The organism is Streptomyces sp. NPDC031121 (genome assembly GCF_055570615.1).
This window is the reverse complement of record NZ_JBVIGV010000003.1, coordinates 111,790-169,460: the sequence shown is the minus strand read 5'-3', so window position 1 is coordinate 169,460 and position 57,671 is coordinate 111,790. Positions and strand designations below refer to the sequence as shown.

Genomic DNA, 57,671 nt, shown 5'->3' with positions numbered 1-57,671 from the left:
GGCGAGGGAGAGGAAGCCGAGGCGGGCGCCGAGGGCGGTGCCGACGAGCAGCGCGGCGAAGGTCTGGCCGGTGACCGGGACCGGGGAGCCGGGGACGGGCACCGCGATCTGCGCGGCCAGCCCGGTCAGGGCGGCCCCGCCGACGACGAGCGCGATGTCGCGGACGCGGCTCGCGGGCAGCAGGTCGGCGAGGACGGTGCCGGGGCGGACGGAAACGGATGCAGTGCTCATCGGGAGGCTCCGCGGTGCTGGGGGGTGACGGGACGATCACCGACGCTAGTGCGCTCCCCCGCGGACCCCCACCGCTGCCCGGGACAAAGCCCCACTCCCCCGATTGGTCGGGATCACACAAACTCCCCGGTTCACACCCGGGGCACCGTGATGCTCATCACGGGTCAGTTCACTCCACACATCCGTTTTGCGCGGATGGGCGCCGAGCGGCGAGACTGTCGGGTCCCGCCAATCACCCGTGCGGGGCCCAACCGCCGCTGCCGAGCCGAGAGTACGAGCCTCCCCTCATGCGCGACCGTCTGCCCGATACTCCTCCACGCGCGGGCGAGCTGCCCGCGGAACCCCTGAGCCACAGTCTCAAGCAGCGCCACCTGACCATGCTGGGCCTCGGCGGGGTGATCGGGGCGGGCCTGTTCGTCGGCTCCGGCGCCGGCATCGCCGTCGCCGGCCCGGCGATCATCTGCTCGTACCTGCTCGCGGGCGCGCTGGCCATGCTGGTGATGCGCGCGCTCGGCGAGATGTCGGCGGCGCTGCCCGCCTCCGGTTCGTTCTCCGTGTACGCGGAGCGGGCGCTGGGCCGCTGGGCGGGCTTCTCGGCCGGCTGGCTGTACTGGTTCCTGCTGGTCGTGGTGCTGGCCGTGGAGGCGACCGGCGCCGCGAAGATCGCCAACGGCTGGGTGCCGGCGGTGGACCAGTGGGTGTGGGTGCTCGTCTTCATGGTGGTCTTCACCGTGAGCAACCTCGCCGCGGTGAAGAACTTCGGCGAGTTCGAGTTCTGGTTCGCGGCCCTGAAGGTCGGGGCGATCGTCCTGTTCCTGATCCTGGGCACGCTGGCGGTCTTCGGGCTGCTGCCGGACACGGACCCGGTCGGCCTGGCCAACCTGACGGGCCAGGGCGGCTTCTTCCCGCAGGGGTTCGGCGGCGTGGTCGCCGGCATGCTGGCCGTCATCTTCGCGTTCGGCGGCCTGGAGGTCGTCACCATCGCGGCCGCCGAGTCCGACGACCCGGCCCGCTCGGTCGCCCGCGCGGTGCGCAGCGCGGTCTGGCGCATCCTCTTCTTCTACGTCGGCTCGATGCTGGTCGTGGTGACGCTGCTGCCGTGGGACTCGCTGAAGCCGGGCGAGAGCCCGTACGTGGCGGTGCTGGACTCGATCGGCATCCCGGCCGCGGGCCAGATCATGAACATCGTGGTCTTCGTGGCGCTGCTGTCGGCCCTGAACGCCAACCTGTACGGGTCCTCCCGCATGGTGTTCTCGCTGGCCGAGCGCGGTGAGGCGCCGGCGGCGCTGCTGAAGGTGTCGCCGGGCGGGGTGCCGCGCCGGGCCGTGTTCGCCTCGGTGGCCTTCGGTTTCGCCTCGGTGGTGCTGAATTTGCTGTGGCCGGACACGGTGTTCCTGTACATGCTGAACGCGGTCGGCGCGGTGCTGCTGTTCGTGTGGGCGCTGATCGCGGTGTCGCAGCTGCGGCTGCGCCGTGAGCTGGAGCGGGACATGCCGGAGCGGCTGACGCTGCGGATGTGGTGCTTCCCGTACCTGACGTGGGCGGCGCTGCTCGGGATGGCGGCCGTGCTGGTGCTGATGCTGTTCGACGACGGGGCCCGCTCGCAGCTGCTGTGGTCCTCCGGTGCGGCCGCCGCGGTGCTGGTCGTGGCGTGGGTGCGCGAGCTGCGCGCGCGGCGCGCAGGGGACGCGGCCGGCTGACGGCGCGAGCGCGCCGGCCGCGGCGAGCCGCGCACGGGACCCAGCGGGCCCGGGACTTCGCGTCCCGGGCCCGCTGCCGTCGGCGGTACGGGGGCGGGCCGCGCGACCGGATGATCACAACCGGTGAGCCGCCCGTCCGGATGACGGACGAAATCCGTCCGACTATCGGACGCTCGGCAGACTGGCCGGCATGAGCCAGAGCACCACCGCACCTCCCGCACCGCCCTCCGCCGGGCCGCACCCGCCGGCAAACACCCCCCTCGGCAACGGCCTCCGGCAGCGCCACCTGTCGATGATCGCGCTCGGCGGCGTCATCGGCGCCGGCCTGTTCGTCGGCTCCGGGGCCGGCGTCGCGGCGGCCGGCCCGGCGATCGTGGTGGCGTACGCCCTGTCCGGGTTCCTCGTCATGCTCGTGATGCGGATGCTCGGCGAGATGTCCGCGGCGAACCCCGCCTCCGGCTCCTTCTCGGTGCACGCGGAACGGGCGATCGGCCCCTGGGCCGGGTTCACCGCCGGCTGGATGTTCTGGACGCTGCTGTGCGTGGGCGTGGCCATCGAGGCCATCGGCGCGGCGCACATCATGACGGGCTGGTTCCCGGGCACCCCGTCCTGGGCGTGGGTGCTGGCCTTCATGGCCCTGTTCTGCGGCGCCAACCTGGCGGCCGTCTCCAGCTTCGGCGAGTTCGAGTTCTGGTTCGCCGCCCTCAAGATCGGCGCGATCGCCCTGTTCCTGGGCCTGGGCGTGCTCGCGGTCCTCGGCTTGCTGCCGGGCACCTCCTCCCCCGGCACCGCGAACCTGCTGCCCGAGGGCGGGTTCCTGCCGGGCGGCGTCGACGGCCTGCTCGTCGGCGTGCTGGCCTCGGTCGTCGCCTACGGCGGCCTGGAGACGGTCACCATCGCGGCCGCCGAGTCCGACGACCCGGTGCGCGGCGTGGCGAAGGCGGTGCGCACCACCATGTGGCGGATCGCGGTCGTCTACGTCGGCTCGATGCTGGTGGTGGTCACGCTGCTGCCGTGGAACGACCCGAAGGTGACCGAGCAGGGCCCGTACGCCGCCACCCTCGACCACCTGGGCATCCCCGCCGCCGGCCAGGTCATGAACGCGGTCGTCCTCGTGGCCCTGCTGTCCGCGATGAACGCGAACATCTACGGCTCCTCCCGGATGGCCCACTCCCTCGTGACCCGCGGCCAGGGGCCCCGCGTGCTCGGCAAGGTCAGCGGACGGGTGCCGCGGCGCGCGGTGCTCGCCTCCTGCGGCTTCGGCTTCACCACGGTGCTGCTGTCGTACTGGTACCCGGACACCCTGTTCGCCTGGCTGCTGAACATGGTCGGCGGGGTCATCCTCGTCGTCTGGGGCTTCACGGCCGTCTCGCAGCTGGTGCTGCGCCGCCGGCTGGAGCGCGAGGACCCGGGGCGGCTCGCCGTGCGCATGTGGTGCTTCCCGTATCTGACGTGGGCGGCGCTCGCGGGCGTGGCCGGGGTGCTGGCGCTGATGGCCTGGAACCCCGACACGCGGGTGCAGGTCGCCTTCACCGGCGGGCTGGCGGTCTTCCTCGCCGCCACCGGCTTCCTGATGCAGCGCCGGCGCGGCCACCGCGGCTGACGCCCCGTCGACCCCCTCCGCAGGCGGGCCCCGTGCACGTGCACCGGGCCCGCCTGCGCTTTCGCGTGAGGCGACCCTTACGTGTGGGCCGGAATAGATGCTGCTAGCGTGCAGTTGCGCATTGATTGCAATAGCAGTTGGCACGCTGAGGGGACCGGATCACACGCATGGCCATCTACACGCTTCCCGAGCTTCCGTACGAGTACTCGGCTCTCGAGCCGGTGATCAACCCGCAGATCATCGAGCTGCACCACGACAAGCACCACGCGGCGTACGTCAAGGGCGCCAACGACACGCTGGAGCAGCTGGAGGAGGCGCGCGACAAGGAGAACTGGGGCGCGCTCAACGGCCTGGAGAAGAACCTCGCGTTCCACCTCTCCGGCCACATCCTCCACAGCATCTACTGGCACAACATGGCCAGCCCGAAGACCGGCGAGGGCGGCGGCGAGCCGACCGCGGCCGACGGCCTGGGCGAGCTGGCGGACGCCATCACCGAGTCCTTCGGCTCCTTCGCCCGATTCAAGAAGCAGCTGACCTTCGCGTCCTCCGCCACGCAGGGCTCCGGCTGGGGCGTCCTCGCGTACGAGCCCGTCAGCGGCCGCCTGATCGTCGAGCAGGTCTACGACCACCAGGGCAACGTCGGCCAGGGATCCGTGCCGATCCTGGTCTTCGACGCCTGGGAGCACGCCTTCTACCTCCAGTACAAGAACCAGAAGGTGGACTTCATCGAGGCGATGTGGAACGTCGTCAACTGGCAGGACGTCGCCAGGCGCTACGCCGACGCCAAGGCCAACACCCCGCTGCTGATCCCCGCCAAGGGCTGATCGCGGCCCCCGGGCCGCCCGCCTCGTGATCGTCTTCTCAACCTTCGCGACCGGGCGTTTCCAGCAGCAGACCCCCGTGAGGACGTGACTCACGGGGGTCTGCTGTGCACGGGCCGGGGCCGCGGCGGCGCCGGCGGCCCCGGGCGGGGCGTCAGTCGAAGCGCGGGCCCTCGGTGCGGGTGCGCTTGATCTCGTAGAAGCCCGGGGTGGAGGCGACGAGCAGGGTGCCGTCCCACAGTCGGGCGGCCGCCTCGCCGCGCGGGGTCGGGGTGACGACCGGGCCGAAGAAGGCGACGTCCGCGCCGTCGGCTCCGGGAACGGAGATCACCGGGGTGCCGACCTCCTGGCCGACCCGCTCGATGCCGTTGTTGTGGGACTCGCGCAGCACCTCGTCGTACTCGTCGGAGTCGGCGAAGCGGATCAGCTCCGCGGGGAGGCCGACCTCGTCCAGGGCGGCGGCGATGACCTCGCGCGTCGCGCCGAGGTCCTGGTTGTGGATCCGGGTGCCGAGCGCGGTGTAGAGCTTGCCGGTGACCTCGTCGCCGTGCTTCTGCTGGGCGGCGATGACGACGCGCACGGGAGCCCAGCCCTTGGGGCCGACGATTTCCCGGTAGCGCTCGGGGAGTTCCTCGAGGCGGTTCTCGTTCAGCACGGCGAGGCTCATCACGTGCCAGCGGACCTCGACGTCGCGGACCTTCTCGACCTCCAGCATCCAGCGGGAGGTCATCCAGGCCCAGGGGCAGAGCGGGTCGAACCAGAAGTCGACCGGGGTCTTCTCGCGCACCTGGGTGTCGGCCATGTCTCTCCTTGGGGCGGATAACGCTTCTCTGGTCATGTTCCCCCTGGCCAACCGGGCTGGGGCCGCCCGCATTCCCGCGTGGGAGGATTCGATCAGGTATCGCGAGCCCGCACGAAGGAGTGCACGTGCCAGGAGAGAATCTGTCCCGCGAGGAAGCCCGCGAGCGGGCGGAACTGCTGTCCGTCGACGGCTACGAGGTCGCCCTCGACCTCCGGTCGGCCGTGGACGCCGCCGAACCGGCCGAGGGGCCGCGGACCTTCCGCTCGGTGTCCACGATCCGCTTCCGCGCCGCCGTGCCCGGGTCGTCGTCCTTCGCGGACCTGGTCGCGCCGTCCGTGAACTCCGTCACCCTCAACGGGCGCCTGCTGGACCCGGCGGCCGTCTTCGACGGCGCCCGGATCGCGCTGGAGGGACTGGAGTCGGAGAACGTCCTCGTCGTCGACGCGAACTGCGCGTACAGCCGGACGGGCGAGGGCATGCACCGCTTCGTCGACCCGGAGGACGGCGAGGTCTACCTCTACACCCAGTACGAGCCGGCGGACGCCCGGCGGGTGTACGCCAACTTCGAGCAGCCCGACCTGAAGGCGCCGTACCGCTTCGAGGTGGCCGCGCCCGAGGGCTGGCACGTGTGGAGCAACGGCGCGGAGGTCTCCCGCGAGGGCGCGACCCGCCGGTTCGCCGAGACCAGGCCGATCTCGACGTACATCACCTGCGTCGTCGCCGGCCCCTACCACTACGTGACGGACACCTACACCCGCGGGGACCTGGAGATCCCGCTGGGTGCGATGTGCCGCAAGGGGCTCGCCAAGCACTTCGACGCGGAGGAGGTCTTCCGCGTCACCAAGCAGGGCTTCGACTTCTTCCACGAGCACTTCGACTACCCGTACCCCTTCGGGAAGTACGACCAGGCCTTCGTCCCCGAGTACAACCTCGGCGCGATGGAGAACCCGGGCATGGTCACCTTCCGGGAGGAGTACGTCTTCCGCGGCAAGGTCACCCGGGCGGCGTACGAGCGCCGCTGCAACACGGTGCTGCACGAGATGGCCCACATGTGGTTCGGCGACCTCGTCACCATGAAGTGGTGGGACGACCTGTGGCTGAAGGAGTCCTTCGCGGACTTCATGGGCACCTTCTCGCAGGTGGAGGCGACCCGCTTCGACCAGGCGTGGGTGACCTTCGCCAACAGCCGCAAGGCGTGGGCCTACCGGGCCGACCAGCTGCCGTCCACCCACCCGGTCACGGCGGACATCCGCGACCTGGAGGACGCCAAGCTCAACTTCGACGGCATCACCTACGCCAAGGGCGCGGCCGTCCTGAAGCAGCTCGTGGCGTACGTGGGACGGGAGGCGTTCCTGGAGGGCGCCCGCCGCTACTTCAAGGCGAACGCCTACGGCAACACCACCCTGGCCGACCTGCTGTCGGTCCTCGGCGAGGTGTCCGGGCGCGACATGGCCGAGTGGTCCCGGGCCTGGCTGCAGACGGCCGGCGTGAACGTGCTCACGCCGGAGCCCGTCCTCGGGGCGGACGGCCGGCTCGCCGAACTGGCCGTCGTCCAGGAGGGCGGCGAGCTGCGCCCGCACCGGGTCGCGGTCGGCCTGTACCGGCTGGAGGCCGGCTCGCTCGTCCGCTACGCGCAGGCCGAGGCGGACGTCGCGGGCGCCCGGACGGCCGTACCGGAGCTGGCCGGGCAGGAGCGGCCCGACCTCGTCCTCGTCAACGACGACGACCTCACCTACTGCAAGGTCCGCTTCGACGAGCGCTCCCTGCAGACGCTGCGGAACCGGCTCGGCGACATCACGGACCCGCTCGCGCGGGCGCTGTGCTGGTCCGCGGCCTGGAACCTGACCCGGGACGGGCTGATGCCCGCCCGCGACTTCATCGCACTGGTGACGGCCCACGCGGGCCGGGAGGGCGACGTCGGCGTCCTCCAGATGGTCCACTCCCAGGCGCTGGCCGCGCTCACCCACTACACGGCGCCCGCCCGGCGCGAGCAGGGCGGGCGGGAGCTGGCGGCCGCCGCGCTCCGGGAGCTGCGGCTGGCCGAGCCCGGCTCGGAGCACCAGCTGACGTGGGCCCGGTTCTTCGCTGCCGCCGCGGCGACCGAGGGCGACTTCCAGCTGCTGCTGGGCCTGCTGGAGGGGACCGCGCGCATCGACGGGCTGGAGGTGGACCAGGAGCTGCGCTGGGACTTCCTGCTGCCGCTGGCCGCGCACGGCGCGGTGGACGAGGCCGCGGTCGGCGCCGAGCTGGCGCGGGACGACACGGCGTCGGGCAAGCGGCACCAGGTGCGGTGCCTCGCCGCGCGCCCGTCGGCGGCGGTCAAGGACCAGGCGTGGGCGGCGGTCGTCGAGTCGGACGCCCTGTCGAACGCGCTGGTGGAGGCGACCATCGACGGGATGCAGCAGCCCTCGCAGCGGGCCCTGCTGGCCGGCTACACCGACCGCTACTTCGAGGTGATCGAGCGGATCTGGGCCGAGCGCTCGATCCAGATCGGCATGCACGTCGTCCGGGGTCTGTACCCCGCGCTCCAGGACGACGCGGCCACGCTGGAGGCCACGGACGCCTGGCTGTCCGCGCACGAGGACGCCGCGCCGGCGCTGCGGCGGCTGGTGCTGGAGTCCCGCGACGACCTGGCCCGGGCGCTGCGCGCGCAGGCCTGCGACGCCGCCGCCGAGTAGCGCTGCCGCGGTCCGGGTCCGGGGGCGCCGCCTCCGGTCCCGGACCGGCCGGGCCGGCGGGTGCGGGCTATCGGCCATCGAACGGCCGTACTTTAGTGCTGTCTTGTCCGGATTTGCCGACGAGTCGGTAACAGTGGTTAGGGGGCCCGCCCCGGGCGGGAATCTCCGCGGCATGAACCACAACGCACCCCTCCCCCTCGCCCACCTCACCGACAGCCGCCCCCGCGTCCTGACCCTCGCGCAGCTCCGCGAGCACGGCGTCGGCGCCGCGGAGGCCGCCGCGCGGTCCTGGCAGGAGATCCTGCCGGGGGTGTACCTGCTGCACCCCGGTGCCGCGACGAGCGAGGAGCGGCTGCACGCCGCCCTGCTGTACGCGGGCCGCCGCGGCGGCGAGGCGATGATCACCGGGCCGGCGGCGCTGGCCCTGTACCGGTTCACCTCGGCGCCCGCGCTGCCCTCCCTGCCGCGGATCGACGTGCTGGTGCCGCACACCCGCCGGCTGCGCTCCGTCGGCGGTGTGCGCGTCGTCCGCACCCACACCCCGCCGCGCCCGCTGGAGGTGGCCGGGCTGCCGGTGGCGCCGGTCGCGCGGGCGGTCGCCGACGCGGTGGCCGGGCTGTCGGACGCGGGCGCGGTACGCCGCATCCTGAGCGAGGCCGTCCGCTCCGGGCACTGCGAACCGGCCGCCGTCGTAAGGGAGCTGACGGTAAGCCGGCTGCTGAACCGGCCGCACGTGGTGGACGCGGTGGAGTCGCTGCTCGCGGAGGGCCGGGCCGTCGCCGAGGACCGGCTCTACCAGCTGGTGGGCGGCTTCGGCCTGCCGGAGCCGCTGTGGAACGTGGACCTGCGCCTGCCCGGCGGCCCGCACCTGGGCGGCGTCGACGCGTACTGGCCGGAGCAGGCGGTCGCCGTGGAGATCGACACCCGGGCGCCCCGGCAGGGCGAGGACGAGGACTGGTCGGAGGCGGTCCGCAAGCGCGACGCGCTGGAGCGGCTCGGCGTGACCGTCCTGCACATCACCCCGCGCAAGCTGCGCGACTGGCCCGAGCAGCAGGCCGCGGTCGTACGGACCGCGCTGACCGCGGCCGCCGGCCGGGAGCCCGCCGCCTACCTGGTCGTACTGCCGCGGTGAGGCGGCGGCGCCGGGTTCGCCGGCGAGAACTCCGGGGCGCTCCACAGCAGCCGCCCCGGGTGGAGGCTCTCCACGGCCTCCTCGACGCTGAACAGGACGCTGCGGCCGCCGCCGGGCTCGTACAGGGTCCGCGCGCGGCCGCTGAGCTGGAGCAGGGCGCCGCTCTCCCAGTGCGGGAAGAGCAGTCCGGCCCGCGGGTCGGCGGCCAGGTTCCCCAGGGTGAGGAACATGGCGTTCCCCGGGTAGTCCGGCCAGCGCAGCTCGGTCGGCGACAGCACCTCGACGAAGCCGGGCATCCCCCCGCGGTGGCTGGCGTCGGCGCCCTCCGCGTGGGCGGTGGCCGCGAAGAAGGTGTCGGCGGCGCGGACGGCCCGCTCCTGCCGGGCGTCGAGCGCGGGCGCGCGGCGCAGCACGCCGGGCCCGTCGGGGACGGTCCGCAGCGGCTGCCGCTTCTGGAGGTACTTGGGGCAGTTGGAGAACACCCGCTCGGCCGCGACGGCGAACCCTCCGGGGAGGGCGTCCGCGGCGCCGTTCAGCCGCATCCGGCGCCGGGTGCGCGGGTCGAGCGCGATCGTGCCGACCGGGATCCCGCCGGCGGCGAGCGCCGCGGCGAGCGGATCGCCCTCCGGCACCCCGCCGGCGACCTCCATGCGGGCGGATCCGGCGGCCCGCACGAAGCCGGGCGGGCCGGTGAGCAGTGAGGCCCACATCCGGCCCGCCGTGTCGGCGGCGCCGACGACGAGGTGGGGCTGGCGGGCGAGGAACGCCGCGGCGACGTCCTTGATGCCGGGGCCGATCGAGCGGCCCACGTGCTCGGCGGCCGCGCGGACGCCGACCCGCTCCTGTACCGCGATCGAGCCGCGGTGGTACCGCTCCATGACCGTCTCCCGTCGGGTGGGTTGGAAGTGGGTTAGAAGAAGCCGCAGGTCGGGGCCCCGGGGGTGGGTGCGGGGGCGCCGTGGGCGCCGGTGGGCACCGAGATTTCGAGGCGGGTGCCGTCCGGGTCGTGGAAGAAGATCCCGCCGGAGGCGGTGCCCTCGCCGTGGGCGACGACCCCGTCGTGGGCGAAGGGGGTGCCGAGCTCGCGCAGCCGGGCCTCGTGGGCGCGCACCTCGTCGATCCCGGAGGCCGTGAAGGCGAGGTGGTGCAGTCCGGCAGCGGCGGGGGCGTACCCGCCTTCAGCCTGCTGCCACAGGGTGAGGACGAGTTCGCCGTCCCGCCCGAGGAAGGCGAAGCGGCGGCCGTCCTCCTTGCCCTCGCCGAGCGGCTCGAAGCCGAGGGCGTCGCGGTAGAAGGCGAGCGAGCGGTCGAGGTCGGTGACGTTCAGGCCGATGTGGCCGGTGCGGAGCGTGCTGATGGCAGCCGTCACGGCTGTTCCCCCTTCGACAGGGCCGGCGGGCATCCCCGCCGACGTTCTAACCGTCTTAATTGAAGTTAAGGGTTAGAGACGGAGGCGTCAACCGGCCGCGTAGGCTGGAGGCCTCGGCCGGCATACGAGGAGGGACGGCGACATGGCCACAGCGGAGGCGGCGGACCCGCGCCCCCTGACCGGCGAGCCGATCGCCCTGGACCTGCTGAACACGCGCTGGGTACAGGAGGGCGCGCCCGCCGACCTGTTCGCCGGCGCGGCCGGACTGACCCGCATGGAGGGGCTCGCCGTCTGGCTGCGCGCCGCCGGCCTGGCGGACCGCTTCCGTGCCGACCCCTCGACCCTCGTCCACCTGCTGACCGCCCGCGAGGCGATCGCCCGCGCGGTGGCCGACCCGGCGGACGCCGGTGCGCGCGCCCTGGTCGACGCGGTGCTGGAGCACGGGCGCATCCGGCCGACACTCGGCGAGGAAGGACCGGGTGAGCGGCCGGAGTTCGACGACCGGTCCTGGGGTCCGGCGTGGACGGCCGCGTACGGCTACCTGGAGCTGCTGCGCTCCGGCCCGGAGCGGATCCGCAAGTGCGCCTCCGAGAGCTGCGTGCTGCACTTCCACGACACCTCGCGGGGCGGCACCCGCCGCTGGTGCTCGATGGCCTCCTGCGGCAACCGCGCAAAGGCCTCGCGGCACTACGCGCGCACGCGCGAGCGCTGAAACGACGGAAGTTGTCACACCCGGGCGGGCACTGATCCCGCCCCACCGATCCCGTGAAGGTCGGGAAGTCGACAAATCCACTCCTTGGAACCCACGGTTCGCCGGAGTATGCCCCGGTACGGCCCCGATGGCGGGAAGTCCGAGCTGGCGAGTGTGCGCCATGTCAGGTCTCGGTAAATGACAGGCCTCCCCAAACAGCGGGCAGTTAGGCAAAGCTGACCGGTCATCCGGCACCGAAATCCGGACCGTATCTTTCACTTATCCAGGGATGCTGATGACCTTCGAATCCCCCAGTTCGATATCCGGGGCCCGGCGCGTCGCGCGCGTCGCGGCCGCGGCCGGTCTGGTGGCCGCTCTCGCGGGCGCGGGCGCCATGCCCGCCTTCGCGGCGCCGGCCCCCGGCACCGGTGCGGCGGGCACCGGGCCGGCCGTCAAGTCCGCCGACCAGAAGCTGGGTTCGGCCGACGCCGAACTGCTGCAGGAGGCCAAGGCCAAGGGCGAGGCGACCGTCACGGTCATGGTGGCCACCGCCCCCGGCCAGACCAAGCAGGTCACCGACCAGATCGCGGCCGTCGGCGGCGCCTCGGTCGGCCACGCCGACGACAAGCTCGGCTACGTGCGCGTCACCCTGCCCACCGGCAAGGCCGAGGCCGCGCTGAAGGCGGCAGCCAAGCTGTCCTCCGTCCGCGCCATGGACCTCAAGCACGAGATCCGGCTGCCCGACCCGCGCCCCGACGCGGGCAAGGAGTCCGGCGCGGGCCAGAAGACGGCTGCGGGCAGCTACGCGGCGCCGGACAAGAACACCCCGGCGAAGAACCCGTACAACCCGTCCTTCGAGACCGGCTCGGTGGACTTCGTCGCGAACAACCCGCAGGCCGACGGCCGCGGGGTGACCATCGGCATCCTGGACTCGGGCGTCGACATCGCCCACCCCGCCCTGCAGAAGACCACCACCGGCGAGCGCAAGATCGTCGACTGGGTCACCGCGACCGACCCGATCACCGACAACGACGGCACGTGGCGCGCGCAGATCACGCCGGTGACGTCCTCCGGCGGCAGCTTCGCCGCTGGCGGCCAGAGCTGGAAGGCCCCGGAGGGCTCCTTCCAGTGGAGCCGCTTCAGCGAGTCGATCACCGCCAACGGCGACATGAAGGGCGACGTCAACCGGGACGGCGACACCTCCGACCGGTTCGGCATGCTCTACGACCCGGCCGCCGGCACCGTCCGCGTCGACACCGACCAGGACGGCGACTTCACGAACAACGAGCCGATGAAGCCGTACAAGGACGGCTTCCAGATCGGCTGGTTCGGCACGGACAACCCGGCGACCGAGGTCGCCGAGCGCATCCCGTTCGTGATCCAGATCCGCAAGGACGTCCCGATGGACCCGCTGGGCGGGGACTGGGTCGGCAAGAAGGCCGACTTCGTCAACATCGGCATCATCGAGTCCGAGCACGGCTCGCACGTCGCCGGCATCACCGCGGCGAACGGCCTGTTCGGCGGCAAGATGAACGGCCAGGCCCCGGGCGCCAAGCTCGTCTCCTCGCGCGCCTGCTCCTGGTCGGGCGGCTGCACCAACGTCGCGCTGACCGAGGGCATGATCGACCTCGTCGTCAACCGCGGCGTGGACATCGTCAACATGTCCATCGGCGGCCTGCCGGCGCTGAACGACGGCAACAACGCCCGCGCCGAGCTGTACAAGAACCTCATCGACACCTACGGCGTCCAGCTCGTCATCTCGGCGGGCAACGAGGGCCCCGGCGTCAACACCATCGGCGACCCCGGCCTCGCGGACAAGGTCATCTCCGTGGGCGCCGCGGTCTCCAAGGAGACCTGGGCCGCCAACTACGGCTCCGGCGTGGACAAGAAGTACGCCATGTTCCCGTTCTCCTCGCGCGGCCCGCGTGAGGACGGCGGCTTCACGCCGACCCTCACCGCCCCCGGCGCGGCCATCAACACCATCCAGACCTGGCTGCCGGGCATGCCGGTGAAGGAGGCGGGCTACAGCCTGCCGGCCGGCTACGGCATGCTGCAGGGCACCTCGATGTCGTCGCCGCAGGCGGCCGGCGCGGGCGCGCTGCTGCTCTCCGCCGCCAAGCAGCACCAGATCAAGCTGACCCCGGCGGCCCTGCGCATCGCGCTCACCAGCACCGCCAAGACGATCAAGGACGTTCCCGCGCACGCGCAGGGCGCCGGCCTGATCGACGTGAACGCCGCCTGGGAGTCCGTCCAGCGCGACGCCAAGGCCAACGACTTCACCGTCAAGGCGCCGGTCGACACCGCGATCGACCAGTTCCTGAAGACCCCGGGATTCGGCACCGGCCTCTACGACCGCGAGGGCGGCCTGAAGGTCGGCCAGAAGAAGGTCTACGACGTCGTCGTCACCCGCACCACGGGCGTGAAGTACGGCACCCGCCACAACCTGAGCTGGCGGAACAACGACGGCACCTTCAAGGTCATCGGCGGCTACGACTACGTCACCCTGCCGCTGAACAAGCCCGTCACGATCAAGGTCGAGGCGAACGCGAAGACGGCCGGCGTGCACAGCGGCATCCTGCAGCTGGACGACGAGACCACCGAGGGCGTCGACAAGCAGGTCCTGGCCACGGTCGTCGCCGCCGCCCCGCTGGGCAAGCCGTCGTTCACCTTCTCGGACACCTCGTCCGTGCAGCGCAACAGCCACAAGTCGTACTTCGTCACGGTGCCGCAGGGCGCGAAGTCCCTCGAGGTCGCCCTCGGCGGCCTCGCGGCGGGCAGCCAGACGCGCTTCATCTCGATCCACCCGTACGGCCTGGGCGTCGAGGACAGCGCCACCACGCAGTGCTACCCGAACTACGACAACCCGGCGAACAAGTGCCGCCCCGACCTGCGCTCGTACGAGAACCCGCAGCCGGGCGTCTGGGAGATCGAGGTCGAGTCGCGCCGCACGTCGCCGCTGCTCGACAACCCCTTCAAGCTGGACGTGAGCATCCTCGGCGCGGCCTTCGACCCGGCGGTCAAGGTCCTGCCCGAGGTGAAGCAGGGCACCCCCGCCCCGGTCCAGTGGACGGTCCGGAACGACGCCGCGGCCATCTCCGGCGGCAAGCTCCAGGGCGGTTCGCTCGGCTCCGCGAAGGTCGCCAAGCCGACCATCAAGGACGGTGAGCAGCAGACCACCACGGTGACCGTCGGCGAGGGCGTCTCGCGCCTCGACGTGGCCATCGGCAAGACCTCGGACACCGGCGCCGACCTCGACCTCGACGTCTTCAAGGACGGCGTGAAGGTCGGCTCCTCCGCCGACGGCGACTCCGAGGAGACCGTGAGCCTGGTGAACCCGGGCGCCGGCACCTACACCATCGTGGTCACCGGCTACGCGGTCCCGGCCGGCTCCACCGCGTACGACTACCGCGACGTGTACTTCTCCTCCGCCCTGGGCTCCGTCCAGGTCGACGAGAACGCCGCGGTGAACCTCGCGAACGGCGCCTCGGCGAACGTCTCGGCGAACGTCGTGGCGAGCAGCCCGGCCCCCGAGGGCCGGCAGTTCTTCGGCGAGGTCAAGCTGCTGAACGCCCGCGGCACCGCCGCCGGCACCGGCAGCGTCCAGATCGAGAAGGTCGCTTCCTGATCCGTGGCCCCTCGGCCGCACCACCGCATGACCGCATGACCGCATGACCGCGTGACGAAGGGGCGGGCGCCGACGGCGCCCGCCCCTTCCGCGTGCCCTCCGCCGTGCCGGGACCCGCCCCGGCCTGCGGAAACGTCCGCCGCGCCCGGAACATCGTCCGCTCCTCGGACAATGGATTGGACAAGCCTCGTGGGGTCGAACGCATGATGGCACCACGCGCCCGCGTCGTACGCACCAAAAGGAGTCACCGTGAGGGTAGGAATCGTCGGAGCCACCGGCCAGGTCGGCGGAGTCATGCGCAGCATCCTGGCCGAGCGCAAGTTCCCGGTCGACGAGCTGCGCCTGTTCGCCTCCGCCCGCTCCGCGGGCTCCACCCTGGAGTGGCAGGGCCGGGAGATCACCGTCGAGGACGCCGCCGCGGCCGACTACAGCGGCCTGGACATCGTGCTGTTCTCCGCGGGCGGCGCCACCTCGAAGGCCCTCGCCGAGAAGGTCGCCTCGCAGGGCGCCGTCGTGATCGACAACTCCTCCGCCTGGCGCCGGGACCCCGAGGTGCCGCTGGTCGTCTCGGAGGTCAACCCGCACGCGGTCGCGAACCGCCCCAAGGGCATCATCGCCAACCCGAACTGCACCACCATGGCCGCCATGCCGGTGCTGCGCCCCCTCCACGACGAGGCCGGGCTGGAGGCGCTGGTAGCCACCACCTACCAGGCCGTGTCGGGCTCCGGCCTCGCCGGCGTCGCCGAGCTGGACGGCCAGGTGAAGCAGGTCGCCGAGCGGGCCGCCGAGCTGGCGCACGACGGCGAGGCGGTCGACTTCCCGGAGCCGGGCGTCTACAAGCGCCCCATCGCCTTCAACGTGCTCCCGCTGGCCGGCTCGATCGTGGACGACGGCTCCTTCGAGACCGACGAGGAGCAGAAGCTCCGCCACGAGTCCCGCAAGATCCTGGAGATCCCGGACCTGAAGGTCTCGGGCACCTGCGTGCGCGTCCCCGTCTTCTCGGGCCACTCCCTCCAGGTCAACGCCCGCTTCGCCCGCCCGATCAGCGTGGAGCGCGCCTACGAGCTGCTGAAGGACGCTCCGGGCGTGGAGCTGTCGGAGATCCCGACCCCGCTCCAGGCCGCCGGCAAGGACGCCTCGTACGTGGGCCGCATCCGCGTCGACGAGACCGCCGAGCACGGCCTCGCGCTCTTCCTCTCCAATGACAACCTGCGCAAGGGCGCCGCGCTGAACGCGGTGCAGATCGCGGAGCTCGTCGCGGAGGAGCTGGGCCGGTCCTGACCCCGCGTGCAGGGGTGGTGCCGGGGCCCGGTGCCACCCCTGCGGCGCACCTGGGGCGGAGGCCCTGGTTCCGCCAGGTGGAGGCCGCTGCGGCATGCAAGGATGACCGCGAACGTCACCATCGAAGGAGATGAACGCGTGCCTGGCACGAACCTGACCCGTGAAGAAGCGCAGCAGCGGGCGAAGCTGCTCAGCGTCGATTCGTACGAGATCGACCTCGATCTGAGCGGTGCGCAGGAGGGCGGGACGTACCCCTCCGTGACGACCGTGCGGTTCCGGAGCTCCGAGGCGGGCGCCGAGACCTTCATCGACCTGGTCGCCCCGGCCGTGCACGAGGTCGTCCTGAACGGCACGTCCCTGGACGTGGCCGCCGTCTTCCGGGACTCCCGCATCCGGCTGCCGCACCTGCTCCAGGGTGCCAACGAGCTGAAGGTCGTCGCGGACTGCGCGTACACCAACACGGGCGAGGGCCTGCACCGCTTCGTCGACCCCGTCGACCAGCAGGCCTACCTGTACACCCAGTTCGAGGTGCCGGACGCGCGGCGCGTGTTCGCCAACTTCGAGCAGCCCGACCTGAAGGCGACGTTCCGGTTCACGGTGACGGCGCCCGAGGGCTGGACGGTGATCTCGAACTCCCCGACTCCGGACGCCGCCGACGTCAAGGACAACGTCTGGCGCTTCGCGCCGACCCCGCGCATCTCGACGTACATCACCGCGCTCATCGTGGGCCCGTACCACGCGGTGCACAGCACGTACGAGGGCAAGGACGGCCAGGTCGTGCCGCTCGGCATCTACTGCCGGCCCTCCCTCGCGGAGTTCCTGGACGCCGACGCGATCTTCGACGTCACGCGGCAGGGCTTCGACTGGTTCCAGGAGAAGTTCGCCTACGACTACCCGTTCGCCAAGTACGACCAGCTGTTCGTGCCGGAGTTCAACGCGGGCGCGATGGAGAACGCGGGCGCGGTCACCATCCGCGACCAGTACGTCTTCCGCTCGAAGGTCACGGACGCCGCGTACGAGGTGCGTGCCGAGACCATCCTCCACGAGCTGGCGCACATGTGGTTCGGCGACCTGGTCACCATGGAGTGGTGGAACGACCTGTGGCTGAACGAGTCGTTCGCGACGTACACCTCGATCGCCTGCCAGGCGTACGCGGAGGGCTCGAAGTGGCCCCACGCGTGGACCACCTTCGCCAACTCGATGAAGACGTGGGCCTACCGGCAGGACCAGCTGCCGTCCACGCACCCGATCATGGCGGACATCCGCGACCTGGACGACGTCCTGGTCAACTTCGACGGGATCACCTACGCCAAGGGCGCGTCGGTCCTCAAGCAGCTCGTCGCCTACGTCGGCATGGAGGCGTTCTTCAAGGGCGTGCAGGCGTACTTCAAGGCGCACGCCTTCGGCAACACGCGCCTGTCGGACCTGCTGGGCGCCCTGGAGGAGACCTCCGGCCGCGACCTGGCCGCCTGGTCCAAGGCGTGGCTGGAGACCGCCGGCATCAACGTCCTGCGCCCGCGCATCGAGACCGGTGCCGACGGCGTGATCACCTCCTTCGCGGTCAGCCAGGAGGCCCCGGCGCTCCCCGCGGGCGCCCAGGGCGAGCCGACGCTGCGCCCGCACCGGATCGCGATCGGCCTGTACGACCTCGACGGCGGCCGGCTCGTGCGCACCGACCGGATCGAGCTGGACGTCGACGGCGCGCTCACGGACGTCCCCGAGCTGGTGGGCCGCGCCCGCCCGGCCGTCGTGCTGCTGAACGACGACGACCTCTCGTACGCCAAGGTGCGCCTCGACGAGGTGTCCCTGGCGAACGTCACCGCCCACCTGGGCGACTTCACGGACTCGCTGCCGCGGGCGCTGTGCTGGGCGTCGGCGTGGGACATGACCCGCGACGGCGAACTCGCCACCCGCGACTACCTGTCGCTGGTCCTGTCGGGCATCGGCAAGGAGTCGGACATCGGCGTCGTGCAGTCGCTGCACCGCCAGGTGAAGCTGGCCCTCGACCTGTACGCCGACCCGGCGTGGCGCGAGGAGGGCCTCGCCCGGTGGACGGAGGCCGCGCTGGAGCACCTGCGCGCCGCCGAGCCGGGCAGCGACCACCAGCTGGCGTGGGCGCGGGCGTTCGCGGCCACGGCCCGCACCGAGGACCAGCTGACCTACCTGAAGGCCCTGCTGGACGGGGTGGCCGAGATCGAGGGCCTGGTCGTGGACACCGAGCTGCGCTGGGCGTTCCTGGAGCGGCTGGCGGCGACCGGCGTCGCCGACGAGGCGGCCATCGCGGCCGAGCTGGAGCGGGACCCCACGGCGGCCGGCGAGCGCCACGCGGCGACCGCGCGGGCGGCCCGCCCGACGGCCGAGGCGAAGGCCGCGGCCTGGGCGTCGGTGGTGGAGTCCGGCGACCTCCCGAACGCGGTGCAGGAGGCGGTGATCGGCGGCTTCGTCCAGGCCGACCAGCGAGAGCTGCTGGCCCCGTACGCGGAGAAGTACTTCGCGGCGGTCAAGGGCGTCTGGGACAGCCGCAGCCACGAGATCGCCCAGCAGGTGGCGGTCGGCCTGTACCCCTCGCTCCAGGTGTCGCAGGAGACCCTGGACGCGACGGACGCCTGGACGGCCTCGGCCGAGCCGAACGCGGCCCTGCGCCGCCTGGTCTCGGAGTCCCGCTCGGGCGTCGAGCGCGCCCTGAGGGCGCAGGCCGCCGACGCGGCCGCGGGCCGCGCCTGACGCACGCGCAGTCGATCCGGTGCCCCGGTCCCGCCCACGGCGGGGCCGGGGCACCGGCGCGTCCGGGACCGGCGGCGGACCGTCTCACACGCGGGCGGCGGATGCCCGGCGTGCGGCCGCTTCCCGCAGCGCGTCCAGGGCCCGGGCCACGGCGGGCGAGGCCTCCGCGCCGCGGCGGGTGGCGGCGATGACGTGCCGGGTGGGTCGGTCTCGGGCCAGGACGCGGACGGCGGCGCCGCAGGCCCGGTCCGACACCATGCGCGGGACGAGGGCGACGCCCATCCCGGCCTCGACCATGGCGAGGATCGCGGTCCAGCCGGCCGCGGTGTGGGCCTGCTCGGGGACGAAGCCCGCCGCCTCGCAGGCGGTGCGGGCGATTTCCTGCCACGGACCGCTGCCGCCGTAGATCCACGGCTCGCCGGAGAGGTCGGCGAGCCGGAGGTCCGGCGCGTCCGCGAGCGGGTGGCCGCGCGGGAGGGCCACGTCGAGCGGGTCCTCCAGCAGCACCATGCGGCTGAAGCGGGCGTCGCGGGCGGTCGGGGCGTGCGCCGCGAGGGAGAGGGCCAGGTCGACCGCGCCGGCGGAGAGCAGTTCGTACGACTCGGCGGCCTCGGTCTCGCGGACGCGCACCTCCAGCCGGGGATGGGCTTCGCGGAGGATCCCGACGGCCGGGACGACCAGGACGGGGACGGCGGTCGAGAAGGCCCCGATGCGGACCTCTCCCGTGTCGCCGGCGAGGTATCCGGCGAGGTCGGCGTCGGCCCGTTCGAGCTGGGCGAAGACGGCGTCGGCGTGCCGCAGCACGAGCCGGGCGGCGTCGGTGAGCCGGACCCGGCGGCCGCGGGCCTCCAGCAGCGGGACGCCCAACTGCCGGGCGAGGTTGGCCAGCTGCTGCGAGACGGCCGAGGGCGTCAGGTGCAGCGCCTCCGCCGTCGCGGTCACGGTGCCCTGTTCGGCGAGGGTCCGCAGGATCCGCAGCTTCTTGATGTCCCACTCGGTCATGGGCCCGAACCTACCGCCGGGCCCCCAGCGCCACGCCGCCGAGGATCAGCGCCATGCACAGGAGTTCGGCGGGGCCGGTGCGCTCGCCGAGGATCAGCAGGCCCAGGCCCGCGACGCACACGGGCTGGAGGTGGTAGACGGCGCCGGCGCGGGCCGGGCCGATCAGCGTGACGGCCCTGTTCCAGGCGAAGAAGGCGACCGCGGAGGACATGACGCCGACGTAGAGGAGCATGCCGGCCGTGCCCGGGGTGGGGGTGAAGCCGCCCTGGAGGTGCAGGGAGACGGCGTAGGCGGGGGCCAGCATCAGCGCGCCGAGGACGAAGGTGGCCAGCAGGAAGGCCGGGCCGCCGAGTTCGGCGGGCTTGCGGCGCAGCAGCGCGCTGTAGGTGGCGAAGGACAGGGCGGCGCCGAACATCCACAGGTCTCCGGCGCCGAGGCGGAGGCCGGGGGAGCCGTCGCCGACGAGGAGCAGGACGCCGGCCAGGGCGGTCAGCAGCCCGAGGGTGCGGCGGGGGCCGAGGCGTTCCCCGCCGGCGCGGGCGTAGAGGGCCATGAGGACCGGCGAGGCGGCCATGATCATGCCCATGTTGGCGGCGGAGGTGGTCAGTCCGGCCTGGTGGACGAGGGTGTTGTAGAGGGCGACGCCGAAGAGGGAGGCGAGCGCGGTGTACGCCAGGTGCCGGCGGAGCAGGTGCCGCTGCCGCCAGGCCTGCCGGGCGGCGAACGGGGCGACGGCGGCAGCGGCGATGACCCACCGCCAGAAGACGGCCTGGACGGGCGGGACGACGTCGGCCATGCCGCGGGTGGCGACGAAGCTCCCGGACCAGACGACCGTGGCGGTCAGGGCGAGGAGCACGCCCGGCCCGGCCGCGCGGGCGGCGGTGTCGCGCGGCCGGCGGGCGGCGCGGTCCTGCTGCGGCGGGGCGGGGCGGGTCCGGTCCGTGACGGCCACGGGTCTTCCTTCCGGGGTGGGCGGTGGTGGGTGCCCCTACCGTCGCACCGGCCGATCCGTCAGGTCCATCGAAAAGTTCCGATCGTTCTTTGCAGCAGAACTGAACGGTTCTGGCGCTGGTGCGGCGGCCCTGGCGGCGAAGACCTGCCCGGCGACGGTCGCGCCGAAGGCGAGGGCCATGCCGGCGAGCTGCACGGGGCCGAGGTCCTGCCCGAGGACGGCCCAGCCGATGGCGGCGGCGGTCAGCGGGGACAGCGGCCCGAGGAGGGTGACGGAGGTGGCGCTGAGCTGTCCCATGCCGCGGAACCAGAGCCAGTACGCGATCCCGGTGTTGATCAGCATCATGTAGCCGTAGCCGAGCAGGGCCCGGCCGTCGAGTGCGGGCGGTGCGCCCTCGACGAGCGCCGCGACGGGGACGATGGCGAGTCCGCCGGCGGTGAGCTGCCAGCCGGTGGCGGCGAGCGGGCCGGCGCCTGCGGGGCGCCCCCAGCGCTTCGTCATCACGGTGCCGGCGGCCATGGACGCGGAGGAGACGACTCCGGCGGCGATGCCGAGGGCGTCGAGGCGGGCCTGGGCGGTCAGGACGACCATGCCGACTCCGAGCGCCGCGGCGATGGCGGCCAGGACGGTCCGGAGCTCGGCGCGCTCACCGAGCAGGAGGGCGGCGAGCCCGACGACGAAGAGCGGCCCGGCCGAGCCGAGGACGGCGGCGACACCGCCGGGGAGGCGGTAGGCCGAGAGGAAGAGCAGCGGGAAGAAGGCCCCGATGTTGAGGGTGCCGAGCACGGCGGACTTCCACCACCAGCTGCCGGCGGGAAGGGTGCGGGAGAGCGCGGTCAGCAGCAGCCCGGCGGGCAGGGCCCGCATGACCCCGGTGAACAGGGGCCGGTCGGGGGGCAGGAGTTCGGTGGCGACGGCGTAGGTGGAGCCCCAGGAGACCGGGGCCAGGGCGGTCAGGGCGAGGGTGGCGGGGCGGTTCACGGCGGCTCCTCGGGAGGCGGAGGGGGCCGGCGGGCTCGGTGCCGTCGGCGCGGAGGGGCGGCGCCCGCGGGTCAGGGCCGGGCGGACAGCGGCCGGCCGGCGTCCCGGGGTTCGGGAACTGCCGGGGCCGCCGGGACTGCCGTGACGGCATGGCCGGCCGGCGCGGGCGTCCGGGGCGGCTCGGCGTGCACGGCGTCTGCCGGAAGGTGCCGCTCCAGGCGTACGAGCGCGAGCGCGCACCCGGCGGCCGCGGCGGCGAGAACGGCCCAGGGCAGCCGGCCGTCGACCGCCATCAGGGCGGTGAACAGCGACGGGGCGAGCGTCGTGGCCAGCGAGTACGACAGCTGGTAGGTGGCGAGGTAACGGCCGCGTACGGCCTCGGGCGCGGCCGAGACGGACAGGGCGCCGGCGGACGGGCTGTGCACGAGCTCGCCGAGGGTGTAGACGACGACGATGGCCAGCAGCGCGGCGACGGTCGCGGTCTGCCCGGGCCGGACGGTGCCGAGCACGATCTGCCCGGCGAACGCGGCGGCGAAGAGCAGCGCGCCCAGCGCCGCGGAGCGGGTGCGGCGGGCGCCGGAGCGGCGGACTCGGGAGGCGACGAGGATGCCGGCGCCGGCGCACAGGGCGGTGTTGACGGTGAACGCGGCTCCGGTGAGGGAGTCAGGGCCGTGCAGCCACGTGGCGATGTACAGCGGGAACAGCACCGATAGGGCGGCGTAGCCGAGCGCGGCCAGGAAGTTCGCGGCGGTCAGCCCGAGGAAGGGCCGGTCGCGCAGCACCATCCGGTATCCGGCCCGGGTCCGGGCGGCGGCGGCCGCCGGCCCCGCGGCAGCGGCGGGGCGGACCCGGGTCACGAGGAGCCCGGCGAGGGCGAAGGCCAGCGCGTTGCCCCAGGCGGTGTGGGAGAAGGCGGCGGTGCCCCACACCCCGAGCACCCCGGAGACGATCAGCGCGCCCGCGCCCATCCCGGCGTTCTGCAGGGCCCGCAGGGAGGCCTGGAGGCGGTCGCGGGCGGAGCCGCGGGCCACCTCCCCGATCAGGGACTGCTGGACGACGGGGAAGGACCGGTCGGCCAGCGCGGTCAGGAGCGCGACCGCGGCGAAGGCGGCCGGCGAGTGGGCGAAGGGGTAGAGCGCGAACCCGAGCGCCCGGACCGCGTAGAGGAGGAGGGTGACGCGCCGGGCCCCGAACCGGTCGACGGCCGCCCCGGCCGCGGGCATGAAGGCGAGCCCGGTGAGCCCGGTGGCCGTGAGCACCAGGCCGACGACCGCGAAGGAGAGGCCGGTGACGTGGTGGAAGAAGACGAGGGAGAAGGGGACGTACATCCCGATCCCGACGGCGCTGATGCCGATGCCTGCGAGCAGCGGCCGCTCCCCCGGGAGCCGGTCCTGCCGTCTGCGCTGCCGCTGCTGAGCCCGCCCGCCTGCCATGGTTCCCCCCGAAAGTAGGTCGATGGAAAGTAGCTTACTGGCAAGCTACTTTCCGTCAAGCAACTTTCTTGCGGGCGATCGGCGTGACGGCCGATACTGCGGACATGAGCGAGGTCAACAGGGACGCCGTCGACGCGATCATCGACCAGTGGGCCGTGGTGCGCCCGGATCTGGAGACGGCCCCCATGGCCCTCTTCGGCCGGATCTTCCGGATCGACCGGGCGATGGGCGACGCGATGGAGCGCGCCTACGCCCGGTACGGGCTCACGCGCGGGGAGTTCGACGTCGTGGGGACGCTGCGCCGCTCCGGCGAGCCCTACACGCTGTCGCCGCGGCAGCTGGCGGCCACGCTCATGCTGACCTCGGGCGGCATGACGGGCCGCCTGGACAAGCTGGAGAAGGCCGGGCTGCTGTGCCGCAAGCCCGACCCGCACGACCGGCGGGGGCTCCAGGTCACCATCACGGACCGGGGGCTGGCACTCGTCGACGAGGCCGTGGCGGCCGGCCTGGAGGTGCAGCGCGCGGCGCTGTCGGGCCTGGACGAGCAGGAGACCGCCCTGCTGACCGGCCTGCTCCGCAAGCTCCTGGCCGGCATCTGAGGGCGGCGGCCGGAGGGGCGGCGGGGGCGCCGTACGGCCGTACGCAGGTACGCCGGAGCGCCGGAGGTCCCACCGCCGCCGGCGACGTGCACCGGCAGCGGGACCTCCGGCGCCCCGGAAGCATGCCGGGCGTGCCGCCCCCGCATGGGGGCCGGTTCAGCCCGGCTGTCTCAGTTCGAGTCCGCTCAGCCCTGCTGCTGCTTGCGGGACTTGTCGCCGACCATCACGAGGCCCGCGATGACCAGGAACAGGACCACCGGCAGCGCCACGAACACGCCGAGGGTCTCGGCGAGGCCGATGCCCGGCCCCGGGTCGTCACCGTCGTCGCGGGTCAGCGCGAGCGCGGGAGACGTCATCAGCAGCATCATCAGCGTCGATCCGGCCGTGACGGCGCCGGCGCGCAGGGCGTTCTTCTTGTCCACGGTGCAAACGTAGCGAACACCTAAACGAGGCGCGCGCCCGGGGGTGCCGTACGGGCGGGCCCGCCTTCCCGCACCGCGTTCAGCAGGGCGTTCGCCCGGGCGGACGCGGCCAGCGCCTCCAGCGTGAGGGGACGCCCGTCCGCGTCCGCGAGCGGGAGCCGCCAGTTGGGGTACTGGTCCCAGGTGCCGGGGAGGTTCTGCGGCCGCCGGTCCCCGACCGCGTCGGGCAGCCACACGCCGACCAGCCGGGCCGGGGTGCGCAGCAGGAACCCGTACAGGGCGGCGACGGCGGCCTCCTCGTCCTTGGTGTCGAATCCCTCGTCCGCCAGCAGGTCCAGCCACTGCGCGGTGTCCGCGGCGTCCTCCGCGCGCTCCTGCTCCACGGGGCGCGTCAGCAGCCCGAGCCGGTCGCGCAGCTCCACGTGGGCGCCGGCCAGCTTGGCGGCGGTGGGCGGCAGGTCGTGGGTGGTCGCCGTCGCCAGGCAGTCGGCCCGCCAGGCGTCCGCCGGGAGCGGCGCCCCGCCGCCCGCCCAGTCCCGTTCGAACCACAGCACGGAGGTGCCCAGCACGCCGCGGCGCGCCAGGGCCCGGCGGACCTGCGGCTCCACCGTCCCGAGGTCCTCCCCGACGACCGGGGCGCCCGCCCGGTGCGCCTCCAGCACCAGCACGGCCAGCATCGCCTCGCCGTCGTACGCGACGTACGTGCCGTCGGCGGGCGGCGCGCCCTCGGGGATCCACCACAGTCGGAACAGGCCCATGACGTGGTCGATGCGGAGCGCGCCGGCGTACCGGAGCACCCCGCGCAGCAGGTCCCGGAACGGGGCGTATCCCGCGGCGGCCAGCAGGTCGGGCCGCCACGGCGGGAGGCCCCAGTCCTGGCCGCGGGGGTTGAAGGCGTCGGGCGGGGCGCCGACGCTCGCGCTCCCGGCGTACAGGGGCTGTCCGGCGGCGTCCGAGCCGTCCGGGTGCACCCCGACGGCGAGGTCGTGGACGATGCCGACGGCCATGCCGGCCTCGCGTGCCGCCCGCTGGGCGGCGGTGAGCTGGGTGTCCGTCAGCCAGACGAGCCAGCGGTGGAAGTCGGCCGCTGCGGCGGTCGGGGCGCCGTTCGGGCCTCCGGTGCGGGCGGCGCACCAGGCGGCGTGGCGGTCGAGGGCCTCACCGTGCTCGGCGCGGAAGTCCCGGTAGGCGGCCTCCCGTTCCGGGGTGCGGGGGACGGCGTACAGCAGCTCCAGGGCGGCGCGCTTGAGCTCCCAGACGGCATCCCGGTCGACGAGGGCGCCCTTCTCCAGCACCGCGCGGCGCAGTTCGGCGCCGCGGGCGGCGAGCGCGGCCAGGGCGGCGGGGTCGGGGCAGGCGGCGTACTCGGGGAGGTCCTCGATGCGCAGGTGGACGGGGTCGGGGAAGCGGCGCGTGGCCGGCCGGTACGGGGAGGGGTCCGCAGGGCTTCCGGGGACGGCCGCGTGCAGCGGGTTGACCTGGACGAAGCCGGCGCCGTGGGTGCGGCCCGCCCAGCGGGCCAGCGCGGCGAGGTCCCCGAGGTCGCCCATGCCCCAGGAGCGTTCGGAGAGCAGGGAGTACAGCTGGACGAGCACGCCGTGGGCGCGTTCGGGTGCGGCGGGGGCCCGCTCGGGGGCGACGATCAGTGTCGCGGTGCCGGTGCGGCCGTCGGGGGCCTCGGCGCGGACCCGGTGCACGCCGAGCGGCGGCAGGACCGCCGGGTCCCAGTCGTACGGGCCGGCGGAGCCGGCCGCGGCCGCCCCGCCCTCCGCGGCCGCCCCGCCCTCCGCGGCCCCCTCGGGCTCCAGCCGGGTCCGGGTCCCGCGGGGCAGCCCCGCCAGCTCACGGGGCGCCGCCGATCCGGCCCACCAGACGAGGACGGGGGGCAGCAGCCGCTCGGCGGCGTCCCGCTCGGCCGCGGCCAGGGCCTCCCGCACCTGCTCGGGGGTGCCGGCGGGCACGCCCAGCAGGCCGAGGACCGCGACGACCGTCTCGCGCGGCACGTCGACGGTGACGCCCTCCGCGGGCCGGTAGTCGGTGGCGACGCCCTGCAGGGCCGCGAGCCGGGCGAGTTCGTCCATGGAGGTCACCGGTGTCCCTGTGGTCGGCCGCCGGCGGCGGCCGCCGCGGCGGGGGTGGTGGGCCCGCCGGGCGGGGCGGTGGGGGCGGCGCCGGCCGGCGTAGCGGATTCCACGGTTCTGCCTTCCCGTTGGTCCGGGCGGGTGGTGAGGGTGGGTCAGCGACCCGTGGCGCGGCGCGGTTCGACACCGCAGCCATACCCAGCAGACGGCCCGGCATTCCTGGCGGTTCCGGGTCAGATCACCCGCTCGCATTGACACTCCGGCCGCACGGGTGGTGGGCTCGGGCTCATTCGTACGAGCGCCGGCGAACTCGGGACGGGGAGGCTTCGTGCAGCTCAGGGGCAGGAAGCGGAACACTGCCGTGGCCATCGCCGTCATCGGCACGCTGCTCGGCGGCGCCGTGGCGGCCGAGCACCAGGGGTTGCTGTCGTCGACCGGCGCGCCCTCCCCCGACCAGGCCGGCAGCGGAGCCAAGGGGGCGCCCGGGGCGGCCGCCGGAGCCCCGGCGGGGAACCAGCCCGGGCCGCTGCTCGACCCGGGCGCCGTCGCACCCCGCACCCCCGCCGAGGGGCCGGGCGTGTGGCCCCGCCCGCAGTCCATGGCCGCCGACGCGGCGCGGGAGGTCCCGCTCGGCGAGCAGGCCGTGCTGGTCGCCGCGCCCGACGCCGACCCGTACGCAGTCGGCGTGGTCCGCACGGCGCTGCGCGCCGCGGGCGTGCGCGTCCTGCACGAGCCCGCGCCCGGCGCGCCGCTTCCCGAGGCCGGGACCGTCGTACGGCTCGACGGGCGCGGCGCCGAGGAGGCGCTGCGGGCGCTCGGCGCGTCCGAGGTCGGGGACCTCCCGAAGGGCGGCTACCGGCTGGCCGTCGGCAAGACGGGCGGCCGGTCCACGGTCGCCCTGGCCGGCACCGGCGAGGACGGCCTCTTCCACGGGGCGCAGACGCTGCGCCAGCTCCTCGCGGCGGGCGCCGGGAAGGTCCCCGGGGTCCTGGTGCGGGACTGGCCGTCCGCCCCGGTGCGCGGGATCACGGAGGGCTTCTACGGGGAGCCCTGGACGCACGACCAGCGGCTCGCGCAGCTCGACTTCATGGGCCGCACCAAGCAGAACCGGCTCCTCCTCGCCCCCGGCGACGACCCGTACCGCACCACGGAGTGGCGGGCGGAGTACCCGGCCGCGCAGCAGGAGCAGTTCCGGGAGCTGGCCGGCCGGGCCCGCGCCAACCGGGTCGTGCTGGGCTGGGCGGTCGCGCCGGGGCAGTCGATGTGCCTGGCCTCGGCGGAGGACCGGGCGGCGCTGGCCCGCAAGCTGGACGCGATGTGGGAGCTCGGCTTCCGGGCGTTCCAGGTGCAGTTCCAGGACATCAGCTACTCGGAGTGGGGCTGCCGCGCGGACCGGGTGCGCTACGGCACGGGCGCCAAGGCCGCCGCGAAGGCGCACGCCGAGGTCGCCGGGGAGCTGGCCGCGCACCTGGCGGCGAAGCACCCGGGGGCGGCGCCGCTGTCGCTGCTGCCGACGGAGTACCACCAGAACGGCGCGACCGCGTACCGGACCGTCCTCGCCGAACGGCTGGACGAGCGGGTGGAGGTGGCCTGGACGGGCGTCGGCGTCGTGCCGCGCACGATCACCGGCCGCGAGCTGTCCGGCGCCCGGGAGGCCTTCGGGCAGCACCCGCTGCTGACGATGGACAACTACCCGGTGAACGACTGGGATCCGGGCCGGATCTTCCTGGGCCCGTACACGGGCCGCGAGCCGGCCGTCGCGGGCGGCTCGGCGGGGCTGCTCGCCAACGCGATGCCGCACGCCTCGCTGTCGCGGATCCCGCTGTTCACGGCCGCCGACTTCGCGTGGAACGCGAGCGGCTACCGGCCCGGGGACTCCTGGGCGGCCGCCGTCGCCGACCTGGCCGGGCCCGACGCGCGGGCCCGGCAGTCGCTGGCCGCGCTCGCCGGGAACTCCGCCTCCTCGGGCCTTGCCCAGCCGGAGTCCGCCTATCTGCGGCCGCTGATGGACGAGTTCTGGCAGGGCCGCGCCGCGGGCGACTCTGCGGCCGGGCAGCGGCTGCGGGCCGCGTTCACCGCGATGCGGGAGGCGCCCGAGCGGCTGCCGGGGCTGTCCTCCGAGGGCGGGCCGTGGCTGGCGCGCGTTTCCGCGTACGGTGCGGCCGGCGAGCTGGCGGTGGACCTGCTGCGCGCCCAGACCCGCGGGGACGGCGCGGCTGCCTGGCAGGCGTCGCGGGCGCTGGCGGAGGCGCGGAAGAAGCTGGCGGAGCCGTCCGCGGCGCGTGTCGACAAAGCGGTGCTGGACCCGTTCCTCGCGAGGGCCGTCGAGGAGGCGGACGCCTGGACGGGCGCGGCCCGTGAGACCGGCACCGTCTCCCGCGAGCCGGGCGCCTGGACGGTCCGCCTGGACGGGGTCCGGCCGGTGTCGGCGGTGACGGTGATGACGGATCCGCTGCCGCAGGGTGCGCGGGGCGGCGCGGTGGAGGTGCACGTTCCGGGCGAGGGCTGGCGCAAGGTCGCCGACGCGTCGCCGACCGGCTGGACGCAGGCGGACGCGGGCGGGGTGCGGGCGGACGCGGTCCGGCTGTCCTGGGCGGGGACGGCGCCGGTGGTGCACCGGGTGGTGCCGTGGCTGGCGGACGGGCCGGAGGCGTCGTTCGAGCTGCCGGAGTCGGTGGACGTGGAGATCGGCGGGGCGGCGCGGACGGTCACGGCGGAGCTGTCGGCGCTGCGGCCCGGCGAGGTCCGCGGCCCGCTGTCGGCGGCGGCGCCGCAGGGCGTCGAGGTGCGGCTGCCCGCCGAGGTGCGGGCGCCGCGCGGGACGCGCGTCCGGGTGCCGGTGTCGGTTGCGGTCGCGGCGTCCACCCCGGCGGGCGTCCACCGGGTGCCGGTCACGTTCGCCGGGCAGACCCGCGTCCTGACGGTCCGGGCGGTGCCGAAGACGGGCGGGCCGGACCTGCTCCGCTCCGCGCGGGCGTCCTCGTCGGCGAACGAGACGCCGGCGTTCCCCGCCTCCGCGGTGATCGACGGGTCGGCGGCCACCCGCTGGTCGTCGCCGCCGGTCGACGGCGCCTGGTGGCAGGCGGAGCTGGCTGCTCCGGCACGGCTCGGGCTGCTGGTCCTGCACTGGCAGGAGGCGTACTCGTCGGCCTACCGGGTGGAGACGTCTGCGGACGGGACGTCCTGGCACCGGGCGGCGACGGTGACGGGCTCGAAGGGCGGCACGGAGTCGGTGCGGCTGGATCCGGCGCAGGCCCGGTTCGTCCGTGTGACCTGCGAGAAGCGGGCGACCAAGTACGGCTGCAGCCTGTTCGCGGCCGAGGCGTTCGCGGTGGTCCCCTGAGGGTCCGGGTTTCAGGGGCCGCCGTCCGGCCGGTTCCGGGCGGGACCGCGGCCGCAATCGCCCTTGTCCTGGGCCGGCGGCCCCCGCCAGACTGGTGATCATGGACGTGGTGGTGCCGGTGCGGGACGGCGAGGTGTGGGCGCACGACACGGGCGGCGCGGGCCGCGGCGGCCTGCCGCTGGTGCTGCTGCACCCGGGCGTGGGCGACTCGGCGGTCTGGGACCCCGTCCTGCCGTACCTCTCCCCCGGCCACCGGGTGATCCGCTACGACGCCCGCGGCCACGGCCGCTCACCCGCGCCGACGGCCCCGTACTCCCAGATGGAGGACCTGGCGGCGGTCCTGGACCGCCTCGCGGTGGACCGGGCGGTGCTCGTCGGCTCCAGCATGGGCGGCGCCACCGCGCTGAGCCTGGCCCTGGCCGCCCCGGAGCGGGTCGCGGGCCTCGCCCTGTTCGTGCCCGGGGTCACGGGCGCCGAGGGCCTGACCCCGCCCGGCTTCCTCGAGGAGGTGGGCCGGCTGGCGGCCGCCGGGGACATGCAGGGCATCGTCCGGCTGGGCCTCGGGATTTGGGGACGGGCCGGCGGCGGCACCGCCGAGTCGGATCCCGTCGCGGCGGCTCAGCTGCGCGGCGCGCTGCCCGCCTGGTTCGCCGCTGCCGGCCGGCAGCGGCAGGACGCCCCGGTCTTCGACCGGCTCGCGGAGGTCCGCGCCCCGGCGCTGCTCGCCCTCGGGGAGCTGGACCAGGCCGAGGTGGTGCGGTGCAACGAGGAGATGGCGGCCCGGATCCCCGGCTGCCGCCTGGTGCGCCTGGCCGGGTGCGACCACTACCCGTCGCTGCGCGCGCCGGAGGCGGTCGCCCGCCTGGTGGGCGAGGCGCACGCCGCGGCCGCCTCCGCGTCCTGAGCGGCGCGGCGGCAGCGCCCGTACCCGACCTGGCGTGCCGGGCCGGGCGTCTCGGGCTGGGGTGTCACGGCATCAGGAGGCGGCGGCCGCGCCGATGCGGTCGAGGGCGTCGTCGGCCCCGTAGGGCTGGAGGTAGGGCATCCACCGGGGGTCCCGGTGACCGGTTCCGATGATCCGCCAGGCCAGGCCCGACGGCGGGGCGGGCTGGTGGCGCAGCCGCCAGCCGAGGTCGACCAGGTGCCGGTCGGCCTTGACGTGGTTGCACCGGCGGCAGGCGGCGACCACGTTGTCCCACACGTGCTGCCCGCCGCGACTGCGCGGGATCACGTGGTCGACGCTGGTGGCCACGCCGCCGCAGTACATGCAGCGGCCGCCGTCGCGCGCGAACAGCGCACGCCGGGTGAGTGGAACGGGCCCCCGGTAGGGGACCCGCACGAAGCGCTTGAGCCGAACCACGCTGGGCGCGGGGACGGCCCGGGTCGCGCTGTGCAGGAAGGCGCCCGATTCCTCCAGGGAGACCGCCTTGTTCTCCAGGACGAGGACGAGCGCGCGGCGGAGCGGTACGACGCCGAGCGGCTCGTACGACGCGTTGAGGACCAGGACGTGCGGCACGGACTGCCTCCTTGTACGCCGGCGGCGCGTGGCTCGCGCCGGGACGATCTGCTATCCAGTCTCTCCTTACGGCTGGTCGAAGCGCCACCACGCACCCGTAACGGGTCCGGGGTGTTTTCGACCACACCCCACTTCTCCCCAGGTGAGCCTCGTCTCTCCCCCGAACAAGGCAACAAGGCCACCCGAATGCCCCGATAGTGTGGGAGGGCCTGTTCCGCATCCCGTCGCGCGGGCAGACCGTGACACCTGGAGGTTCCCGCCGTGCCCTGGCCCGCAGCCCCTCTGCCGCTGGCAGCCGCCACTCCGGATCCGGCGACGTCGGTGCAGGAAGCCCACGAGAGTGTGACGAACGCGGCGAGCTTCATAGAGGAGAACTGGGCCGGGTGGCTGTACCTGGGCCTGAAGATCCTGCTCATCGTGGTGATCGCGATGGCGCTCCGCTCGGTGGTCCGCAAGTCGCTGACCAAGCTGATCACGCGGATGAACCGGGGTGCCGAGGCCGTCGAGGGAACCGCCCTGGGCGGGCTGCTGGTCAACGCCGAGCGGCGGCGCCAGCGCTCCGAGGCGATCGGCTCGGTCCTGCGCTCGGTGGCGTCGTTCCTGATCCTCGGCACGGCGGGCCTGATGGTGCTCGGCGCGCTGGACATCAACCTCGGCCCGCTCCTCGCCAGCGCCGGTGTGGCGGGTGTGGCGATCGGTTTCGGCGCGCGGAACCTGGTGACGGACTTCCTATCCGGCGTCTTCATGATCCTGGAGGACCAGTACGGCGTCGGCGACAAGATCGACGCGGGCGTGGCCTCGGGCGAGGTCGTCGAGGTCGGCCTGCGCGTCACCAAGCTCCGCGGCGACAACGGCGAGATCTGGTACGTGCGCAACGGCGAGATCAAGCGGATCGGGAACCTCAGCCAGGGCTGGGCGACGGCGGGTGTGGACGTCCAGGTCAAGCCGACGGAGAGCCTCCCGCGGATCCGCGAGGTCGTCGCCGGCGTCGCCGACGCCATGGCCAAGGAGACGCCGTGGGACGAGCGGCTGTGGGGCCCGGTCGAGGTGCTGGGCCTGGACGAGGTGCTGCTCGCGTCGATGACGGTGAAGGTGTCGGCGAAGACGATGCCGGGCCAGCAGTTCTCCGTCGAGCGCGAGCTGCGGTGGCGCATCAAGGAGGCCTTCGACGAGGCCGGCATCAAGATCATCGGCGGCGTGCCCGCCGCCGATGAGGAGGAGCCCGCCGCCGACCCGGCGGCGTCGGTGGCGCCGCCGTCGGCGCTGGCCAACCCGGCCTCCCCGCAGTCCCAGGCTGCCGCGCCGATAGCGCCGGGCGCCCCGTCGGCCGGATCCCCGCGGATCACCAAATAGCCCCCACCCCTTCTCTCGAGCCGCCCCCTCCGCGCCCTGCGCCGAGGGGGCGCGGCGTTTCCGGGGCGCGCCGGCGTTGACACCCTTCCCCATCCGACAGGAAACTTTCCCAACAGTTGCCCCGTGCGCGAGGGAGAGCGCCCATGACCGCCCCCGCCCCCGCAACGCCCGGCGTGCTGCGCGCCATGAACGACCGGGCGGCGCTCGACCTGCTGCTGGCGCACGGCCCCCTCTCCCGCACCCGGATCGGCAGCCTCACCGGCCTGTCCAAACCCACCGCCTCGCAGCTGCTGGCCCGCCTCGAAGCCGCCGGGCTCGTCGTGGCCGCCGGCACCTCCACCGGCCGGCCCGGCCCCGGCGCCCGCCTCTACGGGGTCAACCCGGCGGCTGCGCGCGTCGCCGGACTGGACGTCACCCCCGATCGCATCACCGCCGCCGTCGCCGACCTGACCGGCGGGATCGTCGGCAGCTGCGAGGTCCCCTGCGCGGGCGGCGGCGGCCCGGCCGGGCAGGCCGCCCGGGCCCTCGACGGGGCGCTGGACGCCGCCGGACTGCGCCGCGGCGACCTGCGCCGCGCGGTGATCGCCGTCCCCGGCTCCTTCGACCGGCGCACCGGCGTCCTGCGGCACGCGGACCACCTCCCATCCGGCCGGCGGTCGCCCGCCCTGCCGGAGGAGCTGGCCGCGGCCCTGTCCGTGCCGGTCGGCTACGAGAACGACGTGAACCTCGCCGCGGTCGCCGAGCAGCGGCTCGGCGCCGCCCGCGGCCACGACGACTTCGTCCTGCTGTGGAACGGCGCGGGCCTCGGCGCCGCGGTGGTGCTCGGCGGGCGGCTGCACCGCGGCCGGACGGGCGGGGCGGGCGAGGTCGGGTTCCTGCCCGTGCCCGGCCGCCCGCTCGTCCGGCAGGCGGCCCGGGCCGGCGCGGGCGGCTTCCAGGAACTCGCCGGCGCCGGCGCGGTGGTCGCCCTGGCCGCTCGGCTGGGTTTGGCGCCGCCCCCGGCCGGCGGGACGGCCCCCGCCCCGCCGGTGGCCGGAGCGGGGGCCCCGGGCCCGGCCGGGGGCGCGGCGCAGGAGGCTGCGGCCGCCGCGCTGCTGCGGCGGGCCGCCGCCGAGCCGGAGGGCGCGAACCTGCGGCTGCTGCTGCAGTACGCCACCGCGCTCGCGACGGGGCTCGCCGCGCTGGTCGCCGTCCTGGACCCGGAACTCGTCATCCTCTCCGGCGCCGTCACCGACGCCGGCGGCGCGGCCCTGCGCGACCTGGTCCAGGCCGAACTCGCCGACCTCGCCCCGTCCGCGCCCCGCCTGGTGCCCGGGAGCGTGCGCGAGCGGCCCGTGCTGCGGGGCGCCCTGCAATCCGCCCTGGCCACCGCGCGGGACGAGGTCTTCGACACCTCGCGCCGCTGACCCCGTACGCCCCGATCCCCTTCCCCCGCTCCTTCCCGTGCAGCAGGGGCCGCGCCACGGACGCGCCCCCTCCGGAGTGAAAGGCCGGCAACCGTGACCCTGAAACTGGCAGTGGTGGGCGGCGGGTCCACCTACACGCCCGAGCTGATCGACGGCTTCGCGCGGCTGCGCGACACCCTGCCGATCGCCGAACTGGTGCTCGTCGACCCCGCCGCCGACCGCCTGGAACTCGTCGGCGGCCTGGCCCGCCGGATCTTCGCCCGGCAGGGCCACCCCGGCCGCATCACCACCACCGCCGACCTCGACGCGGGTGTCGACGGCGCCGACGCGGTCCTGCTCCAGCTGCGCGTCGGCGGCCAGGCGGCCCGGCTCCGCGACGAGACCTGGCCGCTGGAGTGCGGCTGCCTCGGCCAGGAGACCACCGGCGCGGGCGGCCTCGCCAAGGCCCTGCGTACCGTCCCGGTAATCCTGGACATCGCCGAGCGGGTCCGCCGCACCAGCCCCGCCGCCTGGATCATCGACTTCACCAACCCGGTCGGCATCGTCACCCGCGCCCTCCTGGACGCCGGCCACAGGGCCGTCGGGCTGTGCAACGTCGCCATCGGGCTCCAGCGGAAGTTCGCCGCGCTGCTCGGCACGGAGCCGGCCGACCTGCACCTCGAGCACGTCGGGCTGAACCACCTCACCTGGGAGCTCGCCGTCCGCAAGGGCGGCCCGGACGGCGAGGACCTGCTGCCCGGCCTGCTCGCCGGCCACGCGGACCGCATCGCCGCGGAGCTGCGCCTGCCGCGGGAGGTCCTGGACCGGCTCGGCACCGTCCCCTCCTACTACCTGCGCTACTTCTACGCCCACGACGAGGTGGTCCGGGAACTCGGCGCGAAACCCTCCCGGGCCGCCGAGGTGGCCGCCATGGAGCGGGAGCTGCTCGCCCTGTACGCCGACCCCGCGCTCGACGGGAAGCCGGCGCTGCTGGCCTCCCGGGGCGGGGCCTTCTACTCGGAGGCGGCCGTGGACCTGGCGTCGGCGCTCCTGGGCACCGGGGCGGGCCCCGGATCGGTGCAGGTCGTCAACGCACGCAACCGCGGGACGCTGCCCTTCCTCCCCGACGACGCGGTCGTCGAGGTGCAGGCCAGGGTCGACGGTTCGGGGCCGGTGCCGCTCCCGGTGCCGCGGCTGGACCCGCTGTACGCGGGGCTGGTGGGGCATGTCGCGGCGTACGAGGAACTGGCGCTGGACGCGGCGCTGCGCGGCGGGCGCGACCGGGTCTTCCGGGCGCTGCTGGCGCACCCGCTGGTCGGCCAGTACGACCGTGCGGAGGGGCTCGCGGACCGGCTGCTCGCGCACAACAAGGAGTACCTGCCGTGGGCGTGAGCCGGCCCGCGCGGGACGGCGCCGGCGCCGTGGCCGCCGTCCTCGCCGTCGACGCGGGCAACAGCAAGACCGACGCCGCCCTGGTCACCGCCGGCGGCGGCGTCCTCGGCCGGGGCCGCTCCGGCGCCTTCCAGCCGCAGCGCACGGGCACGGAGGCGGCGGTGGACGAGCTGGAGCGGGCCGTCGCCGGGGCCGTCGCGGAGGCCGGGCTGCGCGGCGGGCCCCCGTACGCGGACCGCGTCTCGGCGTGCCTGGCGAACGCGGACTTCCCCGTGGAGGAGGAGCGGTTCGCGCGGGCGATCGCCGCCCGCGGCTGGGCCCGGGCCGGCCGGGTGCACGTACGGAACGACACCTTCGCCCTGCTGCGGGCCGGGCTGGCGGAGGCGGACGCCCCGGCCGGGGTCGCCGTGGTGTGCGGCGCCGGGATCAACTGCGCGGGCATGCTCCCGGATGGCCGCACCGCCCGCTTCCCCGCGGTCGGCCGGATCTCCGGGGACTGGGGCGGCGGCGCGCACCTGGCGCAGGAGGCCCTGTGGTGGGCGGCGCGCGCCGAGGACGGCCGCGGCGAGCCGACCGGCCTGTCCCGGGCCCTGCCGCGGCACTTCGCCGTGGACTCGGTGGCGGACCTGGTCGAGGCGCTGCACCTGGGCAGCCTGCCGCGGTCGCGGATCCACGAGGCGGTGCCCGTCCTGTTCGAGACCGCCGAGGCGGGCGACGGCGTCGCCGCCGCGCTCGTCGACCGGCAGGCGGACGAGGTCGTCGCGATGGCGGCCGTGGCGCTCGCCCGCCTGGACCTGCTGGGGGCGCGGACGCCGGTCCTGCTCGGCGGCGGTGTGCTCACGGCCGGGCACCGGCGGCTCGACGCCCGGATCGCGGCGGGGCTGGCGGAGCGGGCGCCGCTGGCCCGCGTCCGCGTGGTCGAGGCGCCGCCGGTGCTCGGCGCTGCGCTGCTGGGGCTGGACGCGGCGGGCGCGCCGGTGGCCGCGAGGGCAGAGCTGCGTGCCCATTTCGGGTGAACGCGCCCGGGAAGGGCCCTCGTCTGGAACCGTGGCGGTGGTGCGGACGTATTCACGGTGAAGGCGCGGCGGGGGCGGCGCCGCCCGTGCACCGGGAGGGGGCCGGTCCGGGATCGGGCACCGGGTGCTGTGGCCGGCCGCCGCTCCGGCCATACTGCTGCGGAGCATGGAGGACCGAGGGGGAGGTCACGGTGGCCATCACATCACGCGCGCCCGCGCCGGCCGGCGGCGCCGGCGGCCCGGCCGCAGGGCCGCCCGCCGGTCCACCCGGGCCCGGCACCGCCTGGGCCGAGGGGGTGGAGCGGCTGCGTGCCGTCGCGACCACCGAGCCGGGCCGGCTGCGGATCATCGGCGCCCTCGTCGCCGGACTCGTCCTGCTGTTCGGGGCGGTGACGGTGTGGGAGGTCGCCGGCCGGGTCGGCTCCGCCGAGGACGTGGTGGGCCGCAGCCAGCCGCTCAGCGCGGACGCGGCGAGCATCTACCGCTCCCTCGCGGACGCCGACACCGCCTCGTCGAGCGGGTTCCTCGCCGGCGCGGACGAGCCGCGCGAGGTGCGGCAGCGGTACGAGGAGGACATGGCGGGCGCCTCCCGGCTGCTCGTCAGCGCCGCGGCGAACGCCGGGGAGGACGCCGAGTCCCGTCGGCAGATAACCCTCCTCGGGGAGCAGCTGCCCCGCTACACCGGCCTCATCGAGCAGGCCCGCGCCAACAACCGGCAGGGCCTTCCGCTGGGCGGCGCCTACCTGCGGTACGCCAACGAGCAGATGAGCACGCAGCTGCTGCCCGCCGCCCAGCGGCTGTACGAAGCGGAGACGGGCCGGCTGTACGAGGACCACGACAACGCCCGCTCGCTGCCGCTGGCGTCGCTCGCCGCCGGGCTGCTCGCCCTGGCCGCGCTGGCGTGGGCGCAGCACCGCACCTACCGGCGGACGAACCGGGTCTTCAACCGCGGCCTGGCCGCGGCGACCGCCGCCACCCTGGTGGCGCTGCTGTGGCTGGCCGTGGGGCACGCGCTGGCCCGCTCGTCCCTGGCCGAGGCGCGGGAGCAGGGCCAGGAGTCGCTCAAGGTGCTCACCGACGCGCGGATCGCCGCCCTCCAGGCCCGGGCCAGCGAGAACCTGACGCTGATCGCGCGCGGCGCCGTCCTCGCAGCCGACAACAAGTCCGACAAGTACGACGTGGACTTCGCGGCCAACATGAAGGAGCTCGACGCGGGCCTGGAGCAGGCGCTGCGCCTCGCCGACGACGACGAGGGGCGCGAGCCGGTCGCGAGCGCCGCGGACGGCGTCCGGCAGTGGAAGCAGCGGCACGCGGCGGCCCGGGAGACGGACCTGCGGGGCGACTACCAGGCCGCCCTGCCGCAGGTCATCGGGGACAAGGACCACAAGGACAGCAGCGGGGCGTCGTTCGACACGGTGGACGCCTCCCTGGAGCGGGCCCTGGCGCACGAGCAGGCGGAGTTCACGCGGGCGGCCCGGGCCGGGCTGGGCGCGTTCGGCGGGTTGGTGACGGGTTCGGCGGCCCTGGCGGTCGCCGGCGCCGCGGCGGTGCTCCTCGGCATCGGGCGCCGGCTTTCGGAGTACAGGTGACAGCGATGCGGACAGGCGTGAGGCGCGAGGACGAGGCCCCCCGCGGCGGCGGCCCGGCGGGCGGGCGGACCCGGCCGGCGCGGATGCGCCGACTCGCGCGGCGGCTGCGCGGCTGGGGCGGGGTCAGTGCGATGGCCGCGGCCTGCGCGGTGACCGCCGCCGTGCTGCTGCCGCTGGCCCAGGCGGCCCCGGAGGGCGGCCCGCCGGCCGCGGTCCGCGCGCCCGGCTCCGTCGCGGCCGCCCCCCAGGCGCCGTGGACGCTCACCGACACCTGCCCGGACCCGGAGGCCAGCCTGCGGCCGTCCGCGGGCGACGGCCCGACGATCGAGCGGATCCGCAAGGCGGGCAAACTCGTCGCCGGCGTGGACCAGAACAGCTTCGCCTGGGGGTACCGCAACCCGGTCGACGGCCGCCTCGACGGCTTCGACATAGCCCTGGTCAGGGCGATCGCCAAGGACATCCTGGGCGACGAGAACGCGGTCATCTACCGGGCCATCCCCACCAACCAGCGCATACCCGCCCTCCAGGAGGGCCGGGTGGACGTGGTCGTGCGCACCATGACGATCAACTGCAAGCGGCTGGAGGACGTCGCCTTCTCGACGGCGTACTTCGAGGCCGGGCAGCAGGTGCTCGCGCCCAAGGGCTCCCCCATCACCGGGTACGACGCCTCGCTGAAGGGCCGCCGGATCTGCACGGCCGCCGGCTCGACGGCGGAGTCCGCCCTGAAGGCCCAGGCGTACGGGGCGGTCCCGGTCAGCGTCCCCAACCAGCTGGACTGCCTGGTCCGGCTCCAGCTCGGCGAGGTGGACGGCATCGTCACCGACAACGCGCTCGCCGCCGGGCAGGCCGCGCAGGACCCCTCGGTGCGGCTCGTCGGGTCCCCGTTCACCAAGGAGTTCTACGGGGTGGCCATGCACAAGGGCGCCCCGGACCTGGTGCGCCGGGTCAACAAGGTGCTGGAGAACTACCGCGCCGGCGGCGACGCCAGCCCGTGGATGCAGGCCTACGCCCGCCACCTGGGGCGCGTGCTGCCCGGCGTGGCCGGGCCGCCCGCCCCCAAGTACCGGGACTGACGGCGGTGGCAGGGGTACGCCGCGCCGGCGGGGAAGAATCGGAGCCGGACACCGGGGATCCCCGGGCGGACGGCGCAGGAGCGGAGGCGGGGCGGGTGGAGGCACGGCCGTTGGAGGCGCAGTCGGCGTTGATGGACCGGGACGGCGTCGACCGGGCGCTGGCCCGGCTCGCGGCGGAGCACGAGGCCGTCGAGACCTCCCTGCTCGCGCTCCAGGACCACGCCGGGCGGCGCCTGCTGGAGGGCGCCGACCTGACCGGCGTGACCAAGGAGCGCTGGGCCGCCGCCGACGCCGCGATCACCCGGCTGTGGACGTACTTCGACGCCTACAGCGGGGCGCTGGCCGCGGCCCGCGCCATCCGGGAGCGGCGCCGCTGGCTCAGCCGGGACGACCTCGTCGACCTGACGGAGCGGCTGCGCGGGCCGGGGGTGCACATCGCCGGCGCCGGGGCCGGGGGCGCGGGCCTGGCGGAGCGGTTCTCGCTGGCCGAGCTGGTGGCCCGGATGAACGAGCTGTACGCGAGCTCCCTGGACGTGGTGGTCGCCGCCGACGCCGTGTGGTCGGCGCTGCCCGCCAGGATCGACCTGCTGGCCGCGGAGCTGCGCCGCACCCGCTCGCTGGCCCACTCGGTGGGCGTCCGCCCCGGCGAGCACCCCGCGGGCGACGACCTGGAGGCGATCACCGCCGAGCTGGCGGACCTGCGCGAGCAGGTCATCGCGGACCCGCTGGCGTTCTGGCAGCCGGCCGCGGGCAGCTCCGCGCCGGGCGGCGGCCGCCCCGACACCGGCCGCTACGACCGGGCGGCACTCGCGCTGGAGGACGTACGCCGGGAGGTCGGGGCGGTGCTGGCCGTCCGGCAGGACGCCGAGCAGCGGCTGATCGCCCTCCGGGACGTCCTCTCGCGGGCCGACCGGACCCTCGCGGAGGCCCGCGCCGCGCGCACCGAGGTACTGGCGAAGATCGCGGCGTCGGAGGTCCCGGCGGTGAGCGGTCCGCCGACCGAGCTGCAGGAGCAGCTGGCGCTCGCCTCCGACTACCGGCGCACCGCGCGCTGGCACCGGCTGTCGCCGCTGCTGGACGCGCTGGAGGAGCGGGCCGAAGAGGAACTCTGCCGGGCCCGCGAGTCGTTGACCGCGGTGACGGCTCCGCTGGCCGTGCGCGCCGAGCTGCGCGGCCGGCTGGACGCCTACCGGGCGAAGGTCGCCCGGCACGGCCTCGCGGAGGACGTGGTACTGGTCGAGCGGTACGACACGGCGCGGCGGATGCTGTGGAGCGCGCCGTGCGACCTGCGGGCCGCCGAGCAGGCGGTGCTGCGCTACCAGCAGGCGGCCGCGGAGGCGCTGGCCCCGCGGCAGGACAGGCCCGCCGGGCCGGAAGGGGAGGACGCATGAGCCAGGCCGGAACCGCGTGCGCCCGCCCCGGCTGCCCGGGCGCGTACGAGGACATGGGCGGCGGGCTGTACTGCGGGACGTGCGGGCTCGCGCCCGCCCCCGCGGAACCGGGCATCGCGGCGGCGGGTGCGGCGGCGCCGGGCGCCGGGAGCCCGGGGGGCGCCGCGGACCTGGTGTCGCCGCCGACGGGCATGACGAGCCCGGCCCGGCACTCCGACCCGCGGGGCTCCCAGGGCTCCGGCCGGTCCGGGTCGTCCTCGGCGCGCTCCGCCGGCTCGGCGTCCGCGCGCTCGTCGCGCTCGTCGCGCTCGTCGTCGTCGCGGCGCTCGGTGTCCGGCCGGCTGACCGGCGTGGCGTCGAACCGCTCGGTGTCGGTGCGCAGTTCGGGCTCGTCGGCCGGCTCGTCGGGCCGCAGCAGGCTCGGGGCCGGGCTGGTCAGCGTGCCCGAGGTGCCGCGCCCGGACCCGTCGGCGGCCGTCCTGGAGAACCCGGAGGTGCCGGAGCGCAAGCGGTTCTGCTCCCGCGCCGACTGCGGGGCCCCGGTGGGCCGCGCGCGCGGGGACCGGAGGGGCCGGACCGAGGGGTTCTGCACCAAGTGCGGGCATCCGTACTCCTTCGTGCCGAAGCTGCGGCCGGGCGACGTCGTGCACGGCCAGTACGAGGTCGCGGGCTGCCTGGCGCACGGCGGCCTGGGCTGGGTGTACCTGGCGGTGGACCGGGCCGTCGCGGACCGGTGGGTTGTCCTCAAGGGCCTGCTGGACACCGGCGACCAGGACGCGATGGCGGCTGCCATATCGGAGCGCCGGTTCCTCGCGGAGATCGAGCACTCCAACATCGTGCGGATCTACAACTTCGTCGAGCACCTGGACCAGCGGACCGGTTCGCTCGACGGGTACATCGTGATGGAGTACGTCGGCGGCAAGTCGCTGAAGGAGATCGCGAACGAGCGGCGCCGGCCGGACGGGCGCCGTGACCCGCTCCCGGTGGAACAGGCCTGCGCGTACGGGATCGAGGCGCTGGAGGCGCTCGGGCACCTGCACAGCAGGAACCTGCTCTACTGCGACTTCAAGGTCGACAACGCGATCCAGCAGCAGGACCAGCTGAAGCTGATCGACATGGGCGCGGTGCGCCGGATGGACGACGCCGAGTCGGCGATATACGGGACGGTCGGCTATCAGGCGCCGGAGGTCGCCGAGGCCGGGCCGTCGGTCGCCTCCGACCTGTACACGGTGGCGCGGACGCTGGCGGTCCTGACGTTCGACTTCCAGGGCTACACCACCGTGTTCGCGGATTCGCTGCCGGATCCGGAGCACATAGAGGTGTTCCGGCGGTACGAGTCGTTCTACCGGCTGCTCGTGCGCGCCACGGATCCGGATCCGGGGCGGCGGTTCTCGTCCGCGCAGGAGATGGCGGACCAGCTCACAGGTGTGCTGCGGGAGGTCGTCGCCCTGCAGACGGGCCGCCCCCGGCCGCAGTTGTCGACGCTGTTCGGGCCGGAGCTGCGGGTCCCGGACACGCGCCTGTTCGCGGACGCCGCGGACGCCGAGGTGTCCCGGCTGGGCGCGCGGCCGGTGCCGGGGCACGGCCCGGTCCTCGGCCGCCTGCTCCGCCTGGCCGGCGGCGGTACGCGTCCCGCCGCGGCGGAGCGGGAGCCCGGCGCGGCCGTACCGGCCCCGGCGGCCGCGGCACCGGCCGGTGTCGGGGCGCCCGCCTCCGGGGCCCTGGCCGCGGGGCCGCTGGAGGCCGAGGCGACCCGCCGGGCCGGCGCCGTCCCGGCGCCCCGCCGGGCCCCGTCGGCAGCGGCCGCAGCCGCGGCCGCACCCCGTCCGGGCGCCGCGGCCGGCGGTCCGGGCGCCGGGGCCGCAGCGGTCCGGCGGGCCGTCGCGGACGCCCGGGAGATGGCGCTGGCCCTGCCGCTGCCCCTGGTCGACCCGGGCGACGCCAACGCCGGGTTCCTCGCCGGCCTGCTGGCCTCCGCTCCGGCCGATCTGCCCGCCGCCCTGGCTGCGGCGCCGACGGACTCGGTCGAGCTGCGCCTGCGGGCGCTGCGGGCCCACCTGGAGCTGGGCCGGACCGCCGCCGCGGGCGCCGCCCTGGCCGAGCTGGAGGCTGCGCATCCGGACGACTGGCGGGTGGTGTGGGCCCGCGGCGTCGTCTCGCTGGCCGGCGGGGAGGACGCGGTCGCCGCCCTGTCCTTCGACGCCGTGTACGACGCCTTCCCCGGCGAGCCCGCGCCGAAGCTGGCGCTGGGTCTGTGCGCGGAGATCCTGGGGCAGTTGGACAACGCGGCCGAGTACTACCGGCTCGTATGGGCCACCGACCCGGGTTTCGTGAGCGCCGCGTTCGGGCTGGCCCGCGTCCAACTGGCCTCCGGGGACCGGGAGGCGGCGGTGCGCACCCTGGAGTCCGTCCCGGAGTCCTCCATCCACTACACGGCCGCCCGGGTGGCGGCGGTACGGGCACGTCTGCGCGACCGCTCTCCCCAAGAGGCCCTGCTGCCCGACCTGGTGGCGGCTGCGGCGCAGGTGGAGGCGCTGGAGCGGCTCGGGTTGGACGCGGAGCGGCAGGAACGGCTGTCGGCGGAGGTTCTGGGCTCGGCCCTGGACTGGGTACTGTCGGGTGGCCGGGGCACGGACCCCGGCCGGACCACGCTGCTCGGCAGTCAACTGGACGAGCGGGGCCTGCGCTTCGGCCTGGAGCGCTCGTACCGCGTCCTCGCGCGGCTGGCGCAGCGCGGCGAGGACAGGATCGAACTGGTGGAGCGGGCAAACCGTCTCCGTCCCCGGACGTGGGTGTGAGTGATGTCGATGCATCGGCCGTCTGGCTGCCCCAGCTGCGCGGAGCCCCTGGAGGAGGGGGACCGTTTCTGCGGTTACTGCGGCTCCCCGGTCTGCGCCTTCCCGCCGCCCCTGCCCGCGGACGACCCGACCCTGGCCCTGCCCGCCCCGGCTCCGGCGCCCGCGGCGGCGAGGGCGGCCGCGTCGCCCGGCCGGACTCCGGCCGCGCCGTGGCCGTCGGGCGGCGCCCCGGCCTGGGACGCGGCCGGCTCCGCACCCCAGGTCCCGCCCGCCGCGCCGCCGCCGGCGCCCGCGGCCGCCGGCGTCCCGGCTCCCCCGGCCGCTGCCCCGTGGGACTTCGGCGGGCCCGCGCAGGACGCCGGGTCCGGTCCCGCCCCGGCCGGGCGGGGCGGCGACGGCCACCACCTCGCCGGTCCGGCTTCCGCCCCCGAGCCCGGGCCCGCCGCAGCGGCGGAGGCCGGGCCCGCGGATCCGGCGGCCGCCCACGACCGGCCGTACGGCGGCCCCGACGCGCCCGCCGGCTCCCCGTGGGACGGGGCCGCGGCCGAAGCCCCGTACGGCAGCACCCCGCCCGGACACGAGGCCGCCGCCAAGAAGACGTGCGTCGCCTGCCGGGCCGGCCGGGTCGACACCGACGGCTACTGCGAGCACTGCGGCCACGCCCAGCCGCGGGAGCGCGACCACCTGGAGGAGGAGCTCGGGAGCGTCGCCGCGGTCAGCGACCGCGGGCTGCGCCACCACCGCAACGAGGACTCCTTCGCGGTGGCCGCCACGGCCCTGGCCGACGGCTCCACCGCCACCGTCGCCATCGTGTGCGACGGCGTGTCCTCGGCCAGCCGGCCGGACGACGCCTCGGCAGCCGCGGCCGCCGCGGCGAACGAGACCCTGCTGGAGGCGCTCCCCCGCGGCACCCACCCGCAGCAGGCCATGCACCGGGCGATCCTGGCCGCGGCGGACGCGGTGACCGCCCTCGCCCCGGAGGTCCCCGGCGCCCAGAACGCCCCGGCGTGCACGCTGGTCGGCGCCGTCGTCAGCGGCGGCCTGCTGACCATCGGCTGGGTCGGCGACAGCCGTGCCTACTGGGTCCCGGACGACCGGGGGGCGCTCCCCCGGCGGCTGACCGAGGACGACTCGTGGGCGGCGCAGATGGTCGCGGCCGGCCTGATGGGCGAGGCGGAGGCCTACGCCGACGCCCGCGCGCACGCCATCACCGGCTGGCTCGGGGCCGACGCGTACGAGCTGGAGCCGCACACCGCCACCTTCCGGCCGGACCACGCGGGTGTCGTCGTCGTCTGCACGGACGGCCTGTGGAACTACGCGGAGTCCGCCGCCGAGATGGCCCGGGTGCTGCCCGCCGACGCGGCCGTGCGGCCCCTGCACAGCGCGCAGGTCCTCGTCGGGCACGCCCTGGACGGCGGCGGCCACGACAACGTCACCGTGGCCGTGGTGCCGTTCGCGGCCCCGGCCGGCGAGGCCGCCGGCGCGGACGCCGCCCGGCGGGCGGAAGCGCACCCCCTGGCCTGAACCGGCCGGTCCGGGCCACCGGGCCGGTCGGCCGCGCCGCCCCCGGCAGCCGGCCGGTCCCACCGCGAGCAGCACAGGTGAGTCCCTCTCCCACCCCTGCCCCAGGACCCGAGGAGTCCCGCCCATGGCGAACTTCGCCAAGCCGAGCGCCCCGCACTTCAGCATGGAGGTCTACCAGAACGAGTTCCTCCCCGAAGGCGGGCGCGAGGTGCACGCCATCCTCACGGTCACCTCCACCGGCGGCGCGGCCGCGACCCGCTCCTCCGCGGCCCGCGGCCCGGCCGCGGTCGTCGTCATGGTCGACTGCTCGGGCTCCATGGACTACCCGCCGGAGAAGATGCGCGGCGCCCGCGAGGCCACCGCCGCCGCGATCGACACCCTGCGGGACGGCACCTGGTTCGCCGTCATCGCCGGCACCCACACCGCCCGCGAGGTCTACCCGGGGCAGGGCCGCCTCGCCGTCGCCGACGCGGCCTCCCGGGCCCGCGCCAAGGAGGCCCTCGGCGGCCTCATCCCCGCCGGCGGCACCGCCATCGGCACCTGGCTGCGCCTCGCCGACGGCCTGCTCCGCCAGTCCCCCGCCGCGATCCGGCACGGCATCCTGCTCACCGACGGCCGCAACGAGCACGAGGACCCGGCCGCCCTGCGGGCCGTCCTGGAGTCCTGCGCGGGCCGCTTCACCTGCGACGCCCGCGGCGTGGGCACCGACTGGGAGGTCAAGGAGGTCAAGGGCATCGCGAGCGCCCTGCTCGGGTCCGCCGACATCGTCGCCGACCCCGCCCGCCTCACCGAGGACTTCACGCTCATGATGGAGAAGGCCATGGGCAAGGAGGTCGCCGACGTGGCCCTGCGCCTGTGGATCCCGGTCGGCGCGGAGGTCCGGTACGTCAAGCAGGTCTCCCCGAGCGTCGAGGACCTCAGCGGCCGACGCACGGAGGCCGGCCCGCGCACCGGCGACTACCCGACGGGCTCCTGGGGCGACGAGAGCCGCGAGTACCACGTGTGCGTGCACGTCCCCCCGGCGGCCGTCGGCCGGGAGATGCTGGCCGCCCGCGCCTCCCTCGTCCTGCCCGGTGCGCCGGGCGGGCCGCCGTCCGTGCTCGGCCAGGGGCTGGTCCGGGCGGTGTGGACGGCCGATCCGGCGGCCTCCACGGCCATCAATCCGCAGGTCGCGCACTACACGGGACAGGCGGAGCTCGCGCAGGCTATCCAACAGGGCCTGGAAGCCCGCAAACTGGGCGATGTCGATGGTGCCACGGCCAAGCTGGGGCGAGCGGTGCAACTCGCGAGCGTCTCCGGGAACGCGGACACGGCCCGCCTGCTGGCGAAGGTGGTGGATGTCGTCGATGCCGCGGCGGGTACTGTGCGGCTGAAAGCGAAGGTTGCGGACGCCGACGAGATGACGCTCGAAACGCGTTCGACGAAGACCGTCCGAGTCAAGAAGACCTGAGAGGACCTGCCGCGACGAGGCAGGCTGAAGGGGGAAGAGCCGCCATGCCGACCTGCCCTAATGGGCACCAGTCCGCCTCCGACGACTGGTGCGAGGTCTGCGGCCACCGCATGGCTGCCGCCGCGGGGGCGTCTTCCGCGTCCTCACCCTCCTACGGCTACGGCTACCCTCCCACCGCCGGTGAGCCGACCGCCCAGGCGGAGCTGTGCCCGCAGTGCCGGACCCCGCGCGAGGCCATGGCGCCGTTCTGCGAGGAGTGCCGGTACAACTTCCTGACCCGCTCGGCCACCCCGTACCAGCCGCCGGCCGGCCAGGAGCAGGGGCTCACCGGGGGCACCGGAATGCGGACGCCTCCGCCGCCGGCGCCGTCCCCCGCGTCCTTCCCGCAGGACCCGTTCGAGTACCAGGGCTCGCGGCCGTCCCGGGTGAACCGGCCGGCCGAGCCGCTGTCCCGCGAGGACGACTGGCTGCTGCCGCCGCCGTCGCACGAGCAGCAGCAGTACCAGCAGCCCGCGTACGAGTACCAGCCGCCCCGGCAGCACCCCCACCAGCCGCAGCAGCAGCCGCAGCAGCCGCAGGCGCACCCGCAGCCCCAGGCCCAGCAGCCGTTCCCGCCCCGCGGCGGCGGCTCCTGGTCGGTGACGATCGGCCCCGACCGCTCGTACTTCCTGGCGATGATGCAGCGCAGCGGCCCGGAGGCGGCCCAGCTGAACCTGCCCGCCTACTCGCCGGAGCAGCACGTTCCGCTCTCCGGGGGCCAGGTCACCATCGGCCGACGCCGCGGCTCCACCGGCGAGTCCCCCGACATCGACCTGTCGGTGCCGCCGGAGGACCCGGGCGTCTCCCACCAGCACGCGGTGCTCGTCCGGCAGCCCGACCTGAGCTGGGCGGTGGTGGACCAGAACTCCACCAACGGCACCACCATCAACGGCGGCGAGGACCCGATCCAGCCGTACGTCCCGGTCCCGCTCGCCGACGGCGACCGCGTCCACGTCGGCGCCTGGACCACGCTCACGATCCGCCGCGGCTGACGGGCCGCCGGCCTGCCGGGGCCGGCGTTCACCGCCCGGCGTCCTCCTCCCCCAGGGGCCACACGTAGGGACCCTGGGGGTCGTCGAGCCACGCCCACTGCCCGCCCGCGGCGACCGTCACCCCGAAGCGCTCCCTCGCCGGCCGCCCCTCGGCCCGCCACAGGTCCAGGGCCTCGCGCGGGTGCAGGGCGCCCCCGGTCAGCCCCAGCATGAACTGGAAGCGCTCGTTCTCCACCAGCTCGTACGGGACCCCGTGCCCCGGCCCGGGCTCCGCCGCAGTCCGCGCCACCGCCCCGCGCAGCGGCACGAAGTACGCCGGGGTGTGCAGGAAGCCGCCCTCCGCGAAGTCCTTGTCCCGCACCCGCAGCGCGATCAGCCCCGTCGACAGCGGGGCCAGGATCCGCGCCCCGGGCCGGCACTGGCCCAGCCACGCGTGCGGGATCCGCGGGAGGGTGCACGTCACGAGGATCCGGTCGTACGGGGCCCGCGCCGGGCACCCGCGCGCCCCGTCCCCGGTGACCACCGCCGGCCGGTAGCCGAGCGCCGCCAGGTGGGCGCGCGCCGACTCGGTGATCTCCTCGTCCAGGTCGACCGTGGTGACCAGGTGGTCGCCGAGGCGGTGGCACAGCAGGGCCGCGTTGTAGCCGGAGCCCGTCCCGATCTCCAGGACGCTGTCCCCGTCCCGCACGTCGAGCGCTGCGAGCATCTTCGCCATCAGCGACGGCTGGCTGCTGGAGGAGACGAGTGCGCCGTCGCGCAGCCGGGTCGCGAGCGGCTCGTCCCGGTATACCCCGCGCAGCCAGCGCGCGCGCCGGGCCGGGTCCGGGTCCTCGCCCCACAGCCGCTCGTGGCCCGCGCCGCGGCCCGTGAAGAACCAGGGGACGAAGACGTGCCGGGGCACCGCCGCGAAGGCCGCCCGCCAGGCGGGATCGTCCAGCCCCCCCGCCGCGGCCAGCTCGCGCACCTGCGCGGCGTGCGCCGCCGCGCGAAGGTCCCGCGCGCCCTCCTCCTCGACGGCGTGCGCCGTACCGCGGGCGTGGGCTCGGGAGTGTCCGGAGTGTCCGGAGTGCGGTGCTGGTGCGCCCATGGCTCCACTGTGCTGCGCCGGGCCCCGGGAGGCGAGCGCTGGTCCTAGGACCTCCGTACTCCGTCCGGGTGTCTGAGACGATGGTCGGGTGAATGAGAATCCGCGCGGCACGGTCCAGGAGCAGACCTTTTACGAGCAGGTGGGCGGCGAGGAGACCTTCCGCCGCCTGGTCCGGCGCTTCTACCAGGGGGTCGCGGAAGACCCGCTGCTGCGTCCGATGTACCCGGAGGAGGACCTCGGGCCGGCGGAGGAGCGGTTCGCGCTCTTCCTGATGCAGTACTGGGGCGGCCCGACCACGTACAGCGAGAACCGCGGCCACCCGCGGCTGCGCATGCGGCACGCCCCGTTCAGGGTGGACTCCGCGGCGCACGACGCCTGGCTGGCGCACATGCGGGTCGCGGTGGACGAACTCGGCCTGGCCCCGGAGCACGAGGCGCAGCTGTGGCGCTACCTGACGTACGCGGCGGCCTCGATGGTCAACACGGCCGACTGAGCAGGGACCGGACGCGGCCGGCGCCCGGCGAGGCCGTCTCTTCCGACCTAGGCCGGCCGGAACTGGAGGGCGCCCAGGCCGCCGGCGGCGCCGGGGCGGCGCAGCGCGACCGAGCCGTACGGGGTGCGCAGCCGCAGCCAGCCCCCGGAGGCCAGCAGCGCGACCGCGTCGGGCGCGGCGGCCGGGGCGGCGCCCGCTCCGGGCGCGGCGGGGACCACGGCGCGGGCGGGGCGCAGGAAGCCGAGGGACTGCGCGGCGTGGACGGCTCGCAGGGGGAGTTCGGTGTCGCCGAGCGTGCGGGACCAGATGTCGCGGCCTATGCGGTCCCGCTCGGACCGGGTCCGGTGCTGCGGCGGGAGGGCTTTGTCGCGGGCCCGGAACTCGGCGACGGAGCGGGCCACGGCGGCCAGCATGGCGTCGGGTCCGGGCAGTCCGGGCACCGGCCGCCAGCCGCCGCGGGGCGGCAGCACCCCGGCCCAGGGCGGGCCGGTGACGGCGGCGGGCACCCGGGCGGCCGCGGAGTCCTCGTCGACCGATTCCAGCAGTTCGCCGGCGGAGACGGTGGCGTCCAGCGGCGCGGCGACCGGTTCGGCGAGCCGGACCGTGCGGACGGCCAGCACGTCGAAGGACGGCGGCCGGCCGAAGACGGCGAGCGCGCCGCCGCCCGCCTGGAGGCGGACCGCGGCGGCGCGGTCGTAGTGCACCAGCCGCCCCAGGAAGGCGGCGAGGTCCGCCGCCTCCCCGGGGTCGGCGAAGCGCAGTGGGCCCGTCATGCCGCGAGGCGCCCTTCGGACGCCTTCGCCTTGTCCTTCGGCTTCGGCGCCGGCTCGTCGAGGTACTCCTCAAGGAAGGACCGCTCCTCGTCCGAGATGCGGCGCGGCCGCCCCTCGGCGAGGTTGTAGGGCACCACCACGGTCTCGGCGCGCACGTACACCGTCTCGGGCCGGTCCTCGGTCGCCTCGTCCTTGACCTCGTAGCGGATGGTCAGGGAGGCGGCGCCGATGCGGGTCACCCAGGACTCGATGAGCACCGGTTCGTGCCGGTGCACGAGGGGCAGCTTGTAGTCGATCTCGTGCCGGGCGACGACGGAGCCGCCGGTGAACGAGTCGCTGCCCTCGCCCGGCGCCAGGCGGAACATGAAGTCGATGCGCGCCTCCTCCAGGTAGCGGAGGAAGACGACGTTGTTGACGTGCCCGAAGGCGTCCATGTCCGCCCAGCGGAGCGGGCACCGGTAGTGGTGTCTGGCCATGGCCGGTATCAGCCTCGCGTGAGCTTCTTGTAGGTGGCGCGGTGCGGACGGGTGGCGTCCGGGCCGAGCCGCTCGACCTTGTTCTTCTCGTAGGACTCGAAGTTGCCCTCGAACCAGAACCACTTCGAGTCGCCCTCGTACGCCAGGATGTGCGTGGCGACCCGGTCGAGGAACCAGCGGTCGTGGGAGACGACCACGGCGCAGCCGGGGAAGTCCAGCAGCGCGTTCTCGAGGGACGACAGCGTCTCGACGTCGAGGTCGTTGGTGGGCTCGTCGAGGAGCAGCAGGTTGCCGCCCTGCTTGAGGGTGAGCGCCAGGTTGAGGCGGTTGCGCTCGCCGCCGGAGAGCACGCCGGCCGGCTTCTGCTGGTCCGGACCCTTGAAGCCGAACGCGGAGACGTACGCGCGGGAGGGCATCTCGACCTGGCCGACGTTGATGTAGTCCAGCTCGTCGGAGACGACGGCCCACAGCGTCTTCTTCGGGTCGATGTTCGAGCGGCCCTGGTCGACGTACGAGATCTTGACGGTCTCGCCGACCTTGATCTCGCCGGCGTCCGGCTTCTCCAGGCCCTGGATCATCTTGAACAGCGTGGTCTTGCCGGCGCCGTTCGGGCCGATGATGCCGACGATGCCGTTGCGGGGCAGCGTGAAGGACAGGTCGTCGATGAGGACCTTCTCGCCGAAGGCCTTGGAGAGGTTGTTGACCTCGACGACGATGGAGCCCAGGCGCGGGCCCGGCGGGATCTGGATCTCCTCGAAGTCCAGCTTCCGCATCTTCTCGGCCTCGGCGGCCATCTCCTCGTAGCGGGCGAGGCGCGCCTTGGACTTGGCCTGGCGGCCCTTGGCGTTGGAGCGGACCCACTCCAGCTCTTCCTTGAGGCGCTTCTGGCGCTTCTCGTCCTTCTTGCCCTCGACCTTGAGGCGCTCGGCCTTCTTCTCCAGGTAGGTGGAGTAGTTGCCCTGGTAGGGGTGGGCGCGGCCGCGGTCGAGTTCGAGGATCCACTCGGCGACGTTGTCGAGGAAGTACCGGTCGTGGGTGATCGCCACGACGGTGCCCTTGTACTGGGCGAGGTGCTGCTCGAGCCAGTTCACGGACTCGGCGTCGAGGTGGTTGGTGGGCTCGTCGAGGAGCAGCAGGTCGGGGGCCTCCAGCAGCAGCTTGCAGAGCGCGACGCGGCGCTTCTCGCCACCGGAGAGGTTGTTGACCGGCCAGTCGGCGGGCGGGCAGCCCAGCGCGTCCATGGCCTGCTCCAGCTGGGCGTCGAGGTCCCAGGCGTTGGCGTGGTCGAGGTCCTCCTGGAGCTTGCCCATCTCCGCCATGAGCTCGTCCGTGTAGTTCGTGGCCATCTCCTCGGCGATGGCGTTGAACCGGTCGAGCTTGCCCTTGATCTCGGCGACGCCGTCCTCGACGTTCTGCAGGACGGTCTTGCTCTCGTCGAGCTTGGGCTCCTGCATGAGGATGCCGACGGAGTAGCCGGGCGACAGGAAGGCGTCGCCGTTGGAGGGCTGCTCGATGCCCGCCATGATCTTCAGAACGGTGGACTTACCGGCACCGTTCGGGCCGACCACACCGATCTTCGCGCCGGGCAGGAAGTTCAGGGTGACGTCATCGAGAATCACCTTGTCGCCGTGCGCCTTGCGCGTCTTGCGCATGGTGTAGATGAACTCAGCCAAGAGAAACCGTCCGGCAGATCGATGGATGGGCAGATACACCCCATCTTGCCAGCCGTCCACCCCGAGGCGGAAACCAGTAGCCCCGCACCCCCCGCCGGCCACCCCTGCCGGGCCCCGAGCCGGCCCGGAGCCGCGGCCCTCCTGAGCCGCCACCACCCCTTGGCTCCCGGAGCCCGAGCGCCCCCGCCGGAGGCGTCGGCGACCCCGACCCTGCCTGGCGTGCGCCCGGGTGGAAGCGGTCAGCTGTGGCGGTAGACGGTCAGGGCGTGCGGGAGGGTGTCGACGACCAGGGACTGCGGCGCGCGGGCGTACTCGCCGTCGTACGCCAGCGGGGTGCCGGGCGGGACCTCGTCGATGCGCAGGTGTGCCAGGCGGGTCGCGGTGTGGACGGGGGACCGGGACAGCGGTCCCGCGAAGGCGGCGGCGAGGAGCCGCGGGCCGGGGCGGCCGCCACCGTGTACGAGTCGCACGTCCAGCAGGGCCTCGGCGAGGCTGTCGCGGCGCCGGGGAGCGGGGCCGGTGCCGTGGTAGGTGCCGTTGCCGGCGAAGAGCAGCCAGACGTTCCGCGGCCGGCCGGCGAGCCGCAGCCGTACGGGCCGCTCCGAACGCAGCACCCGCCAGGCCGCCAGCACCATGGCCGGGCCCCCGCCGATACGGGGCGTCCAGTGCAGGCGGTGCCGGAGCAGCTCCGGGTAGGCGCCGATGCTGAAGGTGTTGAGGAAGTACCCGGCACTTGCGGAGCCGGAAGCGGCGACCGGGTCGTAGCTGCCGGCGGCGACCGGATCGAGACCGGCCGCGAGGGCCGCATCGGGCCCGCGGGCGTCGACCGGGCCGGAGTCTGCGGCGGCAGCCGGTCCCACCGGTTCGGGGCCGGGGGTGAAGCGTCCGACGCCGACCTTGACGGCGCGGCCCTCCGCGACGGCCCGGCACGTCTCCTCGGCACCGGTCAGGCCGAGGTCCAGTGCGAAGTGGTTGAGGGTGCCGCCGGGGAACACGGCGAGCGGCAGTCCCGCCCGCAGGGCCTCGGTGGCGGCGGCGTTCACCGTGCCGTCGCCCCCGCACACCCCGAGCACGGCTGCCCTGCCCGCGGCGGCTGCCAGCTCCCGCCGCAGATCGGGGCCTTCGCATTCGACGACCTCCGCCTTGGGCAGGCGCTCCCGCAGTACGTCCAGTCCGGCCTCGGCAGCGGTACCGGATCCGGCGTTGACCACGACAACGAGGCCTTCCCCGTCGGGCAGGGCGGGGGCGTCGACGGCATCGGGCTCGTCGCCGGGGACGGCCCGCGCCTCCTCCAGCCGCTGCGCGATGCGGCGGACGGCGAACCCTGCCGCCACGCCGAGGGCCGCGCCGGCGGCCACGTCGGACGGGTAGTGCACCCCGGTGTAGACCCGGGAGAACGCCACCGAGGCAGCGACGGGGGCCACCGCCGCGCCCAGGGCGGGCGCGTGCAGCACGAGCCCGGTGGCGAACGCGAACGCGGACGCCGAGTGCCCGGACGGGAAGGACGTCGTCTGCGGCTGCTGGGCGAGCTGCCGTACCGCCGGCACCCCGTCCAGGAGGGGCCGGGGCCGGCGTACGGACCACTTGCCGACGGTGTTGATCGTCGCCGAGGCCAGTGCGAGGGAGGCACCCGCCCGGAGCGCCGCCTTGCGGGCCCGGGCGGAGCCGAACGCGGCGATCGCGAGGGCGGTCCCTCCCCACAGCACCCCGTGGTTGGCGGCCCGCCCGAGGCGCGGCAGCACCCGCTCGGCCCCCGGCCAGTGGTGCCGGGCCACCGCGTCGAACAGCGCCCGGTCCCACCGCGCTGCCGTCCCTCTCAAGGTCATCTCATGATCGGCCACCCCTCGCGCTTACCCCGGCCCGCACTCCCGGAACCGGTCCACCGCCCCGCGGCCCCCGTCCAGCCGACCCGAAGGCGGTCCGGGACCCCGCGACGGCACCGGGCCCGCCCCCACCCCGGCGACCACAGCCGCCGGACCACCCGCCCACGACCGGCCGCGCCCCCTCGACCGCCGGCGGTGCCGCCCGGGACCGGGAGCCTGCGGCGGCCCTGCCCGCTCCAGCCACGGCCCAGGCGCCCGGGGCACCGGCTGGCCGGAACCGCAGCCGCGGCAGGCCGGCGGGTCGGTGGCCCGGCGGCGGGGTCCGGTCACTGCCCCGGCCCGCCCCGGCGGACCCCGGCAGCCGCTCGGGTCGTCCGCCGCCCCCGCCGCCCCCGTGGTGCGGCGCGGCGACGACAGCAGCACCGCCAGGGGCGGCGGCCTACGCCCGTTCCTCCTCGTCCAGCGGCCTCTTGCGGACCATGAGGACCACCAGGCCGCCCAGCACCACCAGGCCCACCGCCAGGGAGGCGATGACAGGGGTGGCGGCGGAGCTGCCGCTGGTGGCCAGGCGTTCCTCCTCCGGGGTGGTTTCCGGTGAGGTGGCCGCCAGGGCCGGGTGAGGGACGGCGGTGTCGGCGGCGGCGCCGGCCTCCGTGACGACGGCCTGCGGCCAGAGCGCCGTGGCCTGCGCGGTGACGGCGGATGCACTCGATCCGGCCACGACCTGGGCCTGGGTCGGCAGGCCGCTCGTGAGGACGCGCCCGACGGGCACCTTCGTCGACCCCTGCACGGTGACGGTGGCGGTCCCGTCGGGGGTGCCGACGGGGACCTCGAAGTACAGCCGGCTGCCGTTTGCGGCGGCCGTGACCGGCTTGCCCTCGGTGTCGACGATGCGCACGCCCATCGCGACGGCCGCCGCGTCGGGGGCGACGGACACGCTCTGGGCGCCCGTGCGGACGGTGACCGGGCCGAGCCTGCTGCCGACGGGGCCGGACACGCTGCCCGGGTCCAGCCCGAGCGAGGCCGGCGGCTCGGGCAGCCGGCCGGCGGACCGCTGGAGGTAGTCGGCGAGCTTCTCGGCGGCCGGGTCGGCCGCCTCCACGTTCGCGCCGTCGGCGAGCCGCCAGATCGCCACCTGGGTGCCGGCCGCCGCGCTCTCCGCGGTGAGCGCGCCGGCGCCGGCGGCCTTGGCGAGCCCGGCGAGGTCGTTCAGCTGCGGATAGGAGTGCTCCAGGACCCAGCGGATGCGGCCCGCCTCGGCGTTCCCGGCCAAGGGGCTGCCGCCCCAGGCACTCTCGGTGTAGCGGGCGTGCGGCTGGGCGTGGCCGGCCACCCCGACCCCGTACGTCTGGAGGGTGCCGCCGCCGTCGACCCGCATCTCGTAGAGCCCGGCCGGGATCTGCCGGACCGAGCCGTCGGGGGCGCGCAGGACCGCCTGCCCGTACGTCTTGAGTCCGTCCAGTACGGCGCTGGCGCCTTCGGGGGTCCGGGGCGCCGGCGTGCCGGTGTCGGCGGCTGCGCGGGCTCCGGGCGCGGCGGTGAGGGCCGCGGCCAGCAGCGCGGCGGCCAGCGGGCGGCGCGCGGCGGTGCGCCCCGCCGCGGGGGCCGCTTCGCCGCCGGGTCTCGGGGAGCGGGCCGCGGCACGGCCGGCTGCCGGCGCCGCGGCGCGGGCCGCGGCAGGCAGCGGATCAGGTGCAGCAGCAGAGCCGGAATGTGAAGCGGAGGATGCGGGAACGCCAATCGACACAGTCTTCCCCTTCGGGCCAAAGACCCAGGTGCCCGTGAGTACCGGGGAATCCTAGCCTCATCGAACACTCAGACCACCGCCGACTTCTGAGTCACCATCAGTGTCGGTTCGGCCCTGGTGATCCTGCGGAACGCGGCGGTGCCGCGGTTGAGGTCGTGCCCGATGGCGGTGGCGTCGATCTCCGCCGAGAACCAGCGGTTCCCCTCCGCGTCGGGCGGGTCGTCCCGCACCCGCAGCCGGCCGTGCACGACGAGCGGCTCCCCGACCGAAACGGAACCGGTCAGGTTGACCGCGAGCGCGCGCCGGGCCCACACCGTGTAGAAGCTGGTGGCCCCGTCCGTCCAAGCGTCCTTCCGGCGGTCAAAATACCGTGGTGTGACGGCGAATCGGAACCGTGCGGAGGGTCCGTTCGCGGTTTCCTTGTAGTCGATCTGCGTGGCCACGCAGCCCACCAGCGTCACCAGCGTGTCGTTCACGGCGGCCGCCTCCCCTCGTCGTGCCCGAGCGGCCTTTCCGCACGGGCATGACCAGACTCGCCCGGACCCCCAGATTCCGCTTGCGCCTGTGGATTACTGGCGGGTTGTGGACAACTTGGCCACCGCCGCGTACTGCTCGCGCACCTCCCGGTACCGCAGGAGTTCCGCGGCCACGGGCTCCAGCACCCGGGCCCGTCCGCAGCCGGCCGCCGCCTGCCGCAGCCGCCGCTCCGCGTCCTGCCCGTACCGCCGCGCGGGCCCGCGGGCCGCGAGCGAGCAGGCCCACTCCACCAGCGGCCCGCCGACGATGCCCGACGCCATCAGCAGGACCGGCGGCAGCAGATGCGGCGGCAGGACCCCCGCGATCTGCCCCACCAGCCACAGGCCGCCATAGATCTGGAGGAGCGTCATCGCGGCCTGCGCGAGGACCGCCGCCGGCCACCACGCGGGCCGCGGCGGCTTCGTTTCGGGCGGGGCGGCCGCCGGCCCCAGCGTCAGCGCGACCTCGTCCAGCATCTCCGGCAGCTTCTCCCCGCCCCGCACCGCGGTCTCCCGCACCGCCTGCGCCCACGGGTCCGGCAGCCCCGTCGCCGCGGCGTCGGCGACGGCCCGTACCGCCTGCTCCACCCGCTGCCGGGCCGTCACCTCGGCCTCGGCGGGCGACTGCGACTCCGCAGCCAGGGCCGCGCCCCGGCCGCCGATGGCCGCCAGCGCCGCGAGCCCGGACAGCGTGCGGGGGGCGCGCCGGTTTTCGTACCAGCGCCACAGCCGCAGCCAGGGCGTCCCGCACGCCTTCCCGGCGTTGCGCCGCCAGGCCCGTTCGGCGGCGAGGCCGGCCGCGCTCGCCCCGACCGCCTCCGCGAGCCGGTCCTCGAACCCGGCGCGCGCCGCCTCCGAGATCTCCGCTCCCGGGTGGCCCTCGGCCACGTACAGGGGCCGCATCCGGCCGGCGGCGCAGTCGACGTCGGCCGAGATGCGGCGGGTGGCCGCGCCCCGCTCCTGCGTGAACTGGCCGAGCAGCTCGCGCAGCTCTCCGACGCCCTCTCCGGTGAGCGCGGACAGTCCGAGGACGGTGGCGCCGGGCTCGCCGTGCTCTCCGAGGGCGATGCCGTCCTCGTCGAGCAGCCGGCGCAGGTCGTCCAGGACGAGGTCGGCGGCCTCGCCGGGCAGCCGGTCCACCTGGTTGAGCACGACGAACGTCACCTCGGCGTGTCCGGCGAGCGGCCGCAGGTACCGCTCGTGGAGGACCGCGTCCGCGTACTTCTCCGGGTCGACGACCCACACGACGGCGTCGACGAGGGCGAGGACGCGGTCCACGTGGTCGCGGTGGACGCCCAGCGCCGAGTCCAGGTCGGGCAGGTCCACCAGGACCAGGCCCCGCAGCGCCTCCGTCTCGGGCGTCTCGCGCGGGCGGCGCCGGAGCCGGCCGGGGATCTCCAGCCGGTCCAGCAGGCCGGCCGCGCCGTCGGACCAGCTGCAGGCGATGGGCGCGGCGGTGGTCGGCCGGCGCAGCCCCGTCTCGGAGATCTGCACTCCGGCAAGGGCGTTGAAGAGGGTGGACTTGCCGCTTCCGGTGGCTCCGGCGATCGCGACGACGGTGTGCTGCGCGGACAGCCCCCGGCGCGCCGCCGCCTCGTCCAGGACGCGGCCGGCCTCGGCGAGGGTCTGGCCGTCGAGCCGGGTCCGGGAGAGCGCGACGAGCTGGCGAAGCGCCTCCAGGCGGGAGCGCAGGGCCTGCGCCTCGGGGCTGAGCGGCGCCGGCGGAGTGCGTCCGCCGTCGCTGCCGGCGCCGGACAGGGCGCGGACGAGCGCGTCGTCGCCCTCGTCGCCGCCCTCGTCGTCCGGTTCGCCGGGGATGGGGCGGGAGCGGGCGATGAGGCCGTCGTCCCAGCGGTCGTCGGTGCGGTCGGCCAGGGCGCTCACCGCGTCACCTCTCCTTCTGCAGTACGGACAGCGCCGCGATGAGCTCGGCCTGCGGCTCGGGCGTCACTTCGAGGGCCTCCAGGGGGGCCAGCCGCCGGTCCCGTTCGGTGCGCAGCACCTCTTCGAGGTGTTCGGCGACGAGTTCGCCGCCCCGGTCGCGCAGCCGTACGGCGGCCTGGACGCCGATCCGCTCGGCGAGCTTCTCCCCGGCG

The 57,671-nt window shown here is 75.1% G+C and carries 44 protein-coding genes (2 of these 44 only partly in view); 24 read left to right on the top strand and 20 right to left on the bottom strand.

Features of this window, described 5'->3' with window-relative positions:
* A protein-coding gene (locus ACZ462_RS06375; RefSeq protein WP_467807227.1) for a biotin transporter BioY crosses the window boundary here: on the bottom strand, positions 1 to 231 show its start. The gene continues 351 nt to the left of window position 1, outside the view; the window shows 231 of its 582 coding nt (coding positions 1–231); the start codon lies at positions 229 to 231; its stop codon lies off the left edge, out of view.
* A 287-nt stretch (positions 232 to 518) separates the two neighbouring features.
* Here ACZ462_RS06375 and ACZ462_RS06370 point away from each other — a divergent pair, with 287 nt between their 5' ends.
* The 3 genes from ACZ462_RS06370 (at position 519) to ACZ462_RS06360 (ending at position 4,358) form a co-directional block, all read left to right on the top strand.
* Positions 519 to 1,931, top strand: coding sequence for an amino acid permease (locus tag ACZ462_RS06370; protein ID WP_467807226.1), 1,413 nt, complete (start codon positions 519 to 521; stop codon positions 1,929 to 1,931).
* Between the two features lie 190 nt (positions 1,932 to 2,121).
* Positions 2,122 to 3,534 (top strand): amino acid permease, encoded by a 1,413-nt coding sequence (locus tag ACZ462_RS06365; RefSeq protein WP_467807225.1) that lies wholly within the window; start codon positions 2,122 to 2,124, stop codon positions 3,532 to 3,534.
* Between the two features lie 167 nt (positions 3,535 to 3,701).
* A complete protein-coding gene (locus ACZ462_RS06360; protein ID WP_467807224.1) occupies positions 3,702 to 4,358 on the top strand; it encodes a superoxide dismutase in 657 nt (218 codons plus the stop codon).
* A gap of 151 nt (positions 4,359 to 4,509) precedes the next feature.
* On the opposite strand, the gene ACZ462_RS06355 is transcribed toward ACZ462_RS06360, so the two are convergent.
* Positions 4,510 to 5,157, bottom strand: coding sequence for a DsbA family oxidoreductase (locus tag ACZ462_RS06355; protein ID WP_467807223.1), 648 nt, complete (start codon positions 5,155 to 5,157; stop codon positions 4,510 to 4,512).
* A 125-nt stretch (positions 5,158 to 5,282) separates the two neighbouring features.
* On the opposite strand from ACZ462_RS06355, the gene pepN (ACZ462_RS06350) reads away from it, so the two are divergent.
* On the top strand, positions 5,283 to 7,835 hold the full coding sequence (gene pepN, locus ACZ462_RS06350; protein WP_467807222.1) for an aminopeptidase N: 2,553 nt from the start codon (positions 5,283 to 5,285) through the stop codon (positions 7,833 to 7,835).
* 172 nt (positions 7,836 to 8,007) lie between these two features.
* A complete protein-coding gene (locus ACZ462_RS06345) occupies positions 8,008 to 8,967 on the top strand; it encodes a hypothetical protein (RefSeq protein WP_467807221.1) in 960 nt (319 codons plus the stop codon).
* Here the strand turns inward: ACZ462_RS06345 and ACZ462_RS06340 are convergent.
* Both ACZ462_RS06340 and ACZ462_RS06335 read right to left on the bottom strand, forming a co-directional pair.
* Positions 8,943 to 9,845, bottom strand: a complete 903-nt coding sequence (locus ACZ462_RS06340; RefSeq protein ID WP_467807220.1) for a pyridoxamine 5'-phosphate oxidase family protein — start codon at positions 9,843 to 9,845, stop codon at positions 8,943 to 8,945. The genes ACZ462_RS06345 and ACZ462_RS06340 overlap by 25 nt on opposite strands.
* Positions 9,846 to 9,877: 32 nt before the next feature.
* The gene (locus ACZ462_RS06335; protein ID WP_467807219.1) at positions 9,878 to 10,369 is read right to left on the bottom strand and encodes a VOC family protein; all 492 of its coding nucleotides are present in this window, start codon (positions 10,367 to 10,369) and stop codon (positions 9,878 to 9,880) included.
* 109 nt (positions 10,370 to 10,478) lie between these two features.
* Here ACZ462_RS06335 and ACZ462_RS06330 point away from each other — a divergent pair, with 109 nt between their 5' ends.
* From ACZ462_RS06330 to pepN (ACZ462_RS06315), 4 genes are all read left to right on the top strand, one after another.
* Entirely contained in the window at positions 10,479 to 11,048 is a 570-nt protein-coding gene (locus ACZ462_RS06330; RefSeq protein WP_467807218.1) for a CGNR zinc finger domain-containing protein, read from the top strand.
* A 274-nt stretch (positions 11,049 to 11,322) separates the two neighbouring features.
* Positions 11,323 to 14,652, top strand: coding sequence for a S8 family serine peptidase (locus ACZ462_RS06325; RefSeq protein ID WP_467807217.1), 3,330 nt, complete (start codon positions 11,323 to 11,325; stop codon positions 14,650 to 14,652).
* A gap of 249 nt (positions 14,653 to 14,901) precedes the next feature.
* On the top strand, positions 14,902 to 15,933 hold the full coding sequence (locus ACZ462_RS06320; protein ID WP_467807216.1) for an aspartate-semialdehyde dehydrogenase: 1,032 nt from the start codon (positions 14,902 to 14,904) through the stop codon (positions 15,931 to 15,933).
* A gap of 138 nt (positions 15,934 to 16,071) precedes the next feature.
* Complete coding sequence (gene pepN, locus ACZ462_RS06315) at positions 16,072 to 18,657, top strand: aminopeptidase N (RefSeq protein ID WP_467807215.1); 2,586 nt, start codon at positions 16,072 to 16,074, stop codon at positions 18,655 to 18,657.
* Between the two features lie 84 nt (positions 18,658 to 18,741).
* On the opposite strand, the gene ACZ462_RS06310 is transcribed toward pepN (ACZ462_RS06315), so the two are convergent.
* From ACZ462_RS06310 to ACZ462_RS06295, 4 genes are all read right to left on the bottom strand, one after another.
* Entirely contained in the window at positions 18,742 to 19,659 is a 918-nt protein-coding gene (locus ACZ462_RS06310; protein WP_467807214.1) for a LysR family transcriptional regulator, read from the bottom strand.
* Positions 19,660 to 19,669: 10 nt separating this feature from the next.
* Entirely contained in the window at positions 19,670 to 20,611 is a 942-nt protein-coding gene (locus ACZ462_RS06305; protein WP_467807213.1) for a DMT family transporter, read from the bottom strand.
* Between the two features lie 36 nt (positions 20,612 to 20,647).
* Entirely contained in the window at positions 20,648 to 21,592 is a 945-nt protein-coding gene (locus ACZ462_RS06300; protein ID WP_467807212.1) for an EamA family transporter, read from the bottom strand.
* A 71-nt stretch (positions 21,593 to 21,663) separates the two neighbouring features.
* Positions 21,664 to 23,025 (bottom strand): MFS transporter, encoded by a 1,362-nt coding sequence (locus ACZ462_RS06295; RefSeq protein WP_467807211.1) that lies wholly within the window; start codon positions 23,023 to 23,025, stop codon positions 21,664 to 21,666.
* Between the two features lie 104 nt (positions 23,026 to 23,129).
* Between ACZ462_RS06295 and ACZ462_RS06290 the strand changes: the two genes are divergently transcribed.
* Positions 23,130 to 23,624, top strand: coding sequence for a MarR family winged helix-turn-helix transcriptional regulator (locus ACZ462_RS06290; RefSeq protein WP_189808373.1), 495 nt, complete (start codon positions 23,130 to 23,132; stop codon positions 23,622 to 23,624).
* A 185-nt stretch (positions 23,625 to 23,809) separates the two neighbouring features.
* Here the strand turns inward: ACZ462_RS06290 and ACZ462_RS06285 are convergent, their stop codons facing one another.
* A complete protein-coding gene (locus ACZ462_RS06285; RefSeq protein ID WP_189808372.1) occupies positions 23,810 to 24,046 on the bottom strand; it encodes a hypothetical protein in 237 nt (78 codons plus the stop codon).
* Positions 24,047 to 24,066: 20 nt separating this feature from the next.
* Positions 24,067 to 26,127, bottom strand: coding sequence for a 4-alpha-glucanotransferase (locus ACZ462_RS06280; RefSeq protein WP_467807253.1), 2,061 nt, complete (start codon positions 26,125 to 26,127; stop codon positions 24,067 to 24,069).
* Positions 26,128 to 26,455: 328 nt separating this feature from the next.
* Here ACZ462_RS06280 and ACZ462_RS06275 point away from each other — a divergent pair, with 328 nt between their 5' ends.
* Both ACZ462_RS06275 and ACZ462_RS06270 read left to right on the top strand, forming a co-directional pair.
* Positions 26,456 to 29,470: a beta-N-acetylglucosaminidase domain-containing protein gene (locus tag ACZ462_RS06275; protein WP_467807210.1), complete on the top strand. Its 3,015-nt coding sequence runs from the start codon at positions 26,456 to 26,458 to the stop codon at positions 29,468 to 29,470.
* Positions 29,471 to 29,570: 100 nt separating this feature from the next.
* Positions 29,571 to 30,374: an alpha/beta fold hydrolase gene (locus ACZ462_RS06270; protein ID WP_467807209.1), complete on the top strand. Its 804-nt coding sequence runs from the start codon at positions 29,571 to 29,573 to the stop codon at positions 30,372 to 30,374.
* Positions 30,375 to 30,446: 72 nt separating this feature from the next.
* Here the strand turns inward: ACZ462_RS06270 and ACZ462_RS06265 are convergent, their stop codons facing one another.
* Positions 30,447 to 30,986: an HNH endonuclease gene (locus ACZ462_RS06265; protein WP_365509947.1), complete on the bottom strand. Its 540-nt coding sequence runs from the start codon at positions 30,984 to 30,986 to the stop codon at positions 30,447 to 30,449.
* Between the two features lie 261 nt (positions 30,987 to 31,247).
* On the opposite strand from ACZ462_RS06265, the gene ACZ462_RS06260 reads away from it, so the two are divergent.
* The 11 genes from ACZ462_RS06260 (at position 31,248) to ACZ462_RS06210 (ending at position 46,988) form a co-directional block, all read left to right on the top strand.
* Positions 31,248 to 32,339: a mechanosensitive ion channel family protein gene (locus ACZ462_RS06260; protein ID WP_467807208.1), complete on the top strand. Its 1,092-nt coding sequence runs from the start codon at positions 31,248 to 31,250 to the stop codon at positions 32,337 to 32,339.
* Between the two features lie 143 nt (positions 32,340 to 32,482).
* Positions 32,483 to 33,745, top strand: coding sequence for an ROK family transcriptional regulator (locus ACZ462_RS06255; protein ID WP_467807207.1), 1,263 nt, complete (start codon positions 32,483 to 32,485; stop codon positions 33,743 to 33,745).
* A 99-nt stretch (positions 33,746 to 33,844) separates the two neighbouring features.
* Positions 33,845 to 35,116: a 6-phospho-beta-glucosidase gene (locus ACZ462_RS06250; protein WP_467807251.1), complete on the top strand. Its 1,272-nt coding sequence runs from the start codon at positions 33,845 to 33,847 to the stop codon at positions 35,114 to 35,116.
* The gene (locus tag ACZ462_RS06245) at positions 35,107 to 36,132 is read left to right on the top strand and encodes an N-acetylglucosamine kinase (RefSeq protein ID WP_467807205.1); all 1,026 of its coding nucleotides are present in this window, start codon (positions 35,107 to 35,109) and stop codon (positions 36,130 to 36,132) included. Before ACZ462_RS06250 ends, ACZ462_RS06245 begins: the two co-directional genes overlap by 10 nt.
* Positions 36,133 to 36,323: 191 nt before the next feature.
* Positions 36,324 to 37,721 (top strand): hypothetical protein, encoded by a 1,398-nt coding sequence (locus ACZ462_RS06240; protein ID WP_467807204.1) that lies wholly within the window; start codon positions 36,324 to 36,326, stop codon positions 37,719 to 37,721.
* Between the two features lie 83 nt (positions 37,722 to 37,804).
* The gene (locus ACZ462_RS06235) at positions 37,805 to 38,794 is read left to right on the top strand and encodes a glutamate ABC transporter substrate-binding protein (protein ID WP_467807250.1); all 990 of its coding nucleotides are present in this window, start codon (positions 37,805 to 37,807) and stop codon (positions 38,792 to 38,794) included.
* Between the two features lie 131 nt (positions 38,795 to 38,925).
* Positions 38,926 to 40,185 carry a coiled-coil domain-containing protein gene (locus ACZ462_RS06230; protein WP_467807248.1) on the top strand — a complete coding sequence of 420 codons (1,260 nt, stop codon included), beginning with the start codon at positions 38,926 to 38,928 and terminating at the stop codon, positions 40,183 to 40,185.
* The gene (locus ACZ462_RS06225; protein ID WP_467807202.1) at positions 40,182 to 42,983 is read left to right on the top strand and encodes a serine/threonine-protein kinase; all 2,802 of its coding nucleotides are present in this window, start codon (positions 40,182 to 40,184) and stop codon (positions 42,981 to 42,983) included. The genes ACZ462_RS06230 and ACZ462_RS06225 overlap by 4 nt, the downstream gene beginning before the upstream one ends.
* A 3-nt stretch (positions 42,984 to 42,986) precedes the next feature.
* The gene (locus ACZ462_RS06220) at positions 42,987 to 44,507 is read left to right on the top strand and encodes a PP2C family serine/threonine-protein phosphatase (protein WP_467807201.1); all 1,521 of its coding nucleotides are present in this window, start codon (positions 42,987 to 42,989) and stop codon (positions 44,505 to 44,507) included.
* Positions 44,508 to 44,631: 124 nt separating this feature from the next.
* Positions 44,632 to 45,957: a vWA domain-containing protein gene (locus tag ACZ462_RS06215; protein WP_467807200.1), complete on the top strand. Its 1,326-nt coding sequence runs from the start codon at positions 44,632 to 44,634 to the stop codon at positions 45,955 to 45,957.
* 44 nt (positions 45,958 to 46,001) lie between these two features.
* The gene (locus ACZ462_RS06210; protein WP_467807199.1) at positions 46,002 to 46,988 is read left to right on the top strand and encodes an FHA domain-containing protein; all 987 of its coding nucleotides are present in this window, start codon (positions 46,002 to 46,004) and stop codon (positions 46,986 to 46,988) included.
* Between the two features lie 28 nt (positions 46,989 to 47,016).
* Here ACZ462_RS06210 and ACZ462_RS06205 read toward each other — a convergent pair whose 3' ends face one another.
* Positions 47,017 to 48,075, bottom strand: coding sequence for a methyltransferase domain-containing protein (locus ACZ462_RS06205; RefSeq protein WP_467807198.1), 1,059 nt, complete (start codon positions 48,073 to 48,075; stop codon positions 47,017 to 47,019).
* 88 nt (positions 48,076 to 48,163) lie between these two features.
* Here ACZ462_RS06205 and ACZ462_RS06200 point away from each other — a divergent pair, with 88 nt between their 5' ends.
* Positions 48,164 to 48,568 carry a globin gene (locus ACZ462_RS06200; RefSeq protein WP_125546400.1) on the top strand — a complete coding sequence of 135 codons (405 nt, stop codon included), beginning with the start codon at positions 48,164 to 48,166 and terminating at the stop codon, positions 48,566 to 48,568.
* 47 nt (positions 48,569 to 48,615) lie between these two features.
* Here the strand turns inward: ACZ462_RS06200 and ACZ462_RS06195 are convergent, their stop codons facing one another.
* The 8 genes from ACZ462_RS06195 to ACZ462_RS06160 form a co-directional block, all read right to left on the bottom strand.
* Positions 48,616 to 49,341, bottom strand: a complete 726-nt coding sequence (locus ACZ462_RS06195) for a DUF8010 domain-containing protein (protein ID WP_467807197.1) — start codon at positions 49,339 to 49,341, stop codon at positions 48,616 to 48,618.
* Positions 49,338 to 49,817, bottom strand: a complete 480-nt coding sequence (locus ACZ462_RS06190; RefSeq protein WP_467807196.1) for an acyl-CoA thioesterase — start codon at positions 49,815 to 49,817, stop codon at positions 49,338 to 49,340. The genes ACZ462_RS06195 and ACZ462_RS06190 overlap by 4 nt, the downstream gene beginning before the upstream one ends.
* Positions 49,818 to 49,825: 8 nt before the next feature.
* Positions 49,826 to 51,490: an energy-dependent translational throttle protein EttA gene (gene ettA / locus ACZ462_RS06185; protein WP_467807195.1), complete on the bottom strand. Its 1,665-nt coding sequence runs from the start codon at positions 51,488 to 51,490 to the stop codon at positions 49,826 to 49,828.
* 239 nt (positions 51,491 to 51,729) lie between these two features.
* Positions 51,730 to 53,310 (bottom strand): phosphatase PAP2 family protein, encoded by a 1,581-nt coding sequence (locus tag ACZ462_RS06180; RefSeq protein WP_467807194.1) that lies wholly within the window; start codon positions 53,308 to 53,310, stop codon positions 51,730 to 51,732.
* Between the two features lie 442 nt (positions 53,311 to 53,752).
* Positions 53,753 to 55,060 (bottom strand): thioester domain-containing protein, encoded by a 1,308-nt coding sequence (locus ACZ462_RS06175; protein WP_467807192.1) that lies wholly within the window; start codon positions 55,058 to 55,060, stop codon positions 53,753 to 53,755.
* A gap of 68 nt (positions 55,061 to 55,128) precedes the next feature.
* Positions 55,129 to 55,536 carry a single-stranded DNA-binding protein gene (locus ACZ462_RS06170; RefSeq protein WP_467807190.1) on the bottom strand — a complete coding sequence of 136 codons (408 nt, stop codon included), beginning with the start codon at positions 55,534 to 55,536 and terminating at the stop codon, positions 55,129 to 55,131.
* 93 nt (positions 55,537 to 55,629) lie between these two features.
* Positions 55,630 to 57,459, bottom strand: coding sequence for a GTPase (locus ACZ462_RS06165; protein ID WP_467807189.1), 1,830 nt, complete (start codon positions 57,457 to 57,459; stop codon positions 55,630 to 55,632).
* Positions 57,460 to 57,463: 4 nt separating this feature from the next.
* A protein-coding gene (locus ACZ462_RS06160) for an ATP-binding protein (protein ID WP_467807187.1) crosses the window boundary here: on the bottom strand, positions 57,464 to 57,671 show its 3' portion. It continues 1,442 nt past the right edge of the window; 208 of the gene's 1,650 nt are visible here — the last part of the coding sequence; the start codon falls outside the window, past its right edge; it ends in the stop codon at positions 57,464 to 57,466.

Excerpts from the sequence above, each read along its gene's own strand:
- ACZ462_RS06330 (WP_467807218.1), top strand. The coding sequence starts at position 10,479 with ATGGCCACAGCGGAGGCGGCGGACCCGCGCCCCCTGACCGGCGAGCCG.
- ACZ462_RS06310 (WP_467807214.1), bottom strand. The coding sequence starts at position 19,659 with ATGACCGAGTGGGACATCAAGAAGCTGCGGATCCTGCGGACCCTCGCC.
- ACZ462_RS06270 (WP_467807209.1), top strand. The coding sequence starts at position 29,571 with ATGGACGTGGTGGTGCCGGTGCGGGACGGCGAGGTGTGGGCGCACGAC.
- ACZ462_RS06280 (WP_467807253.1), bottom strand. The coding sequence starts at position 26,127 with ATGGACGAACTCGCCCGGCTCGCGGCCCTGCAGGGCGTCGCCACCGAC.
- ACZ462_RS06230 (WP_467807248.1), top strand. The coding sequence starts at position 38,926 with ATGGACCGGGACGGCGTCGACCGGGCGCTGGCCCGGCTCGCGGCGGAG.
- ACZ462_RS06345 (WP_467807221.1), top strand. The coding sequence starts at position 8,008 with ATGAACCACAACGCACCCCTCCCCCTCGCCCACCTCACCGACAGCCGC.
- ACZ462_RS06295 (WP_467807211.1), bottom strand. The coding sequence starts at position 23,025 with ATGGCAGGCGGGCGGGCTCAGCAGCGGCAGCGCAGACGGCAGGACCGG.
- ACZ462_RS06195 (WP_467807197.1), bottom strand. The coding sequence starts at position 49,341 with ATGACGGGCCCACTGCGCTTCGCCGACCCCGGGGAGGCGGCGGACCTC.
- ACZ462_RS06365 (WP_467807225.1), top strand. The coding sequence starts at position 2,122 with ATGAGCCAGAGCACCACCGCACCTCCCGCACCGCCCTCCGCCGGGCCG.
- ACZ462_RS06255 (WP_467807207.1), top strand. The coding sequence starts at position 32,483 with ATGACCGCCCCCGCCCCCGCAACGCCCGGCGTGCTGCGCGCCATGAAC.
- ACZ462_RS06225 (WP_467807202.1), top strand. The coding sequence starts at position 40,182 with ATGAGCCAGGCCGGAACCGCGTGCGCCCGCCCCGGCTGCCCGGGCGCG.
- ACZ462_RS06340 (WP_467807220.1), bottom strand. The coding sequence starts at position 9,845 with ATGGAGCGGTACCACCGCGGCTCGATCGCGGTACAGGAGCGGGTCGGC.
- ACZ462_RS06360 (WP_467807224.1), top strand. The coding sequence starts at position 3,702 with ATGGCCATCTACACGCTTCCCGAGCTTCCGTACGAGTACTCGGCTCTC.
- ACZ462_RS06355 (WP_467807223.1), bottom strand. The coding sequence starts at position 5,157 with ATGGCCGACACCCAGGTGCGCGAGAAGACCCCGGTCGACTTCTGGTTC.
- ACZ462_RS06205 (WP_467807198.1), bottom strand. The coding sequence starts at position 48,075 with ATGGGCGCACCAGCACCGCACTCCGGACACTCCGGACACTCCCGAGCC.
- ACZ462_RS06190 (WP_467807196.1), bottom strand. The coding sequence starts at position 49,817 with ATGGCCAGACACCACTACCGGTGCCCGCTCCGCTGGGCGGACATGGAC.
- ACZ462_RS06210 (WP_467807199.1), top strand. The coding sequence starts at position 46,002 with ATGCCGACCTGCCCTAATGGGCACCAGTCCGCCTCCGACGACTGGTGC.
- ACZ462_RS06220 (WP_467807201.1), top strand. The coding sequence starts at position 42,987 with ATGTCGATGCATCGGCCGTCTGGCTGCCCCAGCTGCGCGGAGCCCCTG.
- ACZ462_RS06325 (WP_467807217.1), top strand. The coding sequence starts at position 11,323 with ATGACCTTCGAATCCCCCAGTTCGATATCCGGGGCCCGGCGCGTCGCG.
- ACZ462_RS06290 (WP_189808373.1), top strand. The coding sequence starts at position 23,130 with ATGAGCGAGGTCAACAGGGACGCCGTCGACGCGATCATCGACCAGTGG.
- ACZ462_RS06215 (WP_467807200.1), top strand. The coding sequence starts at position 44,632 with ATGGCGAACTTCGCCAAGCCGAGCGCCCCGCACTTCAGCATGGAGGTC.
- ACZ462_RS06235 (WP_467807250.1), top strand. The coding sequence starts at position 37,805 with ATGCGCCGACTCGCGCGGCGGCTGCGCGGCTGGGGCGGGGTCAGTGCG.
- ACZ462_RS06370 (WP_467807226.1), top strand. The coding sequence starts at position 519 with ATGCGCGACCGTCTGCCCGATACTCCTCCACGCGCGGGCGAGCTGCCC.
- ACZ462_RS06335 (WP_467807219.1), bottom strand. The coding sequence starts at position 10,369 with ATGCCCGCCGGCCCTGTCGAAGGGGGAACAGCCGTGACGGCTGCCATC.